Origin of the sequence: Streptomyces sp. NPDC050145 (genome assembly GCF_044460245.1) — a bacterium.
In the GTDB taxonomy this organism is placed as follows: Bacteria; Actinomycetota; Actinomycetes; order Streptomycetales; family Streptomycetaceae; genus Streptomyces.
In genome coordinates, this window is the sequence record NZ_JBITJS010000017.1 from 57,672 (window position 1) to 115,342 (window position 57,671).

Genomic DNA, 57,671 nt, shown 5'->3' on the forward strand with positions numbered 1-57,671 from the left:
CCTCACGCCCCCTCGTCGTTGGTACGCACGGGGGATTCGCAGTCGGCGCGCAGCCCTCGGTCCGTCCCGGCCCGGCGCCCGGACAGCCGTACGAAGCGCGCACCGCTGCGTGCCGCCCACAGGTGAGCCGACGACCCCTGTCGGCCGTACGCCCAGCGGGAGGACCAGCAGACGTGGCCGTGACCGATCCTTCGCCCGTGCCGGCGGCCGCCCCGCACGACGCGGCGGCGCGCGGAGCAACCGCACGCGGCACCACCGAGCACGAGGGAATCCTGCGCCGCCAGTCCGCGCGGGAGTCGGCCGCGCGGACCTACGCGCGAGCGCTGCCGATCGTGCCCGTACGGGCACGGGGGCTCACCATCGAGGGCGCCGACGGCCGCCGCTATCTGGACTGCCTCTCCGGAGCCGGCACGCTCGCCCTGGGCCACAACCACCCCGTGGTGCTCGAAGCCATCCGCGGTGTCCTCGACTCGGGTGCCCCGCTGCACGTCCTCGACCTCGCCACGCCGGTGAAGGACGCCTTCACCACCGAGCTGTTCCGCACCCTGCCGCCCGGCCTCGCCGAGCGCGCCCGCGTACAGTTCTGCGGCCCCGCAGGGACGGACGCCGTCGAGGCCGCGCTCAAACTCGTCCGCGCCGCCACCGGCCGCACCGGCCTGCTCGCCTTCACCGGCGCCTACCACGGGATGACCGCGGGAGCGCTCGCCGCGTCCGGTGGTGCCACGGACGTCCGCGTCACGCGCCTGCCCTACCCCCAGGACTACCGCTGCCCCTTCGGCGTCGGCGGCCCCCGCGGCGCCGAACTCGCCGCCCACTGGACCGAGTCGCTCCTCGACGACACCAAAGCGGGAGTACCCCAGCCGGCCGGGATGATCCTCGAACCCGTACAGGGCGAGGGCGGGGTGATCCCGGCCCCCGACGCCTGGCTGCGCCGGATGCGCTACATCACGGAGCAACGCTCGATCCCTCTCATCGCCGACGAGGTGCAGACGGGCGTCGGCCGCACCGGAGCGTTCTGGGCCGTCGACCACAGCGGGGTCGTCCCCGACGTCATGGTCCTGTCCAAGGCGATCGGCGGCAGCCTCCCGCTCGCCGTCATCGTCTACCGCGACAACCTCGACGTCTGGCCCCCGGGCGCCCACGCAGGCACCTTCCGCGGCAACCAACTTGCCATGGCCGCGGGCGCCGCCACCCTGGCCTACGTCAGGGAGAACGACCTCGCCGCCCGCGCCGCCACCCTCGGCGCCCGCATGCTCGACCAACTCAACGCCCTGGCCAAGGAGTTTCCGTACATCGGTGACGTCCGCGGCCGGGGTCTCATGATCGGCGTCGAGCTGGTCGACCCCGATCCGTCCTCGGGCGGACCCATGTCCGGCGCCTCCTCCGCCTCTACGTCCGCTTCCTTGCCCACGACCGGGACCGAAGGCCGGGTCCTCCACCGGGGCGGCGCCGGGATTCCCGCGCAGAGCCTCGACGCACGGGGCCACGATGTGCGGCGCGAGGACGCGCGCAACGGTGACCTCTTCACTGGCAGACCCGACCAGACCGAGGACCCGCTCTTCGCGAACCACCCTGCGCCGCGTCCGGCGGCACCGGGCATCGCCGGCGCCGTACGCGACGCCTGTCTGGAGCGCGGGCTCATCGTCGAACTCGGCGGACGCCACTCCAGCGTCGTACGCCTCCTGCCGCCGCTCACGATCACCGACGAGCAGGCCGCCGCCGTCATCGACCGGCTCGCGGACGCGTTCGCGGCCGTCGCCCGAACCCGGCACCTCACCTAGCCGGAGCCGGCCCAGCCCCCAGCGGCCCGCCCCGCCCCGCCGCGGAATCGGCACACCGGACCGACCGGACCACCGCATCACGGAGCCCACCACCCCACGCGAGGAAGCCCCCTTGAACGCGACTCCCGCCTCCGACGGCCGTCCCCGACCCTCCGCCGGCACCTGCGACACACAGTCCCCTCTCGCCGTGGCCCGGGACACCGTCCCCCGCCAGAAGACCGCCGACGGCCAGGACGGAGACCGGCCGGGCACCCCCTCCGGAGGCATCGACCTCCTGGAACACGCCGACGCCGCAACCGCCGCCCAGTCGGCCGCGATCGAGAACCTGCTGCGCTGCTGGGTCCGTGAGAACAACATCGCTCCTCCTTCCCGCGGCCCGCTCCGCATCCCCCTGCCCGCGAGCGGCACCGCACTTCTCGTCCCTGTCCACTACTGGTCACCCACCGGCTGGCACCGCTTCGGCCTGCCTCGCCTCGAGGACGGCCCCCGCTCCGCGCCCTACGCGGACGCCGTCACCGTCGCCGCCCTGCTGAGCCGCGAATCCGGGCCCGGCACAGAAGGCTCCGCCGACGCCCCCGCGCCCGAAGATTCCGGAGACGAGAAGGCGGCGAGCGCGACAACGCAGGCAGGACGGACGGCGCCGGGTGCCGACGGGGATGAGCCCGGAGCAACAGCCGGCTGCCAGGTGGCCACGTCCGTGTCCGACCTGCCTGCTGACCTGCCTGCCGACCTGCTCCCCGGCCCCGACCCCGCCCCCGTACCTTCCGGTGACGGCAGCGACCTGGTCGGCCGGGTCGCCGACTCGGTCCGGCGCACCGCCGAATTCATCGCCGACCGACGCCTCCGGCCCGTCGACGTACTGGACCGCTTCCTCGCCGGCGAGCAGTCCCTGCTCCTCGGACACCCCCTGCACCCCACTCCGAAGAGCCGCGAAGGCCTCTCCGAATCCGAGGGGCGTCTGTACTCACCCGAAGTGCGCGGCTCCTTCCCCCTCCACTGGATCGCCGTCTCACCCGACGTACTGGCCCAGGACTCCGCCTGGACCGAGCGCGGCCGTCCCGTCACCGCCGCCGACCTGACCTCCCAACTCGCCGGCACCGCACTGCCGCTGCCCCCTGGCTGGGCCGCGCTCCCCGTGCACCCCTGGCAGGCACGAGAGCTTCAGCACCGCGCCGACACCACGGCCCTCTTCGACTCCGGCCTGCTGCGCGACCTCGGCGCCCACGGCGACGCCTGGTACCCCACCTCCTCGGTCCGCACCCTGTACCGACCCGACTCCCCGGCGATGCTCAAGCTCTCCCTCGGCCTGCGCATCACCAACTCCCGCAGGGAGAACCTCCGTAAGGAACTCCACCGGGGCGTGGAGGTCCACCGTCTCCTCCGCACCGGTCTCGCCGCGCAATGGCGTGCCGCGCACCCCGGCTTCGACATCGTCAGAGACCCGGCGTGGCTCGCTGTCGACGCGCCGTCCGGCGACCCCGTGCCCGGCCTCGACGTGATGATCCGCAACAACCCCTTCGATCAGGGCGACGCCTGCTGCGTCGCCGGCCTCGTCTCACCGCGTCCCTCCACCAGCCCCATGGACCACCGGGCCGACAGCCACCCACTGAGCTCCCGTCTCGCCGACCTCGTCACCGGTCTCGCCGCGCGCACGGGCAGATCCCTCGGAGCCGTCTCCACCGAGTGGTTCCTGCGCTACCTGGAGCACGTCGTGCGCCCGGTGCTCTGGCTCGACAGCGAGGCAGGCATCGCCCTGGAGGCCCACCAACAGAACACGGTGCTGCTGCTGGACCCCGACGGCTGGCCGGCCGGCGGGCGCTATCGCGACAACCAGGGCTACTACTTCCGAGAGTCCCGTCGGATCGAGCTCGACGGCCGGCTTCCCGGCATCGGGCAACGCAGTGACACCTTCGTCTCCGACGAGGTCACCGACGAGCGCTTCGCCTACTACCTCGGCATCAACAACGTCCTCGGCCTCATCGGAGCCTTCGGCTCCCAACGGCTCGCGGACGAGCGCCTGTTGCTCGCAGCCTTCCGTCGTTTCCTCGAAGGCGCCGCCACCGGTCCCGACCGCCTGCGCAGCCCGCTCCCCAGCCGGCTGCTGGAGACGACCTCCCTGCGCTGCAAGGCGAACCTGCTCACCCGGCTCCACGGCCTCGACGAGCTCGTCGGCCCGGTCGACACCCAGTCCGTCTACGTCACCATCGCCAACCCGCTCCTTTCCTGAGGGGTTTCCTCCGTCTCGATCGTTTCCCCTCTGTCTCCCCCGACCTTTCCCGCTACCTCCCTCTGACCCCGGCTCGGGCACCCCCTTTGTCTCCGGCTCTGGCACTGCCTCTGTCACCGCTCTCCGCCCAGGGAAGCCCGGCGTACCTGGCCAGCCCTTCCGCGTGCGTAGCGCCCCACCTCACTCACCGTCCGAGAGGAACCCGCCGTGCCCCCGACCGATGCGAGCACCGACGCCGGTACCGCCCCCACCGCCGATCCGGCCGTCACCGCATCCCGCGCGGAGGACGAGGACGGCCGGGACACCGTGGACCTGAGGCTCCCCGACGAGTTGCTCGACCTCATCGCCGAGCAGGACGGCGCCCTGCCCGCGGCCCGGCCCGCCGGCGAGCAGTGGCCGAGCCCGGACCCGCTGCCCCCGCTCGAGCACGACCTGCTCGACAACGTGGGGGAGTGGGGTCCCGCCGCTGCACCCGCAGGTGTCTTCCAACTCGTGCCCGTACGGCTCGACCGGGACCTGGACCTCATCAGCCGATGGATGAACGACCCGGCCGTGTCGGCCTTCTGGGAACTCGCGGGCCCGGACACCGTCACCGCGGAACACCTGCGCCCGCAGCTCAATGGCGACGGCCGTAGCGTCCCCTGCCTCGGCGTCCTGGACGGCACGCCGATGAGCTACTGGGAGATCTACCGCGCCGACCTGGACCCGCTCGCCCGCTACTACCCGGCCCGCCCCCACGACACAGGAATCCATCTGCTCATCGGCGGAGTCGCCGACCGAGGGCGAGGTCTCGGCACGGCCCTGCTCACAGCGGTCGCGGACCTGATCCTCGACCACCGGCCCTCCTGCGCACGTGTCGTGGCAGAACCCGACATCCGCAACACCCCTTCCGTCTCAGCCTTTCTGAGCGCCGGCTTCCGTCTCTCCGCCGAGGTCGACCTGCCGGACAAGCGGGCCGCGCTCATGGTCCGTGACCGAGCTCTGCGCTCCGTGCTGCGAGCCGATCACTCTTAGTACACCGCTCACCCCGATCCGGTTCCCTCGCGAGGAGGCCCCGTGCCGCATCCGTCCGACGCACCGAGTTCCACCGAGCCGCACGCGCTGTACGACCCGCCCGAGCTGACGCGTGAGAACTGGGGCCGGGCAGGTGCGCGGCTGCTCGCCAAGCTCATCGCCGAGTTCAGTTACGAGGAGATCCTCAGCCCGGCGCCCGTCGGCAGCCCCACCCAGACGCTTCCACAGAGCGGCGCCTCCACCGACACGGATCTGCCCGAGGCGGCGGTGACGGATCGACAGGCCTACGCCCTGGCGGTCCCCGGCGGTTCCGCCTCAGGTGACGACGCGACCCTCCGCTTCTGCGCTCGCCGAGGCGCGTACGGCAGTTGGCAGATCGACCCGGATTCCCTGACCTGGGCCGCCGAGGCGGCGGACCCGGCGACCGGCGAGCTCGGGCGTCCCGCCACAGACCCGCTGGACTTCGTCATCCGGGCGCGCGAACTCCTCGGGCTCGACGGCACCACGCTCGGGCACCTCATCCGCGAACTGACCGTCACCCTCGCCGCCGACGCCCGGCTTGACCACACCGCGCTCAGCGCCGCGCAGCTCGCCGACCTCGGATACGCCGAGCTGGAGGGACACCAGACCGGCCACCCCTGGCTCGTCCTGAACAAGGGCCGTCTCGGCTTCTCCGCCACCGACGCGGCCCGCTGGGCCCCCGAGGCCCGACGCCGTACGACCCTCCCCTGGATCGCCGTCCACACCAGCCTCGCCACCTATCGCGGAGTGGCAGGACTCGCATCGGCAGAGTCCCTCTACGCCCGCGAACTGGAGCCCGAGACAAGGGAACTCTTCGTCCAGACCCTGCGCGGCCGGGGCCTGGATCCCGGCGACTACCTCTGTCTGCCCGTCCATCCCTGGCAGTGGGACGACATCGTCCTGCCGCTCTTCGCGCCCGCCGTCGCCGACGGCACCATCGTCCCGCTCCCGTGCGACGGCGACCTGCGCCTGCCACAGCAGTCCATCCGCACCTTCCTCAACATCAGCCGCCCCGAGCGGCTCACGGTGAAACTGCCGTTGTCGATCCTCAACACCCTTGTATGGCGCGGGCTCCCCACAGAACGCACGATCGCGGCGCCGGCCGTCACCACATGGATGAGGACACTGCGCGACGCCGACCCCTTCCTGAGGGACGAGTGCGGCGTCATCCTGCTGGGAGAAGTGGCCTCGGTGGCCGTCGAACACCCCTTGTACGACCGACTGGACGAAGTCCCCTACCAGTACAAGGAACTCCTGGGCGCGATCTGGCGCGAGCCCGTGACGCGCCACCTGGCCGCGGGCGAGCGCGCCCGCACGCTCGCCTCCTTGCTGCACAGCGATCCCCAGGGGCGCGCATTCGTCGCCGAGCTGGTCGAGCGTTCAGGACTCGACCCCAAGACCTGGCTGACCCGGCTCTTCGCCGCGCTGCTGCCGCCCCTGCTGCGCTTCCTCTATCACTACGGCACCGTCTTCTCGCCTCATGGAGAGAACGCCATCGTCGTCTTCGACGAACAGGACGTTCCGGTCCGTCTGGCGGTCAAGGACTTCGTGGACGACGTCAACATCAGTGCCGAGCCTCTGGCCGAGCACGAGGCGATGCCCCAGGACGTACGCGACGTCCTGCTCACGGAACGTCCCGACTTCCTGACGCAGTTCATCCACTCGGGACTCTTCGTGGGCGTCTTCCGCCACCTGGCGCCGCTGTGCGAGGAGCAGCTGGGTGTGCCCGAGCACGCGTTCTGGTCGCTGGTACGGGCCGAGATCCTGCACCACCAGGCGCGCTTTCCCGAGCTCAAGGACCGGTACGAGATGTTCGACCTGCTCACTCCCCGTATCGAGCGGCTGTGCCTGAACCGGAACCGTCTGCACCTGGACGGCTACCGCGACCGCGCCCACCGGCCGCACGCCGCTGTGCACGGCACCGTGGCCAACCCCCTGCACCAACCGTGATCGCGGGATTGTCAGTGGTGCCGTTTAGGGTGGTCGAGCTATGACGAAGCCCTCACTCCCCGAGCTCCTGCACGCCGCCGTCACCGCCGTCGGCGGCACGGAGCGCCCTGGCCAGGTGACCATGGCCGAGACCGTCGCCGAGGCGATCGACGACGGCTCCCATCTGCTGGTCCAGGCCGGCACCGGCACCGGAAAGTCGCTCGGCTATCTCGTGCCGGCGCTGGCCCACGGGGAGCGCGTGGTGGTCGCCACGGCGACGCTGGCGCTGCAGCGCCAGCTCGTCGAGCGGGATCTTCCGCGCACCGTCGAGTCACTGCACCCCCTCCTGCGGCGCCGTCCCGACTTCGCCATGCTCAAGGGCCGGTCGAACTACCTGTGCCTGCACCGCCTCCACGAGGGAGTGCCGCAGGAAGAGGAGGAGGGTCTCTTCGACCAGTTCGAGGCGGCCGCCCCGACCAGCAAGCTCGGCCAGGACCTGCTGCGGATGCGGGACTGGGCGGACGAGACGGAGACGGGCGACCGGGACGATCTGACCCCCGGCGTCTCCGACAAGGCCTGGTCCCAGGTCTCCGTCTCCTCGCGGGAGTGCCTGGGCGCGTCGAAGTGCGCGTACGGGCAGGAGTGCTTCGCCGAGATGGCCCGGGAGCGGGCCAAGCTGGCCGACGTCATCGTCACCAACCACGCGCTGCTCGCGATCGACGCCATCGAGGGCGCGCCGGTCCTGCCGCAGCACGAGGTGCTGATCGTGGACGAGGCCCACGAGCTGGTCTCCCGCGTGACCGGAGTGGCGACCGGAGAGCTCACTCCGGGCCAGGTCAACCGAGCGGTGCGCCGCGCCGCGAAGCTCGTGAACGAGAAGGCGGCCGACCAGCTCCAGACCGCCGCCGAGGGCTTCGAGCGGCTCATGGAGCTCGCACTGCCGGGCCGCCTCGAGGAGGTCCCCGAGGACCTCGGCTACGCCCTGATGGCGCTGCGCGACGCCGCCCGCACCGTGATCACCGCGCTCGGTTCCACCCGGGACAAGTCCGTCCAGGACGAGGACGCCGTACGCAAGCAGGCGCTCGCCGCAGTGGAGACGATCCACGACGTCTCGGAGCGGATCACGAACGGTTCGGAGTGGGACGTCGTCTGGTACGAGCGCCACGAGCGCTTCGGCGCCTCCCTCCGGGTCGCTCCGATGTCCGTGTCCGGGCTGCTTCGCGAGAAGCTCTTCACCGACCGCTCCGTCGTCCTGACCTCGGCGACCCTGAAGCTCGGCGGTGATTTCAACGGGGTGGGGGCGTCCCTGGGCCTGGCCCCGGAGGGCACGCACGGAGACGACCTGCCCGAGTGGAAGGGCATCGACGTCGGCTCGCCCTTCGACTACCCGAAGCAGGGCATCCTCTACGTCGCCAAGCATCTGGCCCGCCCCGCGCGCGAGGGCACGCGCACCGACATGATGGACGAGCTGGCCGAGCTGATGCAGGCCGCCGGTGGCCGGACGCTCGGGCTGTTCTCCTCGATGCGGGCCGCTCAGGCCGCGGCCGAGGAGCTGCGCACCCGCATCCCCGAGTACCCGATCCTGCTGCAGGGCGAGGACACCCTCGGAGAGCTGATCAAGGGCTTCGCCGCGGACCCCAAGACCTGTCTGTTCGGGACGCTGTCCCTCTGGCAGGGCGTGGACGTACCGGGAGCCGGCTGCCAGCTCGTCGTCATGGACAAGATCCCGTTCCCGCGCCCCGACGACCCGCTGATGAGCGCCCGCCAGAAGGCGGTGGAGGACGCGGGGGGCAACGGCTTCATGGCCGTCGCCGCGACCCACGCCGCCCTGCTCATGGCACAGGGAGCGGGCCGGCTCGTCCGGGCCACGGGCGACCGGGGTGTCGTCGCCGTCCTCGACCCGCGCATCGCGACGGCTCGCTACGGCAGCTATCTGCGGGCCTCGATGCCGGACTTCTGGTACACGGTGGACCGCAACCAGGTACGCCGCTCGCTCGCGGCCATCGACGCCGCGGCGCAGGCCGACGAGAAGTAGGCGCGCAGCCCACGCCAGCGGGGCCGGATCCGGGCTCGGCGTAAGACGCGCAGCCCGGAACGGACGCAAGTACGTGCGAGCGGATCCCGGAGCCGGTGCGCGCACCTCTGCACCCCGAGTCCGAGGTGTTCGATCGGGAATTCGGACAGTGCAGGGCCCCGGAACCGGCGCAGTTGGTTCCGGGGCCGGTCGGGGAGCGCGTCAGACGCGGCGCAGAACGGCCACGACCTTGCCGAGGATGGTCGCCTCGTCACCGGGGATCGGCTGGTACGCGGCGTTGTGCGGGAGCAGCCAGACGTGGCCGTCCTCGCGCTTGAAGCGCTTGACCGTGGCCTCGCCGTCGAGCATCGCGGCGACGATGTCGCCGTTCTCCGCGACGGGCTGGCGGCGGACGGTCACCCAGTCCCCGTCACAGATCGCCGCTTCGATCATCGAGTCACCGACGACCTTGAGGACGAAGAGCTCACCGTCACCGACCAGCTGCCGGGGGAGCGGGAAGACGTCCTCGACGGACTCCTCGGCGAGGATCGGGCCACCGGCGGCGATCCGGCCGACCAGCGGCACGTACGAGGCCGCGGGCTTGCCCGCCGTGTCCGTGGGCTGCGCGCTCGGCTGGTCGGAGCCACGGACCTCGTACGCGCGAGGGCGATGCGGGTCGCGGCGCAGGAAGCCCTTGCGCTCGAGAGCCATCAGCTGGTGCGCGACGGACGAGGTGCTGGACAGGCCGACGGCCTGGCCGATCTCACGCATCGACGGCGGGTACCCGCGCCGCTGCACCGAGTCCCGGATGACCTCGATCACCCGGCGCTGCCGGTCCGTGAGGCCCGTGCTGTCCGCGCGGATTCCTGGGGGCCGACCGGGCAATGAGCGCCCTGGCTTGGGGCCCTCCTGGGCCATGGCGGCGTCATTCATGGCATGCACCGGCTCGAGTCGGCCCTGGGCGCGGCCCTGGGCAGTGATGGTGGCACTGTCTGCGGTCGTGGTCACGTCGGTGGGCCCCTCTCGAGAATGTCTCCCTAGCTAGCCAACGGTAGTTCCTTTCGAAAGGTTGCGCCAAACACACGTTCGAGTGAAAAACCGTAGATTACTTGTCGTGATCATGTGCTCGGGTGTATGGCTACCGCTGTCGGAGTGAGGCATTTCAGCTCAATCCGGTACGCTTCACCGCCGGGGTCGAGGACCTCTCCGCGGGCTGTATCAGTCTGCCATCCGCACCTCGGCCGCTCGGCCGTGGCCCCCGTTTTCCGTGCCCGTGAACGCGTGGATGCCTGTGTTCAGCGGCGTTGCACGGCCTCGCCGCGCCGGAATCGACGCCGCGACACGCGTAGGGCCGATGAGGCGACCAAACCCCAGATGTAGTGGTTGGATTGCCTCGGCAGCCCAGAAGTTGTGGTCCCGCGTCCGTCGGGGCCGTGGCCATCGCCTATGCTTGAGGCTGCTTCGAGAGGTGCGACCAGCCCTCTTGAGGCTATCGAGTCGTGCCGTGAAGGAGGGTTGGAGTTCATGCACTGCCCCTTCTGCAGGCATCCCGACAGCCGTGTCGTCGACAGCCGCACCACCGACGACGGCACGTCCATCCGCCGGCGCCGTCAGTGCCCGGACTGCTCCCGTCGTTTCACGACGGTGGAGACCTGCTCACTGATGGTGGTCAAGCGGAGCGGCGTGACGGAGCCCTTCAGTCGTACCAAGGTCATCAACGGCGTCCGCAAGGCGTGCCAGGGGCGTCCGGTGACCGAGGACGCCCTCGCCCTGCTCGGCCAGCGGGTCGAGGAGGCGGTGCGCGCCACCGGAAGTGCCGAGCTGACCACCCACGACGTGGGCCTGGCCATACTGGGCCCGCTGCAGGAGCTGGACCTCGTGGCCTTCCTGCGATTCGCGTCCGTGTACCGGGCGTTCGACTCGCTGGAGGACTTCGATTCGGCGATCGCGGAGCTGAGGGAGCAAGCACCCGGCGCGACGGCGGACGACGCGGGTAGGGATTGCGCAGAGAGTGAGAGCGGGCCCGGAGGGACTGTCGAAGTCCCCGTGCCCGCCCACGCCGCCGACTGACCGGCCCACGGGCCGGCGGCGGCGATCCAGAGACCTGTTGCGGGCGGCGAAAGCGGCACCGCAATACAAGACACACACCGTGCCACGGGAAGATCGAGGCACTTTAGGGCGTTTTAGCCCGATATGGGAGGCGGCATGACAGAGACGGCGAGCGGCCCGGCACGAGGTTCCCGCGCGAAGGGTCCCAAGGCCACCAAGGGTCTGCGCATCGAGCGCATCCACACCACCCCCGGCGTGCACCCGTACGACGAGGTGGAGTGGGCGCATCGTGACGTCGTCATGACCAACTGGCGCGACGGCTCGGTCAACTTCGAGCAGCGTGGCGTCGAGTTCCCCGACTTCTGGTCGGTGAACGCGGTCAACATCGTCACCAGCAAGTACTTCCGCGGTGCCGTCGGCACGCCGCAGCGCGAGGTGAGCCTCAAGCAGCTCATCGACCGCATCGTGAAGACCTACCGGAAGGCCGGCGAGGACTACAAGTACTTCGCCTCGCCCGCCGACGCCGAGATCTTCGAGCACGAGCTGGCGTACGCCCTCCTGCACCAGATCTTCAGCTTCAACTCGCCGGTGTGGTTCAACGTGGGCACGCCGCAGCCCCAGCAGGTCTCCGCCTGCTTCATCCTGGCCGTCGACGACTCCATGGAGTCGATCCTCGACTGGTACAAGGAAGAGGGCATGATCTTCAAGGGCGGCTCCGGCGCCGGCCTGAACCTCTCCCGCATCCGTTCCTCCAAGGAACTGCTCTCCTCGGGCGGCAACGCCTCGGGTCCCGTCTCCTTCATGCGCGGTGCCGACGCCTCTGCAGGAACGATCAAGTCGGGCGGCGCCACCCGCCGCGCGGCCAAGATGGTCATCCTGGATGTCGACCACCCCGACATCGAGGACTTCATCGAGACCAAGGTGAAGGAAGAGGAGAAGATCCGCGCCCTGCGTGACGCGGGCTTCGACATGGACCTGGGCGGCGACGACATCACGTCCGTCCAGTACCAGAACGCCAACAACTCGGTGCGCGTGAACGACGAGTTCATGAAGGCCGTCGAGTCCGGTGGCAAGTTCGGCCTGCGTGCCCGCATGACCGGTGGCGTCATCGAGGAGGTCGACGCCAAGTCGCTCTTCCGCAAGATGGCCGAGGCCGCCTGGGCCTGCGCCGACCCGGGCATCCAGTACGACGACACCATCAACCACTGGCACACGTGCCCGGAGTCCGGCCGCATCAACGGCTCGAACCCGTGCAGCGAGTACATGCACCTGGACAACACGTCCTGCAACCTCGCCTCGCTGAACCTGATGAAGTTCCTCAAGGACGACGGCAAGGGCAACCAGTCCTTCGACGTCGAGCGCTTCGCCAAGGTCGTCGAGCTCGTCATCACGGCGATGGACATCTCCATCTGCTTCGCCGACTTCCCGACCGAGAAGATCGGCGAGAACACCCGCGCGTACCGCCAGCTCGGCATCGGCTATGCCAACCTGGGCGCCCTGCTCATGGCGACCGGCCACGCCTACGACTCGGACGGCGGCCGCGCCCTCGCCGGCGCCATCACGTCGCTGATGACCGGTACCTCGTACAAGCGCTCCGCGGAGCTCGCCGCGGTCGTCGGCCCGTACGACGGCTACGCGAAGAACGCCCAGCCGCACCAGCGCGTCATGAAGCAGCACGCCGACGCCAACACCGTGGCCGTCCGCGTGGACGACCTGGACAGCCCGATCTGGGCCGCCGCCACGGAGGCCTGGCAGGACGTCGTCCGCCTCGGCGAGAAGAACGGCTTCCGCAACGCGCAGGCGTCCGTCATCGCCCCGACCGGCACCATCGGTCTCGCGATGTCCTGCGACACCACCGGCCTCGAGCCCGACCTCGCCCTGGTCAAGTTCAAGAAGCTGGTCGGCGGCGGCTCGATGCAGATCGTCAACGGCACCGTGCCGCAGGCTCTGCGCCGCCTGGGTTACCAGGAGGAGCAGATCGAGGCGATCGTCGCCCACATCGCCGAGAACGGGAACGTCGTCGACGCCCCGGGCCTGAAGACCGAGCACTACGAGGTCTTCGACTGCGCGATGGGTGAGCGTTCCATCTCCGCGATGGGCCACGTCCGCATGATGGCGGCCATCCAGCCCTGGATCTCCGGCGCGCTCTCCAAGACGGTCAACCTGCCCGAGACCGCCACGGTCGAGGACGTCGAAGAGGTCTACTTCGAGGCGTGGAAGATGGGCGTCAAGGCGCTCGCCATCTACCGCGACAACTGCAAGGTCGGCCAGCCCCTCTCCGCCAAGACCAAGGAGAAGGAGAAGGCCGAGGTCACGGAGAAGGCCGAGGCGGAGATCCGCAAGGCCGTCGAGAAGGTCGTCGAGTACCGCCCGGTCCGCAAGCGTCTGCCCAAGGGCCGCCCGGGGATCACCACCTCCTTCACCGTCGGTGGCGCCGAGGGCTACATGACCGCCAACTCCTACCCGGACGACGGTCTCGGCGAGGTCTTCCTGAAGATGTCGAAGCAGGGCTCCACCCTCGCGGGCATGATGGACGCCTTCTCCATCGCCGTCTCGGTCGGCCTCCAGTACGGCGTGCCGCTGGAGACCTACGTCTCGAAGTTCACCAACATGCGCTTCGAGCCGGCCGGCATGACGGACGACCCGGACGTGCGGATGGCGCAGTCGATCGTCGACTACATCTTCCGCCGCCTGGCGCTCGACTTCCTGCCCTTCGAGACGCGCTCCGCGCTCGGCATCCACTCCGCCGAGGAGCGTCAGCGTCACCTGGAGACGGGCTCCTACGAGCCCACCGAGGACGAGGTCGACGTCGAGGGTCTGGCCCAGTCCGCGCCCCGCGCGCAGGAGCTGAAGGCCGTCGAGACGCCGAAGGCCCCGGTCGCCGCGGAGGTGCCCGCCCCGAAGCAGGCGCACACCAGCGCCGAGCTCGTCGAGATGCAGCTGGGCATCCAGGCCGACGCCCCGCTCTGCTTCTCCTGCGGTACGAAGATGCAGCGCGCCGGATCCTGCTACATCTGCGAGGGCTGCGGCTCGACCAGCGGCTGCAGCTGAACCGGCGGCACCGGGACTGACGCGGCGGCGGTGAGAACGCGCCGCCGCTCAGGTCCCTGAGCGGCACACGAAGAGGGAGTCGACCCACGGTCGGCTCCCTCTTCGCCGTCTGCGGCGCACTCGCTAGAGCGCGCCCATCGCGGCGGCGAACGAGGTCAGGTCGCCGTCGAAGCCGTGGACCGTGTCGTGGAACGACCACTCGCCGTCGGCGCCCCGCACGAACTCGGCGACGGTCGCCGCCGAGCAGCCGCTCACCGAGGCGAAGTCGTGGAGCGCCAGCTCCGTGTACCCCTCCCGTATGCGCACCGCCGTGCTCGTCACGTCCCCGAACACCTTCGTCCGGTCCGTCCGCTCCTCGCCCTGCTGGATGGCCACGCCGACGATCACGCGCGCGTACCGCGGTGCCAGACGATCCAGTTCGAGCGTCATGACCTCGTCGTAGCCGAAGCCCTGACCGGTGCGGCTGTCCCGGTCCAGCGTGATGGTGCCGTCCGGGGAACGGCTGTCGAAGTGCACGACGTAGTCGGGATCCCCGTGCGGCGCGTCGCTCGTGTACGTCGCCGCCACGAGGTCCAGATCATGGGGAGGCGAGCCGATCGGGCTCGGGTCCCACTTCAGTCCGACCTCGATCTTCTCGATCCCCTTGCGCAGGCTGCTCACCGAACTCCCCCTTCTCGGCGCGATGTTTGAGTGCTACCGACACGCTACGTCGTCCCGCCGACAACAGGGGGAGCGACCGTTCGCCGTCGGCCACTCGCGCGCGCCCCCCGAAGTCCCCGCACTACAGCGGAGAGTGACGCCACGTCATGCATAGCGCCGTACGATGATGCGGTGCTGGTCAAGTGGATTCGCTGCACCGTGGTGGACCGTCGGGGGTTCGAGCGGGGGCAGCGGAAATGGGCGGGGCTTCTCGGGGAGCCGGGGTTCAGGGGACAGGGCGGAGGCTGGAGCAGGCGTCGGTCCGACGTGGCCCATGTGTTCGGCTTCTGGGAGAGCCGGGCCTTCTACGACTCCTTCATGGCGCGGTCCCACGACCGGCTCGCCGCGGCGCAGTCCGGCACGTTCAAGGACATACAGGTGAAGCTCTTCGACTACAGCTTCGACGTGAAGACCGGGTTCGAGGCCGACTTCACGGACGCTGACGTCGTGCGGGTGGCTCACCTCAAGGTGCACGCCGAGCGGGCGGAGCACTTCGCCCTGATGCAGCGGAAGGTCTGGAACCCGGCGATGGCCGGCTCGCCCGGCATGATCCGAGGACTCTTCGGGGAGGCGCCCGGCGACGAGTTCCTGGTCCTCTCCATGTGGCGCTCCGAGGCCGAGCGCGGCAAGTACCAGGTGAACCGGGTGGAGCGGCTCTCCGCGCGGGCCCAGACGGAGACCGACGTCCGGGACGTGAGCGGCGACATCGTCGGACTGGAGCCGAGCTGGACGGTGTGAACGCGGCCTCACGCGCGCGTGCCCTGCGATCCAGGTGATCTACGTGATCTACGCCGGATGGAGCCCGTACGGGTGCTCGGAACCGGCCGGGTCGATCTACTGTCTTGGCATGGCACGACCACGGCGCATCGTTCTGGTCCGGCACGGCGAGTCCGAGGGCAACGCGGACGACACCGTGTACGAACGCGAGCCCGATCACGCGCTGGCGCTCACCGAGAAGGGACGGCGCCAGGCCGAGGGCACCGGTCGCGAGCTGCGTGACCTGTTCGGTGACGAGCGGGTGAGCGTCTATGTCTCGCCCTACCGGCGCACGCACGAGACGTTCCGCGCGTTCCGCCTGGACCCCGGTCTCGTACGGGTGCGGGAGGAGCCGCGCCTGCGCGAACAGGACTGGGGCAACTGGCAGGACCGCGACGACGTACGCCTCCAGAAGGCGTACCGGGACGCGTACGGGCACTTCTTCTACCGCTTCGCGCAGGGGGAGTCCGGGGCCGACGTGTACGACCGGGTCGGTGCCTTCCTGGAGAGCCTGTACCGGAGCTTCGAGGACCCCGGGCATCCGCCGAACGTGCTGCTGGTGACGCACGGGCTCACGATGCGGCTGTTCTGCATGCGCTGGTTCCACTGGAGCGTCGCGGACTTCGAGTCCCTGTCGAATCCCGGGAACGCGGAGACACGGTCGCTCGTTCTCGGGGAGAACGGCAAGTACACCCTGGACCGGTCGTTCGAACGCTGGCGTGAACCTGAGCCTTATGGGATCACCGATTAGAGTGGCTTTGCGATGATCGCTGATTCCTCTCCCGAAGGGCGCGCGGACCGCGCCCTGTCCAGCCTGCGCGGCCTCTCCGTGGGGGACGCGCTGGGATCCCAGTTCTTCGTTCCGGAGAACTATCCGCTGCTCAAGCGCCGTGACCTGCCCGACGGCCCCTGGCAGTGGACCGACGACACCGAGATGGCCTGCTCCGTGGTGGCCGTCCTGGCCAGACACTGCCGGATCGACCAGGACGACCTCGCCCGGTCGTTCGCCGAGCACCATGACTTCGACCGCGGGTACGGCCCTGCGGTGAACCGGCTGCTGAGGCTGGTCCGTGAGGGCGGCGACTGGCGGGAACTCGCCTCCGCGCTGTTCAAGGGCCAGGGCTCGTGGGGGAACGGGGCAGCCATGCGGATCGCCCCGCTCGGCGCCTACTACGCGGACGACCCCGAGCAGGCCACCCACCAGGCCGAGATCTCGGCGTACCCGACCCATCAGCACCGTGAGGCGGTCGTCGGCGCGATGGCGGTGGCCGCTGCGGCGGCCCTGGTCGCGGCCCCGGCCGGTCCGCCCACCCCAGGCGACCTGCTCGACGGAGTCATCGCGCTGGTGCCGCGCAGTGCGGTGGGTGCCGGGCTGCGCCGGGCCCGGGACATGCTCGACTACGGGGACCCGGGGACGGTCGCCGCGGTGCTCGGCTGCGGCCGGCGGACCTCGGCGCACGACACCGTGCCGTTCGCCCTCTGGTCGGCCGCCCGCGGGCTCGGCGACTACGAGCGTGCCTTCTGGAGCACCGCCCAGGTGGGCGGCGATGTGGACACGACCTGCGCGATCGTCGGCGGGATCGTCGCCTCCGGCCCCGGGGGAGCCCCACCGGCCGCCTGGCTGGAGCGGACCGAAGCCCTCCCGGACTGGGTCTCGGCCCAGAAGGCGTAGACCGCTCCGGAAGATCTTGCCCTCGGGCGCCGCTCGAGCGCGGCACCGTGGATGCCGGGCCCCTGGCCGGCGGCCGGCGGCCCGGCATCCACGTCCCCCGCCAGGGCATCAGCCCCCGGCCGGCCCGGCGACACCCGAGAGTGCCTCCAGGTCGCTCTTGCGCACCTTGATGACCACCAGCGCGACGGCCAGCGCGAGCACCGCCATGGCTGCCGCCGGGATGAACGCCGTGGAGATGCCGTGCGCCAGCACCTCGTGCCCCCAAGGTGCGGGCAGCTCATGGGACTTGAGGAACGCCGCCTTCTGCTCGGGCGAGGCGTGCGCCATGAAGTCCGGCACCTGCTGCTTGGCCTCCTCACGGCTCGCCGAACCGAAGACGGTGGTCAGGATCGAGAGGCCGAGCGAGCCGCCCACCTGCTGGGTCGCGTTGAGCAGGCCGGACGCCGCCCCGGCCTCGTGCTGCGCGACGCCGGAGACCGCCGTGACCGTGAGGGTCACGAAGTTCAGCCCCATGCCGACGCCGAACACCAGCATCGGGCCGAGGACCCCGCTCGCGTACGAGCTCTCCGGCGTCACGAACGTCTGCCAGGTCAGCCCCAGCACGGCGAGCGCGGTGCCGGCGACCATGAACGGCTTCGGGCCCAGGGTGGGCAGGAAGCGCTGGGAGAGCCCCGCGCCGACCGCGATCGCGGCGGTGACGGGCAGGAACGCCACGCCGGCCTTGATCGGCGAGTAGCCCAGCACGTTCTGCACGAACAGCACGATGAAGAAGAACATGCCGAACATCGCCGCGGCGAGGCTGAGCATGATCACGTAGGTCCCGGAACGGTTGCGGTCCGCGAACATCCGCAGCGGCGTGATCGGGTCCTTGGCGCGCCGCTCGACGATCGCGAAGGCGAGCAGCAGCACGACCGCGGCGCCGAACGAGCCCAGCGTCAGACTGTCCCGCCACCCTTCCTCGGACGCGCGGATGAAGCCGTAGACGAGCGCCACCATGCCGAACGTGGAGGTCATCGCGCCGGCGATGTCGAAGCTTCCTGGATGTCGCCGCGACTCCGTGATGTACAGGGGCGTGAGAACGGCGATGAGGATGCCGATGGGTACGTTCACGAACAGCACCCAGCGCCAGTCCAGCCAGTCCGTCAGCATGCCGCCCGCGAGCAGACCGACGGCGCCGCCTCCCGCGGAGACGGCGGCGAAGACGCCGAACGCCCGGTTCCGCTCCGGGCCTTCGGGGAACGTGGTGGTGATGAGGGCCAGGGACGTGGGTGACGCGATGGCGCCGCCGACTCCCTGCAGAGCGCGGGCGGCGAGCAGCTGCCAGGGCTCCTGGGCCAGGCCACCCAGCAAGGAGGCGGCGGTGAACAGGAGGATGCCGGTCATGAAGACCCGGCGGCGTCCCAGGATGTCGCCCGCGCGGCCGCCCAGCAGCAGCATGCCGCCGAAGGTCAGGGTGTACGCGCTGACCACCCAGGTCAGGTCGGTGGTGGAGAACTTGAGGGCGTCTTGGATGTGCGGGAGCGCGATGTTCACAATCGTCGCGTCGAGGACCACCATGAGCTGGCAGGCGGCGATGACGGTGAGCGCGATACCGGGATGCCCCTCCCGGCGGGCTGCCCGCGGCTTCTGATCTTGCGTCAACTGAGAGGTTGTCACTATGGATCCCCCACAAGAGCATTAGTGAACGAACCCGTTCACTGTCGCTCCAACGGTAGTGAGTCCCCTTCAGTGAACGCAACCGTTCACTGAACTCGCCGCCGTGTGTCTCGGGCCACTCCCGGCCCCTCTCGGACCGCTCAACGGAGAGATGACGATGGTTAGTTCGCGCTGGACGGCCGCTCCGCCCCAGGGCGCCGTCTCCTTGCGCAGGCGTGGCGCCGTACTGGAACGCGCCATCCTGGAAGCCGCGTTGGACCAGCTCAGCACGGTCGGCTGGAACGGGCTGACGATGGAGGGCGTCGCCGCGGGCGCCCAGACCGGAAAGGCGGCCGTCTACCGGCGCTGGCCCTCCAAGGAGGACCTCGTCGTCGACGCGCTTCAGGCGGGACTGCCCCGGCTGGACTCCGCCCCCGACCGCGGCGGCGTCCGTGAGGATCTGCTGGAGCTGTGCCGGCAGATGCGCGCGGCGATGTACTCGCGCCCCGGTTCCGCGTTGCGCTCGGTGCTTCACGAGTGCGACACCTTCACCGCGGAGCGCTTCCACTCCGTGATCGTCGAGGGGGTCGTCGAGCCGAGCGTCGAGCTGATCAGGGAGGTCCTGCGTCGCGGGATCGAGCGGGGTGAGGTGCGCCCCGACGCCGTCGATCCCTACGTGTGCGACGTCATCCCCGCGATGATGATGTACCGCTCCAAAGTGTGCGGGAGCGAATGGGAGGAGGGGGATCTGGTGGAGATGATCGACCGGGTGATGGTGCCCCTTGTGGAGCGGCGTGCGGAATGAGCGGAGGCGGGTGTCGCGGAGCCCCGCGGGCGGCGTAGGCTGGTTGACGCCATGCCGTACGAACCACCCACCCACACCGTCGAGCGCTCCTTGCGCGCCACTACCGGTGCCAAGATCATCGCCGGTGTCGACGAGGTCGGCCGGGGTGCCTGGGCCGGTCCCGTCACGGTGTGTGCCGCGATCACCGGCCTGCGCCGACCGCCCGACGGGCTGACCGACTCCAAGCTGATCAGCCCCAAGCGACGCGAGACGCTCGCGGACGTCCTGGAGGGCTGGGTGACCGCCCACGCCCTCGGTCACGCCTCACCCGAGGAGATCGACGACCTGGGGATGACGGCCGCGCTCAGGCTCGCCGCCGTGAGGGCCCTGGAGGCCCTGCCGGTGCGACCCGACGCCGTCATCCTGGACGGGAAGCACGACTACCTGGGCGCGCCGTGGCAGGTCCGTACGGTGATCAAGGGGGACCGTTCCTGCATCGCCGTCGCCGCCGCGTCGGTGATCGCGAAGGTCCGCCGCGACAAAATGATGGCCGAACTGGGCATCGACCATGCAGACTTCGGGTTTGCGGCCAACGCCGGATACCCGTCGCCGGTGCATCGCGCCGCGTTGGAGGAGCGGGGGCCCACCCCGTACCACCGACTGTCGTGGGCGTATCTTGATGCGCTGCCCCAGTGGCGGCACCTCAAGAAGGCCCGCAGCTGGGCGGACGCAAGCGTTCCTGAGATCGAGGGCCAGCTCGGCTTCGACTTCTGACCGCTGCGCTCGCACTGACGTGCCACCCGCTGGCGCGATCCGCACCGGCGTTTGATAGATATCAGCTCATGCCTCTCATTCCCGAGGAGCCTCAGATTCACGAGAGTGCCCAGGGTCCCCGCGCGACTCCGGCCAGTGGCCGTACCGCGCCGACCCCTCGCCCTGTACCCGGCCCGCGTCCCGCGGCGCCGCCGCGTCCCGGTCACCCGGGTCCCGCAAGGCCCATGCCGCCCGCGCAGCGCACGCCGCGTGACGCAGCCGTTGCCCCCAGGCCGGGCCCGAAGGCCCCGGCCGCCCCGCCGGCGCCCGCCGGGCCGCAGGTCCAGCTGATCCCGGCCTCGGCCGAGGGTGCGCTGGACGCCGCCGAGGAAGCCGTCGACCTGCTGCTCGACTCCGGTCGGACGCCCGGTGAGGTCCTCGTGATCACCACCGGCGACCCGCACCCGTGGGCCGCGCACGAGCTGTCCTTCGGTGCCGACGCCTACTGGGCACAGCACGACGCGGGCGACGACGTCTTCTACGCCGATGCCTCCGCCCTGGACCGCGCCGGGACCCGCCCGGTCGTCGTCGTCGCCGTGAACGGCGGCGACGAGGTGACCGGAACGGCTCTTCCGCTCGCTCTCGGCAGGGCCGGTTCCCTGCTGATCGTGTGCGGCGAGCCGCAGCGCATCAACTCGCTGCTGGGCGCCGGGGTCTGACGCCCGGCTTGCCGGCTGCCCGCACCGCCCGACGGTGCCCGGTCAGTCCGGCAGGCCGGTCTGCGGCCGCCGCCGACCGGTTCAGCGCGCGGCCGCCCGGCGGAGCATCTCCGTCGCCGCGCCACCCGTGCGCGGCGCGGGAGGCTCACTGCTCCCGAGGCTCTCGACGGCGGACCCCAGACCGGGGCTCCGGCCGCCGCGCCCCTCGCCGAGCACCTGCCAGCCGTCCCGCGTCATGGTGATGTACGCACCGCAGCGCAGCCCGTGGAGAGTGCAGGCGTCGCGCAGTCCCCACATCCAGGCCCCGTCCTCCTCCGTCCAACGGGCGTCCCCCTCGCGGCAGTAGAGCAGGACGGCCGTCCGGACCGGGGTGCGGCGGCGCAGGTCGTGCGGGATCACCCGACGCAGCTGCGACAGCAGGGAGTTCCGGAACGTCCAGCCGTCGGTGTGGCTCTCGCGGCGGGTGAACGAGGCACTCGCGCGCAGTCGCTCCTCAGGATCGAGCACCGCCACGACAGCGGTCTGCGGTATCGGTCGGTGGCGGCTGTGCAGCCCGCTGACGACCTCACGCGGATTGCGCAGCAGCGGGATCCCGGCCGCCGCCCACTCCGTGGGTTCGAGCAGCCTGGTCGGGCGGTTGACGGAATCGGCGGACCTCTCGGTGCGCATCGAGGACGCGGACAACGATGCCGCCGAGGACGGAGCGAATCCGAAGGTCACGGTCCTCCCTTCGGCTGGACGCCCACGAGGAGGGCAGGGGCGGACTGGGGGAGCGCACCGCGGCACAGCCCTACCGGACCACGGGAGCCGTGCGGGGAGCACTCCCAATTCTTCCCGTCGTACTGTCGCTCGGCAACGAGCAATTGGCGCCGAGGCCCGGTATCTGACGATGCGTCTTCAATATCCCTGCCCATAGCTTGGGGCACCCATGTGCGGCCGCGCGCCCGAGGCTCCTCCCCGGGCGCCCGCCGCGGCTCCTCCGGCCTCGGCCTCAGCCCTGGACGGCCAGGACCAGCGGCAACACCGCCCCGGCACCCGCCCGGCGCAGCAACCGCGCGGCCATGGCCAGCGTCCAGCCCGTCTCCGTGTAGTCGTCCACCAGCAGCACCGGCCCCGAGGCTCCGGCGAGCGCGCCCGCCAGCTCCGGCGGCAGAACCAGGGTGCCGTCCAGCGCGCGCAGCCGCTGCGCGCTGTTGCTGCGCGGGATGTGCGCGGTGTCGCTGCCCGGTTCGTACGTGATCTGTCCGAGCAGCGGCATCCGGCCCACCTGTGCGATGCCCCGGCCCAGGGAGTCGATGAGCTGTGGCCGGGTGTGCGAGGCCATCGTGACCACTCCCACAGGGCGCGGGAGGGCGGAGGCGTCACCGGACGCCCAGCCCCCCGGTCCCTTGGCCCAGTCGGCGAGGACCTCCACGACGGCCCGTGCCACGTCGTCCGGCACCGGGCCGTCCGGCGCCTGGGGCGCGAGCATCGGGCGCAGCCTGTTGCCCCAGCCGATGTCCGAGAGCCGCCCGAGGGCCCGCCCCGACGCCGCCTGCTCGCCCGCGGGGATGCGGCCCTTCAGGTCGATCCCGACCGAGGCGAGTCCCGTGGGCCACATCTTCCGGGGCTCCACCTCCACGCCGGGGCGCCCGAGCTCGCCTCGGGCCGAGGTCAGCGCCTGCGGCGACACGGAGGCGTCGAACCGCGCCCCCGCGCAGTTGTCGCACCGGCCGCACGGGGCCGCCGCCTCGTCGTCCAGCTGCCGCCGCAGGAACTCCATGCGGCAGCCGGTCGTCGTCGCGTAGTCCCGCATCGCCTGCTGCTCGGCCTCACGCTGCTTGGCCACCCACACGTACCGCTCCGTGTCGTAGACCCAGGGACGGCCCGTGGAGATCCAGCCACCCTTCACCCGGTGCACCGCGCCGTCCACGTCCAGCACCTTGAGCATGATCTCCAGGCGTGAGCGGCGCAGCTCGACCAGAGGCTCCAGCGCAGGCAGGGACAGCGGCCGTTCGGAGCCCGCGAGCACGTCCAGCGTGCGCCGCACCTGGTCCTCGGGCGGGAAGGCGAGCGAGGCGAAGTAGCGCCAGATCGCCTCGTCCTCCTTGCCCGGGAGCAGCAGCACCTCCGCGTGCTCGACGCCGCGGCCGGCGCGGCCCACCTGCTGGTAGTAGGCGATGGGGGAGGAGGGCGAGCCGAGGTGCACCACGAACCCCAGGTCGGGCTTGTCGAAGCCCATCCCCAGCGCGGACGTGGCCACGAGGGCCTTCACCCGGTTCGCCAGCAGGTCCTCCTCGGCCTGCTGGCGGTCCGCGTTCTCGGTCTTGCCGGTGTACGAGGTCACGGTGTGCCCGCACTGCCGCAGGTACGCCGTGACCTCCTCGGCGGCCGCCACCGTGAGCGTGTAGATGATGCCGGAGCCCGGAAGGTCGTCGAGATGGTCGGCGAGCCAGGCCAGGCGGTGGGCGGCGTCGGGCAGCTCCAGCACGTTGAGGCTCAGACTCTCGCGGTCCAGTGGGCCGCGCAGCACCAGGGCGTCCGAGCCGGATCCCGTGCCCAGCTGGTCGGCGACGTCGGCCGTCACCCGGGAGTTCGCCGTCGCGGTCGTGGCCAGCACCGGGACGCCCGCCGGGAGTTCGGCCAGCATGGTGCGCAGCCGCCGGTAGTCGGGACGGAAGTCGTGCCCCCAGTCCGAGATGCAGTGCGCCTCGTCCACCACCAGCAGGCCGGTGGCGGCGGCCAGCTGCGGCAGGACGTTGTCCCGGAAGTCCGGGTTGTTCAGCCGCTCGGGGCTGACCAGGAGCACGTCGACCTCGCCCGCGGCGACCTCGGCCCGGACCGCGTCCCACTCCTCGGTGTTCGACGAATTGATCGTGCGGGCGCGGATGCCCGCACGCTCGGCCGCCTCCACCTGGTTCCGCATGAGGGCGAGGAGCGGCGAGACGATCACGGTCGGCCCGCTGCCCCGCTCGCGCAGCAGCGCCGTGGCCACGAAGTACACCGCGGACTTGCCCCAGCCGGTCCGCTGCACGACGAGGGCGCGTCTGTGCTCGGCGACCAGCGCCTCGATCGCCCGCCACTGGTCCTCGCGCAGGCGGGCGGTGCCGGTCGGGTCTCCGACGAGGCGGGCGAGTACGGTGTCGGCCGCGGTCCGCAGGTCTTCATTGCTCATGCCCCCATGCAACCCGATGGCACCGACATCGCGCGAACGAGCTCCGCGACCTGTGGACAACTCATGACGTGTCCCTGGCGGGGGTTATCCACAGGGTGAACCGGAGTCGGGCGATCCGCGGCATGGTCCTCGCATGACGAATCACAGCGAGCCCGTCGGCGTCACCGGCGAGGCCAAGATCACCCTGCGCTCCGCCGGCGAACTGGCCGAGGCGCTCCCGTACTTGCTCGGCTTCCGGCCCGCGGACTGCATCGTCCTGGTCGCCCTGCACGAGGGCCGGTTCGGCGGCCGGGTGCGCCTCGGCATCCCCGACCGGCCCGAGGACTGGCCGGCCATGGCGGAGCTCCTCGCGCGCTGCCTGATCGGCGAGTGCGTGCGCCGCGACGGCAAGCCCGACAGCATCATCGCGTTCCTCTGCCAGGACCCGGCACCCGCACGGGCGGGCACGGGCAGGCTGACGATGGAGCGGCTGCGACCGCTCGCCCAGCTCCTGCGCACGGCCTGCGGCGCCCAGGACGTGCCGGTGACGGAAGCCCTGTGCCTCTCCGCCGATCACTACTGGTCCTACTGCTGCGTGCGCCCCGACTGCTGCCCGCCCGACGGGAACCCCGTCGCGGCACCGGGCACCTCGGTGATGGCGGCGACCGCCGCGTACGCGGGCATCCAGATCCGTGCGTCGGAGCAGGAGGTCAAGGCGCGCCTCGCGCCCCTGGTCACGGCTCTCGGCTCGGAGCAGGAGCGGGCACTCGACGCCGCGTCGATGGCCCTGGTACCGAGGATGCTGAGCCCGCGCCGGCGGGCGGGCGTGGGGGCCGAGACCCTCGACCTGGCGCGGCTGGTCATGCGCCGCCTCGCGGACGCCCCGAGCGCGACGGACGCGCTGGAGGCGGACGTCAAGGACGACGAGCTGCTGGCCCACGACGAGGCGGCCGCCCTGATCCTCGGCCTGCAGGATCGCGAGACCAGGGACCGGACCGCAGAGTGGATGGAGGGCGACGAAGCGGCGTGCGCCCTGCGCCTGTGGCGCGCGCTGGCCCGACGCTGTGTCGGTCCCTACTGCGAGCATGCCGCGGCGCCGCTGACCCTCGCGGGATGGGTGGCCTGGTCGCTCGGCGACACGGTCGAGGCGGATGCCGCCCTGGAGATGGCCCTCGGCGCGGACCCCGACTACGTCTTCGCCCGCCTGCTCAACGAGGCCCGCGCAGGCGGCCTGGATCCCGAACCGGTGCGGCGCTCGCTGCGGGGCAGGCGGGCGGACCACGAAGAAGACTCGAGCCCGGCGGCTCAGCGAGGCGGCGCGGACACCGAAGGCAGGACCGAAGGAGAGGACGGCTCGGGCGAACAGGCCTCACAGCCACCCGCTCCAGGCTCGAACCACGTGGTCGACCCCGGTGTCTCACGCGCCGCCCGTGGACTGGAGGCGGCCCTGCGACGACGGGGCGAGCGACGGCTCGGAGCGGGCACCAGGCCGGGCCGGGCGGGGACGCGCGCGCCGCGTCGTCCCTCGGGGCGGCGACGGGTTGGGCATCAGCGCCAGAGGGGTGAGGGATGAGCCGGGGCGGACACGCCGGGCGTCGGCGTCGATGGGGCTGGTTCGAGGCGCTGGGGCGTTACTTGCGGCGAGGCCGCCCCGTTCACGTGGATGGCGGAAGCGACAGCCGGGCCGCGCCGCCGAGGTGTTCGGCAGCCCGGCGGTACGCCGGCGCCTCGCTCGGCCGCGTTCGGGAGATGAGGCCCATGGGCGAGTGGGAACAGCGACGGGTGGTCGGCACACCGCGACACGCCACGGCACCACGCCTCGGCGCGGACCTGCCGTCCACGCACGGGACGCTGATCTGTGTGGCCCTCCCCGGCCTTGCGATCTCCTCGGATCACGGGCAGCTGAAGGCACAGGGCCTCGACGGCGTGTACCGGGGCGGACGGCGACTGCTCTCGCGGTGCGAGATCCGTGTCGCCGGCCGGGAGCCGCTCGCCGTGCAGGCACGCATGATCGCTGCGGACCGGGCCCGATTCGTGTCGACGATCCGGGCCTCGCCGGAGGCCGGACCCGACCCCGACGTGATCGTCGAGCGCGTCCGCCACGCCGACGGCACCGAGCGGATCACCCTGCGCAGTTCGGCTCGGCACCGGTTACGCCTGCCCCTGGAGATCTCCCTCGGCACGGACCTCGCCGAACTCGGTGCGGTGGCCGCCGGAAGCATCGTCCGTGAACTTCCCGCGAGCGTCCACGACTCGGGGATGCGGTGGTCCTCGGCGGCCGGATACACGGTGGTGACCGCGGTCCCGTCGCCCACGGACGCGCTCGCCTCGGCAGGCCTGCTGCGCTGGGAACTGGACCTCCCACCCGGCGGTTCGCGCACCGTGGAGCTGAAACTGAGGGCGGACACGGGGAGCGGCAGCGCGGCGCCGGGCGCCGGGCGACGGCTGTTCGGCTCGGCGCAGGCCCAGGGGGACGACCCACGCGCGGGCGCACTCTTGAGGGCCTGCGTCGATGATCTCCACGCGCTGCTCGTGCGGGACCCGGAACACCCGTTGGACGTACGACTGGCCGCGGGCGCGCCCTGGCGCTGCGGACCGGCACCCGCCGAGGCGCTGGCCGCGGCACGCATGGCCCTCCCCTTGGGCACCCGTCTCGCCGCAGGCACGCTGCGCGCGCTCGCCCGCACTCAATCGAGATCCCCGGGACCGGAGTTCGGCAGCATTCCCGGACCGCTGCGGCACACAGGCGCACACCTTCCACCGAGCAGTACCGGTATCGAAGCCACCCTCCACTTCCCTGTACTCCTGGCCGAAGCCAGACGCTGGGGACTCGCCGAGCAGGAAGCTGTGGAACTGCTCCCCGCCGCGGAGCGGTGCCTGCGCTGGCTGCGTACCGCGGTCGAGCGGGAGGGCCCGTATCTCGCGGACCCTGGGCCGGGCGGCCCAAGGCGCTGCGAGACCCAGGCGCACGCGCACCGGGCCGCGGTCCTCGGCGCCGACCTGCTGGACGCATACGGCAGACCGGGCGGTGCCGAGCTGCGGCTATGGGCCGAAGAGCTCCGGCGGCGCTTTCGCGAGGACTTCTGGGTGGAGGACCTCGGCGGAGGCAGGCCCGCCGCGGTCTGCACGCCGGACGGGCGCCCGATCGCACAGCTGGGCAGCGGCGCCGCCCACCTGCTCGACACCGGTCTCCTCGGCGCGGGCACCCAGGCACCCGGCCTGCTGGACAAGGTGCAGACGGAGCAGCTCGCCCGTCTGCTCGGCGGGCCGGCCATGGACTCCGGATGGGGACTGCGGAGCCTCGGTGCGAAGGAAGGGACGTACAACCCGTTCGGCCATCACTCCGGCGCGGTCCGGATCCACGAGACGGCGGTGGCCGTCGCGGGCCTCAACGCCGCAGGGTACGAGAAGGAGGCCGCGTCCCTGCTCAGAGGAGTGCTCGATGCCGCGGAGTCCTTCGGGTACCGCCTGCCGGAGATGTACGCGGGGGAGCAGCGGACCGAGCGCAGCGCCCCGGTACCGCACCCCGCCGCGTGCAGACCCGCCGCCGTCGCGGCCGCGGGCGGCGTGCACCTTCTGGTCTCGCTCGCGGGCATCAGGCCGGATGCGCCGGCGCGGACCGTGGCCCTGTCACCGATGCGCAGCGCGCCCCTCGGGGCGATCGGACTGACGGGCCTGCAGGTGGCCGGGCAGCCCTTCGCGGTACGCGTCACCCGCCTCGGCCTCGCCATGGTCGAGGAGGCCGCGGACGGACTCCAGTTGGGGGTGTGACCGGCCGGTGACCTGCGCACTGCGGACATGTGCGGGCGCGGGGCATGAAGTGGGGCGACGATGAGTGAAGGAGGTGTTTATCGTCAGGCAGACGACTATGATCGTTCCATGCCACCCTACGACCCGTCGGCCTTCCCGCCCTTCGCTGTCACCGTCGACCTGGTCGTGCTGACCGTGCGCCGACACGCCCTGTGCGCGTTGGCCGTACGGCGAGGTGAGCCGCCCTTTCAGGGGCGTTGGGCCCTGCCCGGCGGGTTCGTACGGGACGACGAGGATCTGACGGAGGCGGCAGCGCGGGAGCTGGCCGAGGAGACAGGGCTGCGTGCCCACGACCCGGGAGTGCCGGCGCAGGACAACGGCGCACACCTGGAGCAGCTCGCGACGTACGGGGACCCCAAGCGCGATCCGCGGATGCGCGTGGTCAGCGTCGCCCACCTGGCTCTCGCGCCCGATCTGCCCGCGCCGCGGGCCGGTGGCGACGCGCACAGTGCCCGATGGGCGCCGGTCGAGGAGCTGATGGACCAGAGCGGGTTCGGGCGGGAAGGGGAGCAGGCGGCGGCGCCGCTGGCGTTCGACCACGCGCAGATCCTGGCGGACGGCGTAGAGCGCGCCCGCTCGAAGATCGAGTACTCCTCGCTCGCCACCGCGTTCTGCCCGCCGGAGTTCACCGTCGGAGAGCTGCGTCGCGTCTACGAGGCGGTGTGGGGAGTCGCCCTCGATCCGCGCAACTTCCACCGCAAGGTGACCGGCACGCCCGGCTTCCTCGTCCCGACCGGAGGAACCACCACCCGACAGGGCGGACGCCCCGCCCAGCTCTTCCGCGCGGGCGGAGCGACGCTGCTCAACCCGCCGATGCTGCGCCCCGAGGTCTGACGGGCGCGACTCGACTCGGCCCACGCCGGCGGAATGCAGGAACACCCACGCCCACTTCCTGCCCGAAAAGCCAGAAATATCGCGTTATCTTGCTGCGGTACCCACGGGGTTCGCTGTCGTAGGACCGATGGACGGGCCCCGGCCGCCGAGCGGTCTCCCCTCCTGCGAGAGAAGCGATGATCCAGGCCATCGGACTGACCAGCAACGCCCGTAAGGAGGGCCCGCCCGCGGTCGACGACGTGTCCTTCGAGGCGCACGGAGGACACGTCACGGCTCTGCTCGGCCCACGCGGTGCCGGCAAGACCACCGCCGTACGGCTGATGCTCGCACTGCAACAGGGTCGTGGCATCACGTACTTCAGAGGGCGCCCGCTGCACCGCATTCCGCATCCCTCACGTGAAGTCGGCGTTCTGCTCGGCGACGTCCCGGGGCATCCCGCCCGCTCGGTGCGTGGCCAACTGCGCATGCTGTGCGCGGCGACGGGTGTGTCCGTGCAGCGTGCCGACGAAGTGCTGGAGGCGGTCGGGCTGGTGAGCCTGCGCGATCAGCGCCTCGGGACGCTGTCGCGCGGAATGGACCGCCGGCTCGGCCTGGCCGGCGCACTCCTGGCGGACCCGCACACCCTGGTGCTCGATGGCCCTTCCGAAGGCCTGTCGCACCGCGAGCGCAGCTGGCTGCACGGAGCCCTGCGGACGTACGCGGACCTCGGCGGCACTGTGCTGTTCACCACCGACGACCCCAAAGAGGCGGCACGGGCGGCCGATCACGTCGTCTCGCTCGACGGCGGCAAGGTCGTCGCGGACCAGGAGGCCGGAGCCTTCGCTCGTACCCGGCTGCGCCCCCGGGTGGCCGTCCGCAGCCCGCACGCCGCGCGCCTCGCGGCGCTGCTCGCCAAGGAAGCGCGTATGGCGAAACGGTCCGTCGAGGTCGTCACCGAGGGCGGCAGCCGCCTCTCCGTGTACGGCAGTACGTGCGCAGACGTGGGCGAGACCGCGTTCCGTCACGGGATCCTGGTACACCAACTCGCCGACGAGATCGGGGACGCAGGCCCGCGCTCGGGCCTAGGCGAGACTCCGGACGCCGCGGGCGGGCCGAGTGATCCCGAACGCGGCCACAGCCCGGCGGCCGACTCCGCAGGGTTGTCAGAGGATCGACGTCGTGAGCCCGACGTCGCCGAGGAGGATGCGCCCAACCTGCCCGCTCCGGCAAGCACGTTCACAGATGCCGTCGGTACGTCACGGACATCCACGAACGCCCGGAGCGAGGGCCCGGCCTCGTCGGGCGCGCCGGACTCGAAGCCTGTGCCGCTCGCGAAGGACGAAGAGCCCGCACGGGACAGTGGCGACCGGCGCCCTTCGGAGCCCGCGACGCTCTCGTCCCTGCCCCCGCCCATCACGGTCTGGTCCGCACGCAGCCCCCTGCGTCCGCTGCGCTACGAGCTGCGCCGCGCGACCGGCATCCCCACCGGCTACGTGACCGTCGGCCTCGCCCTCGTCCTGTCCGCACTCCTCTCCCTGTTCCTCGCCCGGATCGGGCACACGCCGCAGCCGCGCCTGCTCGCTGCCTGGCCCTACGAGCTGCCCTTGCCCCCTGCCGCACTCGGCGCCGGCCTGCTCGGCGCGTTCGCCTTCGGCGACGAGTTCCGCCACCCCGCCCTCGGGGTCGACCGGGGGTCCGTCCCGCGCCGGCTGGGACTGCTCACGGCCAAACTGGTGGTCGGTGCCGCGACCGCCGTCGTCATGTCAACCCTCGTGATCGGCTGCGACGCCGCCCTCCTCCATCTGGTATACGGCGGAGAGCTCACACAAGTGCCCGCCGACTGGCTCTCGTTGAGCGCGAGTTGGCTCGTGCTCGCCGTCGCGTGCGCCTGGGCCGGGGTCCTGGCCTCCGCGGTCTTCCGGTCCACCACCGCCGGGCTCGCCGCCGTCGTCGCCGTGCCGATCGTGATCGTCCCGCTCGTACAGAAGGCCTTGGAGGGACCGTCTGTGCGAACGGCCGCGGGGCTGCCGGGCCGCCTGAGCGGTCTCACGCTGGTGCACTGGCCGTTCGGTGCGGAGCGCTACGCGGCGGCCGCGGTGCGGATGATCGCCCAACCTGTCGGTGGCGCGCTCATGTTGTCGCTCACCGCGCTGCTCTGCGCATACGTGCTCACCGCGGTGCGCCCCAGGGTGCGCTGAGCGCCCATTTCGCCCTTCGGGTCCGCCGCTGTCCACAACTCCCCCTGGAACGCTCACTTCTTTCCGATAAGGCGTCAATTACAGCGAGGACGGCGATCACCCTTTCGTGTGCTTTTCACCAAAGACCTCAAGGGAGTTGGAGGCAACGCCGACAACAGATTCCGTGAGTACCCTTGCGCACACCATGATGACCAACGCCCGCTCCGCCGAATCCGGCCTCGCAGGACCGGGCGAACTCGATCGCTACCCCTATGCGGAGGCTCCCGTCGACCGTGTCGGCGCACCCGCGTGGGACACCGGCGACACCGATCTGGGTCGCGTCGGCCGACGGCCCGCCGGCAGCCGTGGCCGCGGCCTGCACGGCCAACTCGTCCAGCAGTTGGGTCAGATGATCGTCTCCGGAGACCTGGGCGCCGACCGCCCGCTGGTCCCCGAGGAGATCGGCCAGCGTTTCGAGGTGTCCCGCACCGTCGTCCGGGAGTCGCTCCGCGTCCTGGAGGCCAAGGGGCTGGTCAGCGCCCGGCCGAACGTCGGCACGCGCGTGCGGCCCGTGAGCGACTGGAACCTGCTGGACCCCGACATCATCGAGTGGCGGGCCTTCGGGCCGCAGCGCGACGACCAGCGCCGAGAGCTCGGCGAGCTGCGCTGGACGATCGAGCCCCTCGCCGCCCGGCTCGCCGCCGGACACGGCCGCGAGGATCTGCAGCAACGTCTCTCCGACATGGTCGAGATCATGGGGCACGCCCTCGGGCAGGGCGATTCGATCACCTTCTCGCGCGCCGACGCCGAGTTCCACGCGCTGCTGATCCAGCTCGCCGGCAACCGCATGCTCGAACACCTTTCCGGCATCGTCTCGGCCGCCCTGCAGGTCTCCGGTGGCCCCGTCACGGGCTGTGACCGGCCGAACGAGACGACCGTCGCGCACCACGCGCGCATCGTGGAGGCGCTCTCCACGGGCGACGGGGTCGGCGCCGAGGCGGCCATGCGTCAGCTGCTGACCGTCCACCTGGTGCCGGGCCCCCGCGAGCACTGACCCGAAGCAAGAGCGCGGGTGAGCGAGGAGCGCGACTCGGATCGCGCGTACGCCCCGGATGTCGCCGGAGCGCCCCCTGGTGTGCCGCAGGCACGTTTCGGTGGGCGCCGTCCGGTGACTCGGCTCTTGAAGGCCGGGGGTATTCCGCCGGGCGGGTCTTCTCTGAAAGGCTGGCGGTGATCTCTGCGGGCCGCCCGCAGCAGGTCCGTTACGTCTCGGATCCGGCGATCCGGTCCTGTAGGGGCTGGATCATGACCGCATCTGCCCGCATGTGTCATTTTTTGACCGCTCATGGGGTGTGACTCGGGCCACGCAGATTGGGCGTAACGCTCCTCGGAACAGCGCGATGACCTAAGAGGTGACAGCCGAGGAGGGAATACGGCAGCCGTTCGTGGCGCTGTGTATCTCCCCGGCCCCCGCCCGCGACGTCGGCCCATCCCCAAGCCGGCGGTCGTCGGCCCCGGTCCACACAGGACGGGGCCGGAAGCCGTTTTTCAACGTTCCGAGAGGTTGTTCGTGTCGGCCAGCACATCCCGTACGCTCCCGCCGGAGATCGCCGAGTCCGTCTCTGTCATGGCGCTCATTGAGCGGGGAAAGGCTGATGGCCAGATCGCCGGCGATGACGTGCGCCGTGCGTTCGAGGCCGACCAGATTCCGGCCACTCAGTGGAAGAACGTTCTGCGCAGCCTCAACCAGATCCTCGAGGAAGAGGGTGTGACGCTGATGGTCAGTGCCGCTGAGCCCAAGCGTCCCCGAAAGAGCGTCGCAGCCAAGAGTCCGGCCAAGCGCACCACCACCAAGACCGTCGCGGCCAAGACCGTCACCGCGAAGAAGGTCGCCACCGGCACCCCCGCCACGGAGGCCTTCTCCGACGCGTCGGAGGACGAGGCACCGGTCAAGAAGGCAGCGGCCAAGAAGGCGACGACCAAGAAGGCCGCCGCCAAGAAGACGACCGCGAAGAAGACCGCGGCCAAGAAGACCTCCTCCAAGAAGGACGACGACCTTCTCGAGGACGAGGCGACCGAGGAGACCCCCGCCACCGGCAAGGCCGAGGGCGAGCCCGAGGCCGAGGGCCAGGGCTTCGTCCTGTCCGACGACGACGAGGACGACGCGCCCGCGCAGCAGGTCGCCGCCGCCGGCGCCACCGCCGACCCGGTCAAGGACTACCTGAAGCAGATCGGCAAGGTCCCGCTGCTCAACGCCGAGCAGGAGGTCGAGCTCGCCAAGCGCATCGAGGCCGGTCTGTTCGCCGAGGACAAGCTGGCGAACGCCGACAAGCTGGCGCCCAAGCTCAAGCGCGAGCTGGAGATCATCGCCGAGGACGGCCGCCGCGCCAAGAACCACCTGCTGGAGGCCAACCTCCGCCTCGTGGTCTCCCTGGCCAAGCGCTACACCGGCCGCGGCATGCTCTTCCTGGACCTGATCCAGGAGGGCAACCTCGGTCTGATCCGCGCGGTCGAGAAGTTCGACTACACCAAGGGCTACAAGTTCTCCACGTACGCCACCTGGTGGATCCGTCAGGCGATCACCCGCGCCATGGCCGACCAGGCCCGCACCATCCGTATCCCGGTGCACATGGTCGAGGTCATCAACAAGCTCGCGCGCGTGCAGCGCCAGATGCTCCAGGACCTGGGCCGCGAGCCCACCCCGGAGGAGCTGGCCAAGGAACTCGACATGACCCCCGAGAAGGTCATCGAGGTCCAGAAGTACGGTCGCGAGCCCATTTCGCTGCACACCCCGCTGGGCGAGGACGGCGACAGCGAGTTCGGTGACCTCATCGAGGACTCCGAGGCCGTCGTCCCGGCCGACGCCGTCAGCTTCACGCTCCTCCAGGAGCAGCTGCACTCCGTTCTGGACACCCTGTCGGAGCGCGAGGCGGGCGTCGTCTCCATGCGCTTCGGTCTCACCGACGGTCAGCCGAAGACCCTCGACGAGATCGGCAAGGTGTACGGCGTGACGCGTGAGCGCATCCGCCAGATCGAGTCGAAGACCATGTCGAAGCTGCGTCACCCGTCGCGCTCGCAGGTCCTGCGCGACTACCTCGACTAGTCGACGGCTCCTGAAGGGCCCTCAGAAGGCCCGGTACGCCCCGTTCGTGGGGCGTGCCGGGCCTTCGGTGTGTCGGCGACACCGCGCGGACTCGCGGTGCGCATGCCGGTGAAGTGGATCACTCTGGGTGTGCTGTGAACAACCTGGAGTGAGGAGACCGTATGCGTCATGCCCGTGCGAGAGTGCTGACCACGTCCCTGGCCGTCCTGGCGGCGGTGGCCGTGTCGCCCCTGGCCTCACCGTCGCGCGCGGCCGCCGACGACGGGGTCGTCGGGGGACAGCAGGTCAGCGTGGGTGACAGTCCGTGGGCGGTGGCCCTGTCCAGTCGTGACCGGTTCGGCGGCAGCCGGTCGGGGCAGTTCTGCGGGGGTGTCGTCGTCGCCCGGGACACGGTGCTCACCGCGGCCCACTGTCTCGGCCGCGACGTGATCGGCGGGCCCGGCGGGACGGTCCGCGACCTCAAGGTGATCGCCGGCCGGGACGATCTCGAATCGACGGCGGGCGCGGAGATCCCCGTGCGCAGCATGTGGGTGAATCCCGACTACGACGAACGAACGAACGCGGGGGACGTGGCCGTCATCACGCTGTCCACGGCGCTTCCCGCGGGTTACGTGATTCCGATGGCGGACGAGGGCGATCCCGCGTACCGCCCCGGTACGGGAGCGGCCGTCTACGGCTGGGGTGACACCACAGGGACGGGCGACTATGCGCGCACGCTGCACGCGGCCCGTGTGCAGGTGCTCGCCGACAGTGCCTGCCAGAGGGCCTACCCGGGCGGCCCCGAAGGCACCTACCAGTCCGACTCGATGCTGTGTGCGGGCGTGCCGGAGGGCGGCAAGGACGCCTGCCAGGGGGACAGCGGAGGGCCGCTGGTGGCCCAGGGCAGGCTGATCGGCCTGGTGTCCTGGGGCAGCGGCTGTGGGCGCCCGGAGAGCCCTGGCGTCTACACGCGGGTCTCGGACGCTCTGCGCGTGCTCGAGCAGCACGCTTCAGGGCTGTCCGAGGGGGTGTGAACGCGAGGGTCCCGCACGCCTGAGAGGGCCGTGGGGCCGTACGGACACGAGGACGGGCGGTCACCCCTGGGGTGCAGGGATGACCGCCCGGTCACCGGCCTGATGTCGCCGGAGCTGGCTCGTCGTGGGTGCGAGGCGTCAGCGTTCCTCGGTCTCGGCGTTTGCCGGAACGGCAGTGAGCCGCTCCGTCTCGTCCTGTATCTCAGCGGCGATCTTCTTGAGTTCCGGCTCGAACTTGCGACCGTGGTGGGCGCAGAAGAGCAGTTCACCACCGCTGAGGAGCACGACGCGCAGGTATGCCTGGGCGCCGCAACGGTCACAGCGGTCAGCGGCCGTCAGCGGGCTCGCGGGGGTCAGAACAGTAGTCACGTCGCCTCTTCTCTAGCTCGACGAGCTGTCGTACCAGGGTCAACATCCAACCAGGCCGAAAACGTTCCCGCTCGCGGCTTTTCCTCGAAAAATTTCTTCGAGGCCGGCTGTCTGTCGCCGGGTGGCGGCGAATGTGCCGTATTGCGCCTCTTACGTGTCTTACGGGTTCGCGCGTTCTGTCAGGTCGGTCCTCCCGGCTGGGATGCCGGTTGTTCATGAGGACGTGCCCGGAGCCTAAATGGTTCATGCCTGGAAGGGAACGTGATGTGTGCTTCACTCCATCGAGGGATCGAACACCCATGCGAGCTTGGACTAGTCTTGGTCGAGGTGAGGGTGGCGGTACAACGGCTCTACCAGGCCTCGGTAGGCTCTGACGGGCGACCGACGCCGGCCCTTTACCCATAAGGGCCCCATCTGAAATTCAGCGAGGAGCGAACCGCGTGACCGCCGAGACGTCCGTGCCGTCCACAGCGCTGCTGACCGGAGCAGACCGTGACGGTTCCAACTACACCGCGCGGCACCTGCTGGTCCTCGAGGGGCTCGAAGCAGTCCGCAAACGACCGGGCATGTACATCGGCTCGACCGACAGCCGCGGCCTCATGCACTGCCTCTGGGAGATCATCGACAACTCCGTCGACGAGGCCCTGGGTGGCTACTGCGATCACATCGACGTGATCCTGCACGACGACGGCTCCGTCGAGGTGCGGGACAACGGCCGAGGCATCCCCGTGGATGTCGAGCCCAAAACCGGCCTCTCCGGAGTCGAGGTCGTCATGACGAAGCTCCACGCGGGCGGAAAGTTCGGAGGCGGCTCCTACGCGGCCTCCGGCGGCCTCCACGGCGTGGGCGCCTCGGTGGTCAACGCGCTGTCGGCGCGGCTCGACGTCGAGGTGGACCGCAACGGGCACACGCACGCCATCAGCTTCCGGCGCGGCGTCCCCGGAGCCTTCGCCAAGCCCGGCCCCGACGCGGCCTTCGACCCCTCGGCGCGGCTGAGCAAGGTCAAGAAGATCCCGAAGGCCCGTGTCGGCACCCGTGTCCGCTACTGGGCGGACCGCCAGATCTTCCTCAAGGACGCCAAGCTCAACCTGGAGACGCTGCACCAGCGCGCCCGCCAGACCGCGTTCCTCGTCCCCGGCCTGACCATCGTCGTCCGCGACGAGCTCGGCCTCGGCGACGGCGGCAGCAAGGGCGAGGAGTCCTTCCGCTTCGACGGTGGCATCAGCGAGTTCTGTGAGTACCTGGCGCAGGACAAGCCGGTCTGCGACGTCCTGCGGCTCACCGGGCAGGGCACCTTCAAGGAGACCGTCCCGGTCCTGGACGACCACGGCCAGATGACGCCGACCGAGGTCACCCGTGAGCTCGGCGTGGACATCGCGCTGCGCTGGGGCACGGGCTACGACACGACCCTCAGGTCGTTCGTGAACATCATCGCCACGCCCAAGGGCGGCACCCATGTGACGGGCTTCGAGCGCTCGCTCACCAAGACGATGAACGAGGTGCTGCGCAGCCAGAAGCTGCTGCGCGTCGCCGAGGACGACGTCGTCAAGGACGACGCCCTGGAGGGCCTCACCGCCGTCGTCACGGTGCGTCTCGCGGAGCCGCAGTTCGAGGGCCAGACCAAGGAGGTCCTCGGTACCTCCGCGGCCAACCGGATCGTCGCCAATGTGGTCGCCAAGGAGCTCAAGGCGTTCCTGACGTCCACCAAGCGCGACGCCAAGGCGCAGGCCCGCGCCGTGATGGAGAAGGCCGTCGCCGCGGCCCGCACCCGCATCGCGGCCCGTCAGCACAAGGACGCACAGCGCCGCAAGACGGCCCTGGAGACCTCGTCGCTGCCGGCGAAGCTGGCCGACTGCCGCAGCGACGACGTGGAGCGCAGCGAGCTCTTCATCGTCGAGGGCGACTCCGCGCTCGGCACCGCCAAGCTCGCACGGAACTCGGAGTTCCAGGCGCTCCTGCCGATCCGGGGCAAGATCCTCAACGTCCAGAAGTCGTCCGTCTCGGACATGCTGAAGAACGTCGAGTGCGGTGCGATCATCCAGGTGATAGGAGCGGGCTCCGGGCGCACCTTCGACATCGACGCGGCGCGCTACGGAAAGATCATCCTGCTCGTCGACGCCGACGTCGACGGCGCGCACATCCGCTGCCTCCTCCTGACGCTGTTCCAGCGCTACATGCGGCCGATGGTCGAGGCCGGCCGGGTCTTCGCCGCGGTGCCCCCGCTGCACCGCATCGAGCTGGTCCAGCCCAAGAAGGGCCAGGACAAGTACGTGTACACGTACTCCGACCGGGAGCTGCGCGAGACGCTGCTCGAGTTCCAGCGCAAGGGCGTGCGGTACAAGGATTCGATCCAGCGGTACAAGGGTCTGGGCGAGATGGACGCCGACCAGCTGGCCGAGACCACGATGGACCCGCGCCACCGCACCCTGCGCCGGATCAACATCGGCGAGCTGGACGCGGCGGAGCAGGTGTTCGACCTGCTCATGGGGAACGACGTGGCACCGCGCAAGGAGTTCATCAGCAGCTCCGCCGCGACGCTCGACCGCTCGCGCATCGACGCGTAGCGACCGACGCGCAGCGACACCTGGCCGGTGACGGCCGGCCGGGCCTTCAGGCGCCTGGCCGGCCGTCACCGGCCAGGCGCGTTCCCCGGCGCCTCCACCCACGGGTGGAGGCGATTGATCCACCCGTGATCCACCCCGGCTCCGATCTCCTGACCTGCCGATTTCCGTAGTGTCGACGGCGTTGAACCAAGCCGCTCCGACCCATCCACGGAGGCCGTCATGTCCGGTCCCACCGAAGTTCTGGTGATCATCGCCGTCGTCGCTCTCGTCGTCGTGCGTCAGTTCAGGACCGAGCGCCTGTCGATGGACCGCAAGTGGTGGCTGCTGCCCGTGGCCCTCGGGTTCTTCGCGCTCCGGGACGGCAAGCTCGCCGACCCGCACCACATGACGGGCTCCGTGATCCTGCTCGTCGTCGAGCTGCTGGTGAGCGTCGGCATAGGCATCGGATGGGCGTTCACCACACGGCTGTGGGCCGACGACCGCGGGGACGTCTGGACGAAGGGCACGGTCGCCACGGCCGGCACCTGGGCCGGCGGGCTCGTCGCCCGGGCGGCCGTCGTCGGCATCGGCCTCGCGATGGGGGTCCACCTAGGCAGCGCCGCCTTCATGCTCGGCTTCGCGGTCTCCCTGCTGGCCCGGTCCGGGGTCCTCATGTGGCGGGCCGGTGCACTGGAGCCGGCGTACGTTGGTGCTGTCCCGCAGCCGGCCTGGGAGGACCACAGGTGAGTCAGCGAGACATCAAGGCCTGGCCCTCGCGGGAGGCGCTCTCCCGCAAGGGGATGACCCGTGCGAGATTGATGCTGGCCTGGCTGGTCAGGGCGGTCGTGATCACGATCCTCCTGTGGACGGCGATCACACAGCGCGACGTCCCGGGGTGGGCGGTGGTGGCGGCGCCCGTTGGGCTGGCGATCGCGGCCGGCGCGGCCTGGGGCTTCTTCCGGACCACGCTCGAGCACCGGCTCTGGCCGTCCCTCGGCATCCTCGCCGTTCTGCTCGTACTCGCCGGACTGGCCCAGACGATCGGATTCCTGGGCCCCGCTGTGGTCCTCTGGTGCGGTTGTGCCGTCACCGCGCTCGAGCGCCTGCCGCTGATCGCTGCCGTGCCTGCCACCGGCGTCTCGCTCGCCGCGTTCACGCTCGCCAACGACGACTCATGGATCTCCACGACGGCTGTCGCCGTGGGCCTGTGCCTGTCCGGATACGTGCTGCGGCTGGACGCCGAGGCCAGGGGCAGTGCCCAGCGGCTCCTGGTCCAGGAGCGCGCGGCGCGGAAGGCGGAGGCCGAGTCCGCCGCGCTCGCCGAGCGGTCCCGCATCGCCCGTGAGATCCACGACGTGCTCGCGCACAGCCTTTCGGCGCAGCTCGTGCACCTGGAGGCGGCCCGGCTCCTCATCGAGCGCGGGGCCGGCCGGGACCAGATCCTGGAGCGGGTCGTGGCCGCGCGTGGCATGGCCCGGGACGGCCTGGACGAGACCCGGCACGCGCTCTCGGCGCTGCGCGGAGACCTGACACCGCTCGAGGACTTCCTGAGGGAACTGGTCGCCTCCTCGGGCGGCGCCACGCTCACCGTGGAGGGAGAGCGCAGACCGCTCTCCGCCGAGGCCTCGCAGGCAGTGCGCAGGGTCGCGCAGGAGGCGCTGACGAACGTACGCAAGCACGCGCCGGGGGCGAAGGCCGCCCTGCGGCTGGAGTACCGGCCCGGGGAAGTGGCCCTGGAAATACGGGATTCGGGTGCATCGCGGCCGCGGGACGAGCTCACTGTCAGTGGCGCCGGTTACGGTCTGTTGGGGATGAGGGAGCGTGCCGAGTTGCTGGGCGGCTCGCTGGAGGCGGGGCCGTACGAGGAGGGTTTCGTGGTGAGTCTGAAGGTTCCCGTATGAGCGGGAGCGGGGCGGGGGAGAGCACGGGCAGGCCGCCGGCCCGTGTGGTGGTGGTCGACGACCAGACGGTGGTGCGCGAAGGCATCGTGATGCTGCTGGGGCTGCTGCCCGGGATCGAGGTCGTCGGATCCGGGGGCGACGGCGAGGAGGCGGTCGCCCTCGTGGCGGAGCTGGCGCCGGACGTCGTCCTGATGGACCTGCGCATGCCGCGCTGCGACGGGGCGGAGGCGACCAGACGCATCCGGGAGCAGTATCCGGGCACGCAGGTCGTCGTCCTGACCACGTACGCCGACGACGAGTCGCTCTTCCCCGCGCTGAAGGCCGGTGCCCGCGGCTACCTGACCAAGGACGCCGGCGGTGACGAGATCGTGCGGGCGGTCGAGGACGTGCTGTCCGGGGACGCGGGGCTCGCGCCGAAGATCCAGCGGAGACTGCTGGAGCGGCTGTCCCAGGCGGAGACCGCCGTTCCGGAGGCCAAGGAGCCGCCCGACGGGATCACCGCTCGGGAGGCCGAGGTCCTGGAGCTGATCGCCGACGGCCTGAGCAACCAGGAGATCGCCAGGTCGCTGCACGTCTCGACGGCCACGGTGAAGACGCACATCAACAACCTGTTCGCGAAGGCCGGCCTCAAGGACCGGGCGCAGGCCGTCCGTTACGCGTATCAGCACGGGCTGGCGCGGCCTCCGGGCACTTCAATCCCCTGAGGCATCACCTAATGGGGTGAAGGACATGCGAGAAGAGTCCGGGATCTTCCCGATCTGTCCATCCTTGGGTCCGCGGCCGACGCGGCCGCGGACAAGGAGAGTTCGGTGGAGAAGCACGACGGGCGCGAGACGGCGCAGCCCCGGGCTGGTGATCGAGGTGGCATCGGTGACCCGTGGCAGGACGCGCTGGCCTCGGGGTGGGGCGAGTTGGACGGTACGGGTGCGCCGGCGCCGACCGTGCCCGCCCAGCCCGTGGCAGGGGAGCGCAGCGCTGCGGGGATCTATCTGGAGGTCCAGCGCAGCGCCGCGTTCCAGGAAGTACGCGGGTGCTACCGGAGGTTCGCGTTTCCGGCTGCCGCGGTCTTCTTCGTCTGGTACCTCGCCTACGTCGTGGCCGCCACGACCGCGCACGACCTGATGGCCCGGCCGGTCGCCGGCTCCGTGAACGTGGCGATGGTGGCCGGGCTCGGCCAGTTCGCCAGCACGTTCCTGCTGACGTGGCTGTACGCCCGCCACGCCCGCCTGCGCCGCGACCGTGCCGCGCTCGAACTGCGGTGGGACACGCAGGAGATGACCCGAAGCATCGACACCGCCTCCCGCACGAAGGATTCCTCGCACACCCAGGCGAACGGTGCGGTCCGCGCGAACGGATCGATCCGTCCGCAGGGGCCGACGGGAGTGAACGGCGCGGGGCGCGTCGACGGAGCGACGCGGAGCGAAGGCGGGCAGTGGTGACCGGAACACATCAGACCCTTGCGCTGGTTCTCTTCAGCGCATTCGTGGCGGTCACGCTCGGCATCACCACCTGGGTGAGCCGCAACCGCCATGGTTCGGCAGAGGAGTTCTACGCCGGCGGACGTCTGTTCTCGCCCATGGAGAACGGGTTCGCCATCTCCGGCGACTACATGTCCGCGGCCTCCTTCCTCGGCATCTCCGGACTCATCGCCCTCTACGGGTACGACGGACTGCTCTACTCCGTGGGCTTCCTCGTCGCCTGGCTCGTGGTCCTCTTCCTCGTCGCCGAACTGGTACGCAACTGCGGGCGGTTCACCCTCGCCGACGTCGTGGCCGCCAGGATGCGCGAGCGCCCCGTACGGATCGCGGCGGGAACGTCCTCCGTCGTCGTGTCCGTGCTCTACCTGGTGGCGCAGATGGTGGGCGCGGGCAGCCTGATGGCGCTCCTGCTCGGGGGCACGAGCGGCGCCGCCCAGTCCTGGACCGTCGTCGGAGTGGGCGCGCTCATGGTGATCTACGTGTCGTTGGGAGGGATGCGGGCCACGACGTGGATCCAGATCGTCAAGGCCGTCCTGCTCATGGCCGGCGCGATCGCCCTGACCGTCCTGGTCCTCGCCCGCTTCCACGGCGACTTCAACGGGCTGCTGCGCGCCGCCGCCGACCGCAGCGGGCAGGGCCGGGACTTCCTGGCGCCCGGACTGCGCTACGGCGGGAGCTGGACCTCCCGCTTCGACTTCATCAGCCTGGGCCTCGCGCTCGTGCTCGGCACGGCCGGCCTCCCGCACATCCTGTCGCGCTTCTACACCGTGCCGACCGCGCGGGCGGCCCGCCGCTCCGTCGTCTGGTCGATCGGGCTCATCGGCAGCTTCTACCTGATGACGATCGTGCTCGGCTTCGGTGCCGCGGCCGTCGTCGGTTCGGACGCCGTGCGCGCCTCGAACGCCGCGGGGAACACGGCGGTTCCGCTGCTCGCCCTCGACCTGGGCGGCGGCGAGGCGTCCACGGGCGGCACAGTCCTGTTCGCGATCGTCGCGGCGGTCGCCTTCGCGACCATTCTTGCCGTCGTCGCCGGGATCACCCTCGCCTCGTCCGCGTCCGTCGCACACGACCTGTACGCCTCCCTACGGCGCCGTAACCGTCCGGGCAGGCACTCCGGCAAGCAGTACAGCGAGGTCGCCGTGGCGCGCGTCGCGGCGGCCGGGATCGGCGTGCTCGCCATCGCGCTGGGGCTGCTCGCGCGGGACCTGAACGTGGCGTTCCTGGTGGGCCTGGCCTTCGCGGTCGCCGCGTCCGCCAACCTGCCGGTGCTGCTCTACTCGCTGTTCTGGCGGAACTTCACCACGCGCGGCGCCGTGTGGTCCGTGTACGGCGGCCTGATCCCGGCGCTCGTCCTCGTCGTGCTCTCCCCGGTCGTCTCCGGCGGCCCGACCTCCCTCGTCCCCGGCGTCGACTTCCACCTCTTCCCGCTGGAGAACCCGGGGCTGGTCTCCATCCCCCTGGGCTTCCTGGCGGGATGGGTGGGCACCGTGACGTCCACCGAGCCGCCGGACGAGGCCAAGCACGCCGAGACCGAGGTGCGCGCGCTCACCGGCGCCGGCGCCGTCTGACCGCGACACCGCGCACGGCTGCCGTCAGGGGCCGCCCCGTCTCCGTAGGTCCGCTGCGGGGGCGGCTCAGTGACTGGCCGCCCACGCGTACCGGTGCTCGGGCCGACCCGTGTCGCCGTACCGGAGGCTCAGCCGTACCCGCCCGGTCCGCTCGAGCAGCTTCAGATAGCGCTGGGCGGTCTGGCGGCTGATGCCGGTCCGTTCGGCCAGCTCCTGGGCCGAGAGCGGGCCCTCGGCGCTCATCATGGCCTTGCGGACCAGGTCTGCGGTCGTGGGGGAGTGGCCCTTCGGCAGCTCCGGCGCGGGAGTGGCGGACAGCGCGCCGAAGATCCGGTCGACCTCCGCCTGCTCGGCCTCACCACCGCCGTCCAGGGTGCGCCGCAGCTCCGCGTACGCCTCCAGCTTGCCGCGCAGCCCGGCGAACGAGAACGGCTTCACCAGGTACTGCAGCGCGCCGTGACGCATCGCCGCCTGCACCGTCGCGACGTCGCGCGCCGCGGTCACCATGATCACGTCGATGTGGTGGCCCCGCTCACGCAGCGCCCGGGCGACTGCGAGGCCGGTGTCGTCCGGCAGGTAGTGATCGAGGAGGACGAGGTCGACGTCCAGCTCCTCGACGGCCGCGAGCGCCTCGGCGGCGCTGTACGCCTTGCCCACCACGTGGAAGCCGGGCACCTTCGCCACGTAGGCGGCGTTGACGTCCGCCACGCGCGCGTCGTCGTCCACGACCAGGACGTCGATCATCAGACCTCCTCGGTCTCGTGCGCATCGGTAGCGTGCGCACCTGTCCCGTGCGCGCCTGTCTCGTGCGCATCGGTCTCCGGCGTATCGGTGGCGTACGCATCGGTGTCATGTGCATCGGTCTTGAGCGCGGCGGCCTCGTCGGCCTTCGTGCGGAGCGTCAGGGCATCAGTGAACGCCTCCGGCAGCACGACCACGAACTCGGCGCCTCCGGACGCCGCGTCCGTCACTGTGGCGGTGCCGCCCTGACGCTCTGCGAGCCGGCGCACCAGCGCGAGCCCGATGCCCCGCTTGCCGTGCGCGGGGGGTTCCTTGGTGGACCAGCCCTCCATGAAGACCGTCTCCCGACGGTCCGCCGGGATGCCCGGGCCGGTGTCGCGCACGGTCAGGACGGCGGTGCGGCCCTCGGCGCGCAGCACGACCTCCACGCGCGCGTGGCGCGTCGAACCGGCCGTGGCGTCCAGGGCGTTGTCCACCAGGTTCCCCACGATCGTCACCAGCCCGCGCGGATCGACGAGACGGTCGGGCAGCGCGGTGTCCGAGGAGACGCCGAGTGCGACGCCCCGCTCGGCGGCGACGGTCGCCTTGCCCACCAGAAGGGCGGCGAGCAGCGGGTCCTTGATCTTCTCGGTGATCTGTTCCGCGGTCACCCGATGAGCTCCGGCCACCTCACCGACGAACTCTGCGGCCTCCTCGTACATCTCCAGCTCCAGCAGTCCGAGCAGGGTGTGCATGTGGTTGGCGTGCTCGTGGTCCTGGGCGCGCAGCGCGTCGATCAGACCGCGGGTGGAGTCGAGCTCCCGGCCCAGCTGCTCCAGCTCGGTCCGGTCGCGCAGGGTGGCCACGGCGCCGCCGTCGTCGGTGGGCATGCGGTTGGCGATCAGGACGCGCGGGCCGCGCACCGTGAGCAGGTCGGTGCCGGTGACGTGGCCCGCGAGCACATCGGTCGTACGGCCGGGGCCGAGCGCCGCCTCCAGCGGCAGGCCGATCGCCGTGCCGTCGACACCGAGGAGCCGTTGCGCCTCGTCGTTCAGCAGCCGGACCCGGCCGCTCCGGTCGAGGGCGACGACGCCTTCCCGGATGCCGTGCAGCATCGCCTCGCGCTCGGCCAGCAGCGCCGCGATATCGGAGAACGCCAGGTCACGGGTCTGCCGCTGGACCCGGCGCGAGATCAGGTACGCGGCGAGCGCGCCCACCGCGAGAGCGCCGCCCGCGTAGGCGAACAGGCCAGGGATCGCGTGGATCAGACGGGCGCGGACGCTGTCGTACTCGATGCCGACGGACACCGCGCCCACGATGGCCCCGTCAGCGGCCCTGAGGGGCACTTTGCCGCGCGCGGAGCGGCCGAGAGTACCGTCGTCGATCTCCATGACGTCCCGGCCCGCCAGAGCGTCGCTGGGGTCCGTCGAGACGACCTTCCCGATCCGGGCGCGGTCGGTGTGCGACCAGCGCACCCCGCGCATGTTCATGATCACGACGTACTCGGCGCCGCTCGCCCGCCGGATCCGCTCCGCCTCGGCCTGCACGGGGCCGTCCGCGGTCGGCAGCGAGGTGCGCAGGTCCTCGGCGATCCACGGCTGCGCGGCGGTCGTCTGCGCGATGGCGAGCGCACGCCGCATCGCCTGGTCGTCGAGCTGATCGCTCAGCGGTGCCAGGAACAGCCCGGTGGCCAGCACCGCGACCCCCGCGGCGATCGACACCTGCATCAGAAGCACCTGCGCGAAGACGCGCCGGGGCAGTCCGAAGCGCAGACGGCGGGCGGGGGAGGCGGTGCTCATGGTTACGAACGGTACGGGCCGTTCCGCCGGAGTCCGTAGTCCTTGTGGCGCGGATCTCGTACGACAGCGCCGCTGTCACTGCGGCCTGTGACGGCTTCTCTACGTAGAGGGGTGATGTCAGACCTGAGGCGCGAGGAGTTCGCGTACCGCCGTCACGTCCATACGGGCGGGTGAGCCGAGGGCGCCCCCGCAGCTCTCCGGGCGCGGCGGCAGGGACGCGCCCTGTGCCACCGTGACGAGCCAGCGGCGCCCGTCCGTGTGCGCGACGGTCACCCGCCAGAGCGGTACGTCGTCGGCGCCGTGCTCCGATCCGATCACGTCGAGGACGCCCGCACGGTGCTCCGCGATCATGCGGCGCACCGCGAGCTCGGCAGCCTGCCCCGGGCGGTCCCAGGCGGAGTTGCCACGGCAGCCTTCGACGAGGATCCGGTCCGCGCGGACGGCCTCCAGGATCTCCCTGACGCCGGCCGGTGTGGCACGTCCATAGGCGTAGCCGTGCGGCAGCACCAGAAGAGTGGGCGAGAAGCGGTGCCCCCCGAGGTGGGTCACCTCCCAGACACCTTCCTCGCCGGCGGCGGCCAGCTCGGACGCGAGCGGCCTGCCCAGCAAGGCGCAGCAGCGGTCACGCTTGCCGTTCGTGCAGACCAGGGCCAGGGGCGCGCCCAGGTGCGGTTCGCCGAAGCCGCCGTGGTCACCTGCTCCCAGGGCGGGGAGGTCGAGCGCGCACAGCTCCTCCGGGGAGTCGACCGTGGTGCCCCGCAGCCAGGCGTTTCCCGGCCCTGTGTGGGCGATGTAGACCTGGTGGCGCGTGGGGGCGTGACAGTCCGCGTGGCGGCCCGGGCGCCGGATCAGGGCGACGCGTACGCCGGTGCCCTCGGCCGTGGACTCCAGGGCACGGCCCACGGCGGGGTCGAGGTGGCTCGAGGTCAGGGCCTTGGCGCCCCACGGGCCGGGCTGCTCGATCAGCAGCCAGGTCCGCGCGGTGGCCGCGGTCCCCGCGAGAGGTTCGTCAAGATCCCGCGAGGCGGTCGCGCACGTACTCACGCAGTGGAGCCTAACCTGACCTCCGGATCAGCCCCCGCCCAGAGGTCACGGCAGTGGCTGAGGCGGTCGCGCGCCTACGTAGTGGCCCGTCGGCCGCATACGGAGCGGACGTTCCCCGTACTCCTCCAGGGCGTGCGCGATCCAGCCCGCGGTGCGTGCGACGGCGAAGATCGTCTCGCCGGCCTCCGCGGGCATGCCGAACGACGTGGTGAACACCGCGAGCGCCAGGTCCACATTGGCGTGCAGGTCGGTGTGCCGGGCGGTGGTCGTCACCACGTCGCGTGCCGCGGCGAGGGCGGGTTCGGCCGCGGGCAGTCCTTCGAGGGCGGTGAACAGGGCCTGGGCCCGTGGGTCCTCACCCTTGTAGAGACGGTGGCCGAGGCCGGGGACATTGCGCCCCGCCCGGAGCTCGTCCGCCACGACCGGTCCCGCGCTGCCGCGCTCCAGGACGTCGAGGAGGAGACGGTGGGCCAGACCGCTCGCGGCTCCGTGCAGGGGGCCCTCCAGGACGCCCAGGCCTGCCGAGACGGCCGCGTAGGCGTGGGCGCGGGCCGAGGCCGCCACCCGGACGGCGAGGGTCGAGGCGGCCAGATCGTGGTCGACGAGCAGGCCGAGCGCCGTGTCCAGGACGCGGAGCGACGCCTCGTCGGGGTGCCGGTGGGAGAGGCGTCCCCACAGGCGCTGCGCGATGGGTTCGCCGTCGGCGTAGGTGGCGTTCCGGAGGGGGAGTGTGGCCGCGAGCGTCGGGATGAGGGAGCGGGCGGCACCGAGGACCGAGTCCTCGGAGAGGTCGTAGCGCAGCGGGTCGGCGGTGGCGGCGGCGACTGCCGCGACCCTCAACCGGTCCACCGTGCTGCTGTGCTCGGGCAGGGCACCGGCCGCCCGCCGGGCCGCCGACAGGGCCTCTTTGGGCGCGGAGAAGCGCGCGCCGGGGCGGAGTGCGCCGGTCCACAGCCACTCCGCGACCTCCTCGAAGGAGTGATGCGCGGCGAGCTCGGTCGCGTCGACCCCCCGGAAGAAGTACCGGTCCTGCTCGATGAGCGTGAGACCGGTGCGCACGGACAGGTCGGATCCGGCCGAACTCGGCGTGCTCTCCCGCCTGTTGCGGCGCGCGAGCGCGTCCACCTCCGACGCGTCGAACGTGCTGCCGCGGCGTCCCTGGCCGCGGCGGCTCGTGAGCTGGCCGCGGCTCACGTACGCGTAGACCGTCTCGGGCTTCACGCCCAGCCGTTCGGCGGTCTCGCGGGTGGTCAGTCGGCGGGCTTCTTGGGCCGCTGCCGGTTCTCGATCCCTCATGCGCGTCACCGTACCCATCGACGATCTATTGATTCAATCAATATTGACAGAGATTAAGTCAAGAGTGGACAGTCGAATCAAGTTCAGGGAGGAAACATGCCGATCAACGGGACCACGTCCACCCCCGTCATCGACGTACCGCGCGGGCTCGCCGGTGTCGTCGTCACCGACACTGCCCTCGGCGACGTCAGGGGGCGTGAGGGCTTCTATCACTACCGCCAGTACTCCGCGGTCGAGCTCGCGCGGACCCGCAGCTTCGAGGATGTCTGGCACCTGATGATCCACGGCGCGCTGCCGGACAGGGTGCAGTCGGAGGCGTTCGCGCGGCGGACCGCGGCGATGCGCCGGCTGCCCGAAGAGGTGCGGGCGGTGTTGCCCGCGGTGGCTCGTGCCGGGGCCGTCTCGGGCCCGCTCGCCGGCCTGCGGACCGCGCTGTCGCTCTTCGGGGCGACGCGGGGATTCCGGCCCGTCTACGACCTCGACGCCGAGCAGCGCAGGGAGGACACGCTGGCTGCCGCGGCGGTGGTGCCCACCATGCTCACGGCGCTGCACCGGCTCGGCGAGGGACTCGAACCCGTGGAGCCGCGCGAGGACCTCTCGTACGCGGCCAACTACCTCTACATGATGACGGGTTCGGAGCCGGAACCCGCACGTGCCCGCGCGGTGGAGCAATACCTGATCTCAACCATTGATCACGGATTCAATGCGTCAACCTTCACGGGGCGCGTCATCGCGTCGACCGGAGCGGATGTCGCTGCCTGTCTCGTGGGTGCCGTCGGGGCGCTCTCCGGACCGCTGCACGGCGGGGCTCCGAGCCGTGCGCTCGACACCCTGGACGCCATCGGCACCCCGGACCGCATCGACCCCTGGATCCGCGAACGGGTCCTGGCGGGCGACCGGATCATGGGCTTCGGTCACCCCGTCTACCGCACGGAGGATCCGCGCTCGCGCATGCTGCGCGGCATCGCGGAGGCGTTCGGTGGTCCGCTGGTGGAGTTCGCCGTCGAGGTGGAACGACGCGTGGAGGCGATCCTGGCCGAACTGAAGCCGGGCCGGGAGCTGCACACCAACGTCGAGTTCTACGCGGGCGTGGTCATGGAGCTGTGCGGTCTGCCACGCACGATGTTCACCCCGACGTTCGCCGCGGCGCGCGTCGTCGGCTGGAGCGCCAACATCCTCGAGCAGGCTCAGGACTCGAAAATCATCCGACCGGCGGCCCGGTACGTGGGCGCGGAGCCGCCGGTGGCGGTGCCGACGCTCGACTGATCCGGCCCGGGGGAGGGGTGGGCCGGATGTTAGGTCAGATGTCGGGGATGTCCTTCTTGGCGCGCAGGATCGTCTCCCGGCTCACGATCACGATCCGCTCGTAGTCGGCGACCCCCGCGTCCGCCGGCAGCTCGCCCCTGAGGTCCTCGGTCGCCTCTGTGCCGATCACGGCGAAGTTCCCGTCACTGAGCTCGAAGACGTCCGGGCATGTGGCCCCGGACGTGCTTCCGCGTTCACGTGGAGAGGACCCGATGCGGCGTACGATCTTCAAGTGAACGGGTCTCTCTCTGGGCGGGCGGGGGGACGGTCGATCTGAGTGTGCCGGGGTGAGGATCTGTTATCCGGGCGTGCGGGCAGGCTGCGCCCGCATGGGCAGACACCGTCGGGGTCCAATGTGACGTGAGACTACCGCTGGAGCGCCCTGGAATCCGGCAAGTTCCTTGATTCCTTCACTGGTTCGGCGTATGGGCTTACCCATTTGTGGGTAAGCCGCGCTCTCCGATGTGACGGGCGGTCACTCGGACGGAGCTTCCCCGACCACCCACCACTCCTCGGTGTCGGAGGCCGCCTCGATCTCCTGGAACAGGGCTTCCGCCATGCGCCCCACTTCGGCCTCGCTGGACGCCGGATCCAGTGAGGCGCGATGGGGGCGGGTCACTTCCCAGTACTCCCGGATGTGCTCGCTCTGGAAGAGCTCGCGCAGAGCGCTGAACAGCGCCCGTTGGTCGAGCAGGCCTGCCTCGTACTTGTGGAACGCGTTGATGTACCAGAGGTTGGCGTACATGTACTGCCGCCGCTTCTGCGGGGTGAGTCCGTCGACCCCGTAGTTGTCGATCACGACCGCCAGCTCCGGGTCGTCGATCGCCTTGCTCAGGAGCTCCCAGTGCATGCGCTGCTGGTGGGCGCGGGCCTGGCGTCGGCGTTCTTCGGAGGCCGTTTTCGGGCCTGGGCCGAAGCGCTGCCACAGGTGAGTCGCGGCGCACCCGGCCAGGGCGCCGACGACCGCGGCTGTCACGTTCCGGCTTGCCCAGTGACTCTTTGTGACCATGTCAACCCCCGATTCAGGCGACCGTGCGCCGGTCGTCGGTGAAGGGTCGACGGATGCGGGGACCGGCGAGCGGTGGGCGGCGCGCTTGCCGTCTCCCGGAGCGCCGAGCGGCTCTGGTCGGCTGGGAGGCGGAGAGGAGGCGCGCGGGGATGCTCAGGGAACGAAAACCGGCGCCATGTCCAACGTGTGCCCAAAGAGCGGGGTTAGCAATCGTTCACTTCATGGGCTTTCTACGCGCTCGTATTCTGGGGCGGCAGTCATCCTTCGTAGGAGAGTCACCCCGTGAGAGAGGTCGCGTTGAGCAAGGCCAGCCCGCAGCAGATCCCCGTCGTCGTCCTCGCGGGCTTCCTCGGCTCGGGGAAGACCACGTTGCTCAACCACCTGCTGCACCACAGTGGGGGAACCCGCATCGGGGCGATCGTCAACGACTTCGGGTCGATCGAGATCGACGCCATGGCCGTCGCCGGGCAGCTGGGGGACTCCACCGTCTCGCTCGGCAACGGTTGTCTGTGCTGCGCCGTGGACGCCGGTGAACTTGACGTCTATCTCGACAAGTTGACTCGTCCCGTCAATGACCTGCACGCCATCGACGTCGTCGTCATCGAGGCGAGCGGTATCGCGGAACCGCAGGAGCTCGTCCGGATGGTCCTCGCCAGTGAGAATCCCCGGGTCGTCTACGGCGGCCTGGTGGAGGTCGTCGACGCCGCCGAGTTCGACGCCACACGGGAGAAGCACCCCGAGGTGAAGCGTCATCTGGCGCTCGCCGATCTCGTCGTCGTGAACAAGGCCGACCGCGTCGGCGACGGCGAGCGCGAGCGCGTTCTCGAGGCCGTCCGTGCCGACGCCGAGCGGGCCGCCGTCGTGACCGCCTCCTACGCGCGGATCGACCCCGACCTGCTCTTCGACAGCCGACCGTCGACAGAGCGGATCGGGCAGCTCTCTTTCGACGACCTGTACCGCGACGACCTGCACCGTGACGACCTGCATCGCGATGTTCTTCGCCCGGGCCCGGACCATGAAGGGCATCTGCACGCCGCCTACGACAGCGTCGCCTTCACGTCCGACGTCCCCATGGACCCCCGCCGGCTGATGGCCTTCCTCGACGGCCGGGCCGAAGGGCTCTATCGCATCAAGGGATATGTCGACTTCGGCACGGGCGACCCACGCAACCGGTACGCCGTGCACGCCGTCGGGCGCTTCCTGCGGTTCTACCCGGAGCCGTGGCCCGCGAAGGAGCGGCGGCTGACGCAGCTCGTCCTCATCGGGTCCGGGATCGACGCCGAGGCGCTCCACGACGAGCTCGCCGCGTGCAGGATCGAGCAGAGCGACGCCCCGCACCCCGCGGACGAGCGCGGCATGTGGGGCGTCCTGCGCTACGTCCAGGACAAGGGCGACCCTGCCCCGGACGCAGCGGACCACGACACCGCGGAGATCTAGACCGGGCCCGCCACGACCGAGACCGTCTTCGGGAGCGAGACCCCCGAGCCGTCACGGCGCGGGTCCATCTCCGGCAGCTCGGCGGGCATGCCGTTCCTCTGCGCCGCACGCGCGGGCACCGGGCCCGCCCACGCCAGGCTCAGACAGTCCTCGCCCTTCAGGAAGCGCTGGCAGCGCACACCACCGGTGGCGCGGCCCTTCCTCGGGTACTGGTCGAACGGCGTGATCTTCGCCGTCGTCTGCACCGAGTCGTCCAGCGTGCCGCGCGAACCCGCCACGGTGAACACCACCGCGTCGGCCGCCGGGTCGATCGCGGTGAACGAGATGACCTTCGCACCGGTCGCCAGCTTGATGCCCGCCATACCGCCCGCGGGTCGCCCCTGGGGCCGGACGATCGACGCCTGGAAGCGCAGCAACTGGGCGTCGTCCGTGACGAAGACCAGATCCTCCTCGCCCGTGTGCAGCTCGACCGCGCCCACGATGCGGTCGCCGTCCTTCAGGGCGATGACTTCCAGCTCTTCCTTGTTGGACGGATAGTCCGGCACCACACGCTTCACGACACCCTGCTCCGTGCCGATCGCGAGACCCGGTGAGGACTCGTCGAGCGTCGTGAGACACACGACCTGCTCGTCGGCCTCGAGGGACGACAGGAACTCGGAGATCGCCGCACCCCCCGACAGATTCGGCGCGGCGGCCGTCGGCGGGAGCTGGGGCAGGTCGATCACGTTCAGGCGCAGCAGCCGGCCCATCGACGTGACGGCACCGATCTCGCCCCGTGCCGTCGCGGGCACCGCCGAGACGATCACGTCGTGCTTGACGCGCTTGCCGTCGTCGTCCGCGGCGAAGGGCTCGCCCGACGCCGTGCGGGCCAGCAGGCCCGTCGAGGAGAGCAGCACACGGCACGGGTCGTCCGCGACCTGCAGCGGCACCGAGGCGACCGGGGTGCCCGCGGACTCCAGGAGCACCGTGCGCCGGTCGGTGCCGAACTTCTTGGCCACCGCCGCCAGTTCGGCCGAGACCATCTTGCGCAGCTCGGTGTCGGAGTCCAGGATGCCGGTCAGCTCGTCGATCTCGCCGTTGAGCTTGTCGCGCTCCGACTCGAGCTCGATCCGGTCGAACTTGGTGAGCCGGCGCAGCGGCGTGTCGAGGATGTACTGCGTCTGGACCTCGGTCAGCGAGAAGCGCTCCATCAGGCGCTCCTTGGCCTGCGCGCTGTTCTCACTGGAGCGGATCAGGCGGATGACCTCGTCGATGTCCACCAGGGCGACGAGGAGACCCTCCACCAGGTGGAGACGGTCCTGCTTCTTGCTGCGGCGGAACTCGCTGCGGCGGCGGACCACGTCGAAGCGGTGGTCCAGGTAGACCTCGAGAAGCTCCTTGAGGCCGAGCGTGAGCGGCTGTCCGTCGACCAGCGCCACATTGTTGATACCGAAGGACTCCTCCATCGGCGTCAGCTTGTAGAGCTGCTCCAGGACCGCTTCGGGCACGAAGCCGTTCTTGATCTCGATGACCAGACGCAGGCCGTGCTCGCGGTCCGTGAGGTCCTTGACGTCGGCGATGCCCTGAAGCCTCTTCGAGCCGACCAGTTCCTTGATCTTCGCGATGACCTTCTCGGGGCCCACCGCGAACGGCAGCTCGGTGACGATCAGCCCCTTGCGGCGCGCCGTCACCGCCTCCACCGACACGGTCGCGCGGATCTTGAAGGTGCCGCGGCCCGACTCGTACGCGTCCCTGATGCCGGACAGGCCGACGACCTTGCCGCCCGTGGGCAGGTCCGGTCCGGGGACGAACCTCATGAGCGTGTCGAGGTCGGCGCCCGGGTGCTTGATCAAGTGGCGCGCGGCGGCGATCACTTCGCCCAGGTTGTGCGGCGGCATGTTCGTCGCCATGCCGACCGCGATGCCGGACGTGCCGTTCACCAGCAGGTTCGGGTACGCCGCCGGGAGGACGACGGGCTCCTGCTCCTGGCCGTCGTAGTTCGGCGTGAAGTCGACCGTGTTCTCTTCGATCGACTCGGTCATGAGCGACGCGGCCGGGTCCATGCGGCACTCCGTGTACCGCATGGCCGCCGGGCGGTCGTCGTTGCCGAGCGAGCCGAAGTTCCCGTGGCCGTCGACCAGGGGGACACGCATCGAGAAGGGCTGGGCCAGGCGCACCAGGGCGTCGTAGATCGACGTGTCGCCGTGGGGGTGCAACTTACCCATGACCTCGCCGACGACACGGGCGCACTTCACGTAGCCGCGCTCGGGGCGCAGGCCCATCTCGTTCATCTGGTAGACGATCCGCCGGTGGACGGGCTTCAGCCCGTCCCGCGCATCGGGCAGGGCGCGCGAGTAGATGACCGAGTACGCGTACTCCAGGTAGGAGCCCTGCATTTCGTCGACCACGTCGATGTCGAGGATCTTCTCCTCGAAGTCGTCGGGCGGCGGGGTCTTCGTGCTGCGGCGGGCCATCGCTGCTGCGGCTCCTTCACCAACATGAACGGGTACATGAACGGGAACTGTCGCGGACCATTGTGGACCGCCCCACTGACAACGCCGATCGCGACCCGTCCATACCGACGGTTCCGCGGCCGTCGCCGGGTGCTCGCACGCTACCCGCGCGGCGCTCCCGGCTCGAACCGCGCGGCGCTCCCGGCTCGAACCGCGCGGCGCTCCCGGCTCGAACCGCGCGGTGGTTCCGGCCCGATCGCGCGGCCCTGCGTGCTCGCTCTCGGCGTAGCCCCGGCGGGAACTTCGCCAGGCGTCAGCACGCTTGCATACAGTGGCGGGACTGGTAGCAGTTCTGCGCGTTCACGCAGTTCTCCGCGATCGAAGGGACGTACATGCCCATGGGTCACACGGCCACGGCCGAGGCCGGCTCCGGCGGCCTGACAGCGACCGAGCACCGGCTGGCCAACGGCCTGCGCGTGGTGCTCTCCGAGGACCACCTGACCCCGGTCGCGGCGGTCTGCCTCTGGTACGACGTCGGCTCGCGCCACGAGGTCAAGGGCCGCACGGGTCTGGCTCACCTTTTCGAGCACCTGATGTTCCAGGGCTCGAAGCAGGTGCCGGGCAACGGCCACTTCGAGCTGGTCCAGGGCGCCGGCGGCTCCCTCAACGGCACGACGAGCTTCGAGCGGACGAACTACTTCGAGACCATGCCCGCGCACCAGCTGGAGCTCGCGCTCTGGCTGGAGGCCGACCGCATGGGCTCCCTGCTCACGACCCTCGACGACGAGTCGATGGAGAACCAGCGGGACGTCGTGAAGAACGAGCGCCGCCAGCGCTACGACAACGTTCCGTACGGCACCGCGTTCGAGAAGCTGACCGCCCTCATGTACCCCGAGGGCCACCCGTACCACCACACGCCCATCGGCTCCATGGCCGACCTGGACGCGGCCACCCTGGAAGACGCGCGGAACTTCTTCCGCACCTACTACGCGCCGAACAACGCGGTGCTCTCCGTGGTCGGCGACATCGACCCCGAGCAGACGCTCGCCTGGGTCGAGAAGTACTTCGGCTCCATCCCCGGCCACGACGGCAAGTCCGCCCCGCGGGACGGCGCCCTGCCCGAGACCATGGGCGAGCAGGTCCGCGAGGTCGTCGAGGAGGACGTGCCGGCCCGCGCCCTCATGGCGGCCTACCGGCTCCCCGAGGACGGCACGCGCGCGTGCGACGCCGCCGACCTCGCCCTCACCGTCCTCGGCGGCGGCGAGTCCTCGCGCCTCTACAACCGCCTGGTGCGCCGGGACCGTACCGCCGTGGCCGCCGGCTTCGGCCTGCTGCGCCTGGCCGGCGCCCCCTCCCTCGGCTGGCTGGACGTGAAGACGTCCGGCGACGTGGAGGTGCCCGTCATCGAGGCCGCCGTGGACGAGGAACTCGCCCGGTTCGCCGATGAGGGCCCTACCGCCGAGGAAATGGAGCGGGCTCAGGCCCAGTTGGAGCGCGAGTGGCTCGACCGGCTCGGCACCGTCGCGGGCCGCGCCGACGAGCTGTGCCGCTACGCCGTGCTCTTCGGCGACCCGCAGCTCGCCCTCACGGCCGTGCAGCGCGTCCTCGAGGTGAGCGCCGAGGAGGTCCAGGAGGTCGCCAAGGCCCGCCTGCGTCCCGACAACCGCTCGGTGCTCGTCTACGAGCCCACCGGGGCCGAGGACACCGACGAATCCGACGAGAGCGACCAGAGCGACGAGGAGGCGGGCCGGTGACCGAGCAGCTCGCGACCATGGACTTCCACCCCCGCCCGCAGGCGGGCGACGCCAAGCCGTGGGCCTTCCCGGCCCCGCAGCGCGGCACGCTCGGCAACGGCCTCACGGTGCTCCGGTGCCACCGCCCCGGCCAGCAGGTCGTCGCCGTGGAGATCAATCTGGACGCCCCCCTGGACGCCGAGCCCGAGGGCCTCGACGGCGTCGCCACGATCATGGCGCGCGCCTTCAACGAGGGCACGGACAAGCACTCGGCGGAGGAGTTCGCGGCGGAACTGGAGCGCTGCGGCGCCACCATGGACGCGCACGCCGACCACCCCGGCGTCCGCGTCTCCCTCGAGGTGCCCGTCTCCCGCCTCCCGAAGGCACTCGGCCTGCTGGCGGACGCCCTGCGCGCCCCCGCCTTCGCCGACAGCGAGATCGAGCGCCTGGTGCGCAACCGCCTGGACGAGATCCCGCACGAGAGCGCCAACCCGGCCCGCCGGGCCGCCAAGGAGCTCTCCAAGCAGCTGTTCCCCGCCACAGCGCGCATGTCGCGCCCGCGGCAGGGCAGCGAGGAGACCGTCGTCGACATCGACGCGGCCGCCGTACGCGCCTTCTACGAGCGGCACGTCCGCCCGTCCACCGCCACCGCCGTCGTGGTGGGCGACCTCGCGGGCGTCGACCTCGACACCCTCCTGAAGGACACGCTCGGCGCCTGGACCGGCGACACGGCGCAGCCGCGCCCCGTCCCGCCGGTCACCGCCGACGACACCGGCCGCGTCGTCATCGTGGACCGCCCCGGGGCCGTCCAGACGCAGCTCCTCATCGGCCGCATCGGACCCGACAAGCACGACCGCGTGTGGGCCGCCCAGATCCTCGGCACGTACTGCCTCGGCGGCACGCTGACCTCCCGTCTGGACCGGGTGCTGCGCGAGGAGAAGGGCTACACCTACGGGGTGCGCTCCTTCGCCCAGGTGCTGCGCTCCACGGCGGACGGCACGGGGGCCGCGATGCTCGCCATCAGCGGTTCCGTCGACACGCCGAACACGGGACCGGCGCTCGACGACCTGTGGAAGGTGCTCCGCAAGCTGGCCGCCGAAGGCCTGACCGACGCCGAACGGGACACGGCGGTGCAGAACTTGGTGGGCGTGGCCCCGCTGAAGTTCGAGACCGCGGCCGCCGTCGCGGGCACGCTCGCCGACCAGGACGAGCAGCAGCTGCCCGAGGACTTCCAGGCCCAGCTGTACCGCCAACTGGCCGCCACGGGCACCGTGGAGGCCACCGCGGCCGTCGTGAGCGCGTTCCCGGCGGACCGTCTGGTGACGATCCTCGTGGGCGACGCCGCGCAGATCGAGGAGCCCGTCAAGGCCCTCGGCATCGGCGAGGTCACCGTCGTCGCCGGCTGACGACGCCATGCCAGGGCGGCGACGCCCGAAACGGGACGAAGCCCCGGAAGCCACACAGGCCTCCGGGGCTTCGTGGCGTCACTCACGTTTCCCGCGCGTGCCGTTCGGTTCGCCCGACGCGTCACCGCGCGTCGTAAATGCCCGAATTGATGTAGAGGTTGCCTGTGTGCCCTGTGGCATGCGCTACAAAAGCCGGGATCCGTTTGTCGATCGAAAGATGTCCCGCTTAGCGTCGGTCCGGCTGTTCGCCACGTATGAGCCGCGCCCGCGGCCCCGGACAGTCATCGCCGAGTCCCCCACGGCGCGAGCCAGGGGAGCCGGGGACCCACCGCAGTCCCTGGGGTGAATCGGACGCTCTTCCCGTACGGGGAGGGGGCCCGTAGGAGACCTTCCTGCTCCGAACCCGTCAGCTAACCCGGTAGGCGAGAGGGAAGGAAAGGATCAGCCACTCCATGGCGTTCACCCGTGCCACCGGGAA

At 70.9% G+C, this 57,671-nt stretch carries 43 protein-coding genes, 1 pseudogene and 1 riboswitch (1 of these 45 only partly in view); of the genes and pseudogenes, 31 read left to right on the forward strand and 13 right to left on the reverse strand.

What is annotated here, in order from left to right; genetic code table 11:
• The first annotated feature begins 173 nt into the window (after positions 1–173).
• The 5 genes from ACIBTU_RS29985 (at position 174) to ACIBTU_RS30005 (ending at position 9,007) form a co-directional block, all read left to right on the forward strand.
• Positions 174–1,781: a diaminobutyrate--2-oxoglutarate transaminase family protein gene (locus tag ACIBTU_RS29985; RefSeq protein WP_399129674.1), complete on the forward strand. Its 1,608-nt coding sequence runs from the start codon at positions 174–176 to the stop codon at positions 1,779–1,781.
• 112 nt (positions 1,782–1,893) lie between these two features.
• Positions 1,894–4,008, forward strand: coding sequence for an IucA/IucC family protein (locus ACIBTU_RS29990; RefSeq protein ID WP_399129675.1), 2,115 nt, complete (start codon positions 1,894–1,896; stop codon positions 4,006–4,008).
• A gap of 207 nt (positions 4,009–4,215) precedes the next feature.
• Entirely contained in the window at positions 4,216–5,022 is an 807-nt protein-coding gene (locus tag ACIBTU_RS29995; RefSeq protein WP_399129676.1) for a GNAT family N-acetyltransferase, read from the forward strand.
• 42 nt (positions 5,023–5,064) lie between these two features.
• Positions 5,065–6,993, forward strand: coding sequence for an IucA/IucC family protein (locus ACIBTU_RS30000; protein ID WP_399129677.1), 1,929 nt, complete (start codon positions 5,065–5,067; stop codon positions 6,991–6,993).
• Between the two features lie 40 nt (positions 6,994–7,033).
• The gene (locus ACIBTU_RS30005; protein ID WP_399129678.1) at positions 7,034–9,007 is read left to right on the forward strand and encodes an ATP-dependent DNA helicase; all 1,974 of its coding nucleotides are present in this window, start codon (positions 7,034–7,036) and stop codon (positions 9,005–9,007) included.
• A 201-nt stretch (positions 9,008–9,208) separates the two neighbouring features.
• On the opposite strand, the gene lexA is transcribed toward ACIBTU_RS30005, so the two are convergent.
• Positions 9,209–9,994: a transcriptional repressor LexA gene (lexA, locus tag ACIBTU_RS30010; protein ID WP_399129679.1), complete on the reverse strand. Its 786-nt coding sequence runs from the start codon at positions 9,992–9,994 to the stop codon at positions 9,209–9,211.
• 516 nt (positions 9,995–10,510) lie between these two features.
• On the opposite strand from lexA, the gene nrdR reads away from it, so the two are divergent.
• On the forward strand, positions 10,511–11,056 hold the full coding sequence (nrdR, locus tag ACIBTU_RS30015; protein WP_399129680.1) for a transcriptional regulator NrdR: 546 nt from the start codon (positions 10,511–10,513) through the stop codon (positions 11,054–11,056).
• A gap of 135 nt (positions 11,057–11,191) precedes the next feature.
• Entirely contained in the window at positions 11,192–14,086 is a 2,895-nt protein-coding gene (locus tag ACIBTU_RS30020) for a vitamin B12-dependent ribonucleotide reductase (protein WP_399129681.1), read from the forward strand.
• 123 nt (positions 14,087–14,209) lie between these two features.
• On the opposite strand, the gene ACIBTU_RS30025 is transcribed toward ACIBTU_RS30020, so the two are convergent.
• Positions 14,210–14,746, reverse strand: a complete 537-nt coding sequence (locus tag ACIBTU_RS30025; protein WP_399129682.1) for a TerD family protein — start codon at positions 14,744–14,746, stop codon at positions 14,210–14,212.
• Positions 14,747–14,917: 171 nt separating this feature from the next.
• On the opposite strand from ACIBTU_RS30025, the gene ACIBTU_RS30030 reads away from it, so the two are divergent.
• The 3 genes from ACIBTU_RS30030 (at position 14,918) to ACIBTU_RS30040 (ending at position 17,213) form a co-directional block, all read left to right on the forward strand.
• Positions 14,918–15,523 (forward strand): YdbC family protein, encoded by a 606-nt coding sequence (locus tag ACIBTU_RS30030; protein WP_399129683.1) that lies wholly within the window; start codon positions 14,918–14,920, stop codon positions 15,521–15,523.
• Between the two features lie 109 nt (positions 15,524–15,632).
• On the forward strand, positions 15,633–16,292 hold the full coding sequence (locus ACIBTU_RS30035) for a histidine phosphatase family protein (protein WP_399129684.1): 660 nt from the start codon (positions 15,633–15,635) through the stop codon (positions 16,290–16,292).
• Between the two features lie 12 nt (positions 16,293–16,304).
• On the forward strand, positions 16,305–17,213 hold the full coding sequence (locus tag ACIBTU_RS30040) for an ADP-ribosylglycohydrolase family protein (RefSeq protein WP_399129685.1): 909 nt from the start codon (positions 16,305–16,307) through the stop codon (positions 17,211–17,213).
• Positions 17,214–17,321: 108 nt separating this feature from the next.
• Here ACIBTU_RS30040 and ACIBTU_RS30045 read toward each other — a convergent pair whose 3' ends face one another.
• The gene (locus tag ACIBTU_RS30045) at positions 17,322–18,869 is read right to left on the reverse strand and encodes an MFS transporter (RefSeq protein WP_399129686.1); all 1,548 of its coding nucleotides are present in this window, start codon (positions 18,867–18,869) and stop codon (positions 17,322–17,324) included.
• Positions 18,870–19,026: 157 nt separating this feature from the next.
• Here ACIBTU_RS30045 and ACIBTU_RS30050 point away from each other — a divergent pair, with 157 nt between their 5' ends.
• From ACIBTU_RS30050 to ACIBTU_RS30060, 3 genes are all read left to right on the forward strand, one after another.
• A complete protein-coding gene (locus ACIBTU_RS30050) occupies positions 19,027–19,653 on the forward strand; it encodes a TetR/AcrR family transcriptional regulator (RefSeq protein WP_399129817.1) in 627 nt (208 codons plus the stop codon).
• A 51-nt stretch (positions 19,654–19,704) separates the two neighbouring features.
• Entirely contained in the window at positions 19,705–20,406 is a 702-nt protein-coding gene (locus ACIBTU_RS30055; protein ID WP_399129687.1) for a ribonuclease HII, read from the forward strand.
• A 68-nt stretch (positions 20,407–20,474) separates the two neighbouring features.
• Positions 20,475–21,104, forward strand: a complete 630-nt coding sequence (locus tag ACIBTU_RS30060) for a hypothetical protein (protein ID WP_399129688.1) — start codon at positions 20,475–20,477, stop codon at positions 21,102–21,104.
• An 81-nt stretch (positions 21,105–21,185) separates the two neighbouring features.
• On the opposite strand, the gene ACIBTU_RS30065 is transcribed toward ACIBTU_RS30060, so the two are convergent.
• Together ACIBTU_RS30065 and ACIBTU_RS30070 are read right to left on the reverse strand one after the other, a co-directional pair.
• Positions 21,186–21,824, reverse strand: a complete 639-nt coding sequence (locus ACIBTU_RS30065; protein ID WP_399129690.1) for a hypothetical protein — start codon at positions 21,822–21,824, stop codon at positions 21,186–21,188.
• 271 nt (positions 21,825–22,095) lie between these two features.
• Positions 22,096–24,258 (reverse strand): RecQ family ATP-dependent DNA helicase, encoded by a 2,163-nt coding sequence (locus tag ACIBTU_RS30070; RefSeq protein WP_399129691.1) that lies wholly within the window; start codon positions 24,256–24,258, stop codon positions 22,096–22,098.
• 133 nt (positions 24,259–24,391) lie between these two features.
• Between ACIBTU_RS30070 and ACIBTU_RS30075 the strand changes: the two genes are divergently transcribed.
• From ACIBTU_RS30075 to ACIBTU_RS30105, 7 genes are all read left to right on the forward strand, one after another.
• Positions 24,392–25,810 carry a DUF4192 domain-containing protein gene (locus tag ACIBTU_RS30075; RefSeq protein WP_399129692.1) on the forward strand — a complete coding sequence of 473 codons (1,419 nt, stop codon included), beginning with the start codon at positions 24,392–24,394 and terminating at the stop codon, positions 25,808–25,810.
• A 185-nt stretch (positions 25,811–25,995) separates the two neighbouring features.
• Positions 25,996–28,008 (forward strand): glycogen debranching N-terminal domain-containing protein, encoded by a 2,013-nt coding sequence (locus ACIBTU_RS30080; RefSeq protein WP_399129693.1) that lies wholly within the window; start codon positions 25,996–25,998, stop codon positions 28,006–28,008.
• Positions 28,009–28,116: 108 nt separating this feature from the next.
• Positions 28,117–28,881, forward strand: coding sequence for an NUDIX domain-containing protein (locus tag ACIBTU_RS30085; RefSeq protein WP_399129694.1), 765 nt, complete (start codon positions 28,117–28,119; stop codon positions 28,879–28,881).
• Between the two features lie 176 nt (positions 28,882–29,057).
• A complete protein-coding gene (locus ACIBTU_RS30090; protein ID WP_399129695.1) occupies positions 29,058–31,058 on the forward strand; it encodes an ATP-binding cassette domain-containing protein in 2,001 nt (666 codons plus the stop codon).
• Between the two features lie 163 nt (positions 31,059–31,221).
• Entirely contained in the window at positions 31,222–32,091 is an 870-nt protein-coding gene (locus ACIBTU_RS30095; protein WP_399129696.1) for a FadR/GntR family transcriptional regulator, read from the forward strand.
• 516 nt (positions 32,092–32,607) lie between these two features.
• Complete coding sequence (locus ACIBTU_RS30100) at positions 32,608–34,140, forward strand: RNA polymerase sigma factor (RefSeq protein WP_399129697.1); 1,533 nt, start codon at positions 32,608–32,610, stop codon at positions 34,138–34,140.
• 161 nt (positions 34,141–34,301) lie between these two features.
• On the forward strand, positions 34,302–35,153 hold the full coding sequence (locus ACIBTU_RS30105; protein ID WP_399129698.1) for a S1 family peptidase: 852 nt from the start codon (positions 34,302–34,304) through the stop codon (positions 35,151–35,153).
• Positions 35,154–35,291: 138 nt separating this feature from the next.
• Here the strand turns inward: ACIBTU_RS30105 and ACIBTU_RS30110 are convergent, their stop codons facing one another.
• The gene (locus tag ACIBTU_RS30110; RefSeq protein WP_399129699.1) at positions 35,292–35,522 is read right to left on the reverse strand and encodes a hypothetical protein; all 231 of its coding nucleotides are present in this window, start codon (positions 35,520–35,522) and stop codon (positions 35,292–35,294) included.
• 440 nt (positions 35,523–35,962) lie between these two features.
• Here ACIBTU_RS30110 and ACIBTU_RS30115 point away from each other — a divergent pair, with 440 nt between their 5' ends.
• The 6 genes and pseudogenes from ACIBTU_RS30115 (at position 35,963) to ACIBTU_RS30140 (ending at position 43,012) form a co-directional block, all read left to right on the forward strand.
• Positions 35,963–38,086, forward strand: coding sequence for a type IIA DNA topoisomerase subunit B (locus ACIBTU_RS30115; protein ID WP_399129700.1), 2,124 nt, complete (start codon positions 35,963–35,965; stop codon positions 38,084–38,086).
• Between the two features lie 219 nt (positions 38,087–38,305).
• Positions 38,306–38,812 carry a DUF1453 domain-containing protein gene (locus ACIBTU_RS30120; protein WP_399129701.1) on the forward strand — a complete coding sequence of 169 codons (507 nt, stop codon included), beginning with the start codon at positions 38,306–38,308 and terminating at the stop codon, positions 38,810–38,812.
• A 53-nt stretch (positions 38,813–38,865) separates the two neighbouring features.
• Positions 38,866–39,966, forward strand: coding sequence for a sensor histidine kinase (locus ACIBTU_RS30125; protein WP_399129819.1), 1,101 nt, complete (start codon positions 38,866–38,868; stop codon positions 39,964–39,966).
• Positions 39,963–40,670 (forward strand): response regulator, encoded by a 708-nt coding sequence (locus ACIBTU_RS30130; protein ID WP_399129702.1) that lies wholly within the window; start codon positions 39,963–39,965, stop codon positions 40,668–40,670. Before ACIBTU_RS30125 ends, ACIBTU_RS30130 begins: the two co-directional genes overlap by 4 nt.
• Positions 40,671–40,775: 105 nt before the next feature.
• Positions 40,776–41,255, forward strand: a pseudogene (locus ACIBTU_RS30135) (DUF485 domain-containing protein); the annotation flags it as partial.
• A gap of 146 nt (positions 41,256–41,401) precedes the next feature.
• Positions 41,402–43,012, forward strand: coding sequence for a cation acetate symporter (locus ACIBTU_RS30140; protein ID WP_399129703.1), 1,611 nt, complete (start codon positions 41,402–41,404; stop codon positions 43,010–43,012).
• A 66-nt stretch (positions 43,013–43,078) separates the two neighbouring features.
• On the opposite strand, the gene ACIBTU_RS30145 is transcribed toward ACIBTU_RS30140, so the two are convergent.
• The 4 genes from ACIBTU_RS30145 to ACIBTU_RS30160 form a co-directional block, all read right to left on the reverse strand.
• Entirely contained in the window at positions 43,079–43,756 is a 678-nt protein-coding gene (locus ACIBTU_RS30145) for a response regulator (RefSeq protein ID WP_399129704.1), read from the reverse strand.
• On the reverse strand, positions 43,756–45,531 hold the full coding sequence (locus ACIBTU_RS30150; RefSeq protein WP_399129705.1) for an ATP-binding protein: 1,776 nt from the start codon (positions 45,529–45,531) through the stop codon (positions 43,756–43,758). Before ACIBTU_RS30150 ends, ACIBTU_RS30145 begins: the two co-directional genes overlap by 1 nt.
• Positions 45,532–45,648: 117 nt before the next feature.
• Positions 45,649–46,575: a sucrase ferredoxin gene (locus tag ACIBTU_RS30155; RefSeq protein WP_399129706.1), complete on the reverse strand. Its 927-nt coding sequence runs from the start codon at positions 46,573–46,575 to the stop codon at positions 45,649–45,651.
• Positions 46,576–46,620: 45 nt separating this feature from the next.
• Positions 46,621–47,871 carry a citrate synthase gene (locus tag ACIBTU_RS30160; RefSeq protein ID WP_399129707.1) on the reverse strand — a complete coding sequence of 417 codons (1,251 nt, stop codon included), beginning with the start codon at positions 47,869–47,871 and terminating at the stop codon, positions 46,621–46,623.
• A 96-nt stretch (positions 47,872–47,967) separates the two neighbouring features.
• Between ACIBTU_RS30160 and ACIBTU_RS30165 the strand changes: the two genes are divergently transcribed.
• A complete protein-coding gene (locus ACIBTU_RS30165) occupies positions 47,968–49,137 on the forward strand; it encodes a citrate synthase/methylcitrate synthase (protein ID WP_399129708.1) in 1,170 nt (389 codons plus the stop codon).
• Between the two features lie 34 nt (positions 49,138–49,171).
• Here the strand turns inward: ACIBTU_RS30165 and ACIBTU_RS30170 are convergent, their stop codons facing one another.
• Together ACIBTU_RS30170 and ACIBTU_RS30175 are read right to left on the reverse strand one after the other, a co-directional pair.
• Positions 49,172–49,408, reverse strand: coding sequence for a hypothetical protein (locus ACIBTU_RS30170; protein ID WP_399129709.1), 237 nt, complete (start codon positions 49,406–49,408; stop codon positions 49,172–49,174).
• Between the two features lie 243 nt (positions 49,409–49,651).
• Positions 49,652–50,185 (reverse strand): DUF6082 family protein, encoded by a 534-nt coding sequence (locus tag ACIBTU_RS30175; protein WP_223205910.1) that lies wholly within the window; start codon positions 50,183–50,185, stop codon positions 49,652–49,654.
• A gap of 282 nt (positions 50,186–50,467) precedes the next feature.
• On the opposite strand from ACIBTU_RS30175, the gene ACIBTU_RS30180 reads away from it, so the two are divergent.
• Complete coding sequence (locus tag ACIBTU_RS30180; protein WP_399129710.1) at positions 50,468–51,622, forward strand: CobW family GTP-binding protein; 1,155 nt, start codon at positions 50,468–50,470, stop codon at positions 51,620–51,622.
• Here the strand turns inward: ACIBTU_RS30180 and ACIBTU_RS30185 are convergent.
• Positions 51,619–54,075, reverse strand: a complete 2,457-nt coding sequence (locus ACIBTU_RS30185) for a DNA topoisomerase (ATP-hydrolyzing) subunit A (protein ID WP_399129711.1) — start codon at positions 54,073–54,075, stop codon at positions 51,619–51,621. The genes ACIBTU_RS30180 and ACIBTU_RS30185 overlap by 4 nt on opposite strands.
• A gap of 371 nt (positions 54,076–54,446) precedes the next feature.
• On the opposite strand from ACIBTU_RS30185, the gene ACIBTU_RS30190 reads away from it, so the two are divergent.
• The 3 genes from ACIBTU_RS30190 to ACIBTU_RS30200 form a co-directional block, all read left to right on the forward strand.
• The gene (locus ACIBTU_RS30190) at positions 54,447–55,808 is read left to right on the forward strand and encodes a M16 family metallopeptidase (protein WP_399129712.1); all 1,362 of its coding nucleotides are present in this window, start codon (positions 54,447–54,449) and stop codon (positions 55,806–55,808) included.
• A 17-nt stretch (positions 55,809–55,825) separates the two neighbouring features.
• Entirely contained in the window at positions 55,826–57,193 is a 1,368-nt protein-coding gene (locus ACIBTU_RS30195) for a M16 family metallopeptidase (RefSeq protein WP_399129820.1), read from the forward strand.
• A 275-nt stretch (positions 57,194–57,468) separates the two neighbouring features.
• A riboswitch (cyclic di-AMP (ydaO/yuaA leader) is annotated at positions 57,469–57,633 on the forward strand.
• A gap of 12 nt (positions 57,634–57,645) precedes the next feature.
• Positions 57,646–57,671, forward strand: the start of a protein-coding gene (locus ACIBTU_RS30200; protein WP_399129713.1) for a M23 family metallopeptidase. Its footprint extends 778 nt past the window's final position; the window shows 26 of its 804 coding nt (coding positions 1–26); its start codon is at positions 57,646–57,648; the stop codon falls past the right edge of the window.

Excerpts from the sequence above, each read along its gene's own strand:
- ACIBTU_RS30130 (WP_399129702.1), top strand. The coding sequence starts at position 39,963 with ATGAGCGGGAGCGGGGCGGGGGAGAGCACGGGCAGGCCGCCGGCCCGT.
- ACIBTU_RS30060 (WP_399129688.1), top strand. The coding sequence starts at position 20,475 with ATGCCTCTCATTCCCGAGGAGCCTCAGATTCACGAGAGTGCCCAGGGT.
- ACIBTU_RS30105 (WP_399129698.1), top strand. The coding sequence starts at position 34,302 with ATGCGTCATGCCCGTGCGAGAGTGCTGACCACGTCCCTGGCCGTCCTG.
- ACIBTU_RS30040 (WP_399129685.1), top strand. The coding sequence starts at position 16,305 with ATGATCGCTGATTCCTCTCCCGAAGGGCGCGCGGACCGCGCCCTGTCC.
- ACIBTU_RS30160 (WP_399129707.1), bottom strand. The coding sequence starts at position 47,871 with ATGAGGGATCGAGAACCGGCAGCGGCCCAAGAAGCCCGCCGACTGACC.
- nrdR (WP_399129680.1), top strand. The coding sequence starts at position 10,511 with ATGCACTGCCCCTTCTGCAGGCATCCCGACAGCCGTGTCGTCGACAGC.
- ACIBTU_RS30165 (WP_399129708.1), top strand. The coding sequence starts at position 47,968 with ATGCCGATCAACGGGACCACGTCCACCCCCGTCATCGACGTACCGCGC.
- ACIBTU_RS30175 (WP_223205910.1), bottom strand. The coding sequence starts at position 50,185 with ATGGTCACAAAGAGTCACTGGGCAAGCCGGAACGTGACAGCCGCGGTC.
- ACIBTU_RS30185 (WP_399129711.1), bottom strand. The coding sequence starts at position 54,075 with ATGGCCCGCCGCAGCACGAAGACCCCGCCGCCCGACGACTTCGAGGAG.
- ACIBTU_RS30020 (WP_399129681.1), top strand. The coding sequence starts at position 11,192 with ATGACAGAGACGGCGAGCGGCCCGGCACGAGGTTCCCGCGCGAAGGGT.
- ACIBTU_RS30070 (WP_399129691.1), bottom strand. The coding sequence starts at position 24,258 with ATGAGCAATGAAGACCTGCGGACCGCGGCCGACACCGTACTCGCCCGC.
- ACIBTU_RS30075 (WP_399129692.1), top strand. The coding sequence starts at position 24,392 with ATGACGAATCACAGCGAGCCCGTCGGCGTCACCGGCGAGGCCAAGATC.
- ACIBTU_RS30150 (WP_399129705.1), bottom strand. The coding sequence starts at position 45,531 with ATGAGCACCGCCTCCCCCGCCCGCCGTCTGCGCTTCGGACTGCCCCGG.
- ACIBTU_RS30195 (WP_399129820.1), top strand. The coding sequence starts at position 55,826 with ATGGACTTCCACCCCCGCCCGCAGGCGGGCGACGCCAAGCCGTGGGCC.
- ACIBTU_RS30145 (WP_399129704.1), bottom strand. The coding sequence starts at position 43,756 with ATGATCGACGTCCTGGTCGTGGACGACGACGCGCGCGTGGCGGACGTC.
- ACIBTU_RS30085 (WP_399129694.1), top strand. The coding sequence starts at position 28,117 with ATGCCACCCTACGACCCGTCGGCCTTCCCGCCCTTCGCTGTCACCGTC.
- ACIBTU_RS30190 (WP_399129712.1), top strand. The coding sequence starts at position 54,447 with ATGCCCATGGGTCACACGGCCACGGCCGAGGCCGGCTCCGGCGGCCTG.
- ACIBTU_RS30005 (WP_399129678.1), top strand. The coding sequence starts at position 7,034 with ATGACGAAGCCCTCACTCCCCGAGCTCCTGCACGCCGCCGTCACCGCC.
- ACIBTU_RS30090 (WP_399129695.1), top strand. The coding sequence starts at position 29,058 with ATGATCCAGGCCATCGGACTGACCAGCAACGCCCGTAAGGAGGGCCCG.
- ACIBTU_RS30125 (WP_399129819.1), top strand. The coding sequence starts at position 38,866 with ATGACCCGTGCGAGATTGATGCTGGCCTGGCTGGTCAGGGCGGTCGTG.
- ACIBTU_RS30055 (WP_399129687.1), top strand. The coding sequence starts at position 19,705 with ATGCCGTACGAACCACCCACCCACACCGTCGAGCGCTCCTTGCGCGCC.
- ACIBTU_RS30050 (WP_399129817.1), top strand. The coding sequence starts at position 19,027 with ATGGTTAGTTCGCGCTGGACGGCCGCTCCGCCCCAGGGCGCCGTCTCC.
- ACIBTU_RS30035 (WP_399129684.1), top strand. The coding sequence starts at position 15,633 with ATGGCACGACCACGGCGCATCGTTCTGGTCCGGCACGGCGAGTCCGAG.
- ACIBTU_RS30080 (WP_399129693.1), top strand. The coding sequence starts at position 25,996 with ATGGGCGAGTGGGAACAGCGACGGGTGGTCGGCACACCGCGACACGCC.
- ACIBTU_RS30120 (WP_399129701.1), top strand. The coding sequence starts at position 38,306 with ATGTCCGGTCCCACCGAAGTTCTGGTGATCATCGCCGTCGTCGCTCTC.